The 54,716-nt window shown below is 65.9% G+C and carries 58 protein-coding genes and 3 pseudogenes (2 of these 61 only partly in view); 30 read left to right on the plus strand and 31 right to left on the minus strand.

The window, feature by feature from the left end:
- Positions 1 to 726 carry the 5' portion of a sensor histidine kinase gene (locus ACFOWB_RS09820; RefSeq protein WP_261405105.1) on the minus strand. Its footprint begins 30 nt before the window's first position, so the window shows 726 of its 756 coding nt (coding positions 1-726); its start codon is at positions 724 to 726; its stop codon lies off the left edge, out of view.
- 641 nt (positions 727 to 1,367) lie between these two features.
- Here ACFOWB_RS09820 and ACFOWB_RS09825 point away from each other — a divergent pair.
- Positions 1,368 to 2,999, plus strand: coding sequence for a dihydroxyacetone kinase subunit DhaK (locus ACFOWB_RS09825; protein ID WP_378147026.1), 1,632 nt, complete (start codon positions 1,368 to 1,370; stop codon positions 2,997 to 2,999).
- Between the two features lie 393 nt (positions 3,000 to 3,392).
- The gene (locus tag ACFOWB_RS09830; RefSeq protein WP_261405103.1) at positions 3,393 to 4,265 is read left to right on the plus strand and encodes a DUF3800 domain-containing protein; all 873 of its coding nucleotides are present in this window, start codon (positions 3,393 to 3,395) and stop codon (positions 4,263 to 4,265) included.
- A 32-nt stretch (positions 4,266 to 4,297) separates the two neighbouring features.
- Here ACFOWB_RS09830 and ACFOWB_RS09835 read toward each other — a convergent pair whose 3' ends face one another.
- The 5 genes from ACFOWB_RS09835 to ACFOWB_RS09855 all read right to left on the minus strand — a co-directional run bounded on the left by ACFOWB_RS09835 (position 4,298) and on the right by ACFOWB_RS09855 (position 10,346).
- Positions 4,298 to 5,653: a restriction endonuclease PLD domain-containing protein gene (locus tag ACFOWB_RS09835; protein WP_261405102.1), complete on the minus strand. Its 1,356-nt coding sequence runs from the start codon at positions 5,651 to 5,653 to the stop codon at positions 4,298 to 4,300.
- 664 nt (positions 5,654 to 6,317) lie between these two features.
- A complete protein-coding gene (locus ACFOWB_RS09840) occupies positions 6,318 to 8,096 on the minus strand; it encodes a ThiF family adenylyltransferase (RefSeq protein WP_378147029.1) in 1,779 nt (592 codons plus the stop codon).
- 52 nt (positions 8,097 to 8,148) lie between these two features.
- The gene (locus tag ACFOWB_RS09845) at positions 8,149 to 9,195 is read right to left on the minus strand and encodes a cyclic GMP-AMP synthase DncV-like nucleotidyltransferase (RefSeq protein WP_378147031.1); all 1,047 of its coding nucleotides are present in this window, start codon (positions 9,193 to 9,195) and stop codon (positions 8,149 to 8,151) included.
- Between the two features lie 3 nt (positions 9,196 to 9,198).
- The gene (locus tag ACFOWB_RS09850) at positions 9,199 to 9,411 is read right to left on the minus strand and encodes a hypothetical protein (protein ID WP_378147033.1); all 213 of its coding nucleotides are present in this window, start codon (positions 9,409 to 9,411) and stop codon (positions 9,199 to 9,201) included.
- 74 nt (positions 9,412 to 9,485) lie between these two features.
- Positions 9,486 to 10,346 carry a patatin-like phospholipase family protein gene (locus ACFOWB_RS09855; RefSeq protein WP_378147035.1) on the minus strand — a complete coding sequence of 287 codons (861 nt, stop codon included), beginning with the start codon at positions 10,344 to 10,346 and terminating at the stop codon, positions 9,486 to 9,488.
- A 137-nt stretch (positions 10,347 to 10,483) separates the two neighbouring features.
- Here ACFOWB_RS09855 and ACFOWB_RS09860 point away from each other — a divergent pair, with 137 nt between their 5' ends.
- The 8 genes from ACFOWB_RS09860 to ACFOWB_RS09895 all read left to right on the plus strand — a co-directional run bounded on the left by ACFOWB_RS09860 (position 10,484) and on the right by ACFOWB_RS09895 (position 18,568).
- Positions 10,484 to 11,401, plus strand: a complete 918-nt coding sequence (locus ACFOWB_RS09860) for a WYL domain-containing protein (RefSeq protein ID WP_261405094.1) — start codon at positions 10,484 to 10,486, stop codon at positions 11,399 to 11,401.
- Positions 11,402 to 11,528: 127 nt separating this feature from the next.
- Complete coding sequence (locus ACFOWB_RS09865; protein WP_261405093.1) at positions 11,529 to 12,131, plus strand: hypothetical protein; 603 nt, start codon at positions 11,529 to 11,531, stop codon at positions 12,129 to 12,131.
- 490 nt (positions 12,132 to 12,621) lie between these two features.
- Positions 12,622 to 14,238, plus strand: a complete 1,617-nt coding sequence (locus ACFOWB_RS09870) for a sensor histidine kinase (RefSeq protein ID WP_315855180.1) — start codon at positions 12,622 to 12,624, stop codon at positions 14,236 to 14,238.
- Entirely contained in the window at positions 14,235 to 14,630 is a 396-nt protein-coding gene (locus ACFOWB_RS09875) for a response regulator (RefSeq protein ID WP_261405092.1), read from the plus strand. The genes ACFOWB_RS09870 and ACFOWB_RS09875 overlap by 4 nt, the downstream gene beginning before the upstream one ends.
- Positions 14,631 to 14,703: 73 nt before the next feature.
- The gene (locus ACFOWB_RS09880) at positions 14,704 to 15,558 is read left to right on the plus strand and encodes a transglutaminase-like domain-containing protein (RefSeq protein ID WP_261405091.1); all 855 of its coding nucleotides are present in this window, start codon (positions 14,704 to 14,706) and stop codon (positions 15,556 to 15,558) included.
- A gap of 49 nt (positions 15,559 to 15,607) precedes the next feature.
- Complete coding sequence (locus ACFOWB_RS09885; RefSeq protein WP_378147039.1) at positions 15,608 to 16,477, plus strand: transglutaminase family protein; 870 nt, start codon at positions 15,608 to 15,610, stop codon at positions 16,475 to 16,477.
- An 89-nt stretch (positions 16,478 to 16,566) separates the two neighbouring features.
- Entirely contained in the window at positions 16,567 to 17,355 is a 789-nt protein-coding gene (locus ACFOWB_RS09890) for an alpha/beta fold hydrolase (RefSeq protein WP_378147041.1), read from the plus strand.
- A gap of 16 nt (positions 17,356 to 17,371) precedes the next feature.
- Positions 17,372 to 18,568, plus strand: coding sequence for a PAS domain-containing sensor histidine kinase (locus ACFOWB_RS09895; protein ID WP_261405090.1), 1,197 nt, complete (start codon positions 17,372 to 17,374; stop codon positions 18,566 to 18,568).
- 115 nt (positions 18,569 to 18,683) lie between these two features.
- Here the strand turns inward: ACFOWB_RS09895 and ACFOWB_RS09900 are convergent, their stop codons facing one another.
- Complete coding sequence (locus tag ACFOWB_RS09900) at positions 18,684 to 19,604, minus strand: PhnA-like protein (RefSeq protein ID WP_378147044.1); 921 nt, start codon at positions 19,602 to 19,604, stop codon at positions 18,684 to 18,686.
- Between the two features lie 97 nt (positions 19,605 to 19,701).
- Positions 19,702 to 19,884, minus strand: a complete 183-nt coding sequence (locus ACFOWB_RS09905) for a CsbD family protein (RefSeq protein ID WP_378147046.1) — start codon at positions 19,882 to 19,884, stop codon at positions 19,702 to 19,704.
- A gap of 242 nt (positions 19,885 to 20,126) precedes the next feature.
- On the opposite strand from ACFOWB_RS09905, the gene ACFOWB_RS09910 reads away from it, so the two are divergent.
- On the plus strand, positions 20,127 to 20,351 hold the full coding sequence (locus ACFOWB_RS09910) for a hypothetical protein (protein WP_261405089.1): 225 nt from the start codon (positions 20,127 to 20,129) through the stop codon (positions 20,349 to 20,351).
- 63 nt (positions 20,352 to 20,414) lie between these two features.
- Here the strand turns inward: ACFOWB_RS09910 and ACFOWB_RS09915 are convergent, their stop codons facing one another.
- From ACFOWB_RS09915 to ACFOWB_RS09945, 7 genes and pseudogenes are all read right to left on the minus strand, one after another.
- Positions 20,415 to 20,816, minus strand: a complete 402-nt coding sequence (locus ACFOWB_RS09915; RefSeq protein WP_261405088.1) for a PRC-barrel domain-containing protein — start codon at positions 20,814 to 20,816, stop codon at positions 20,415 to 20,417.
- A gap of 133 nt (positions 20,817 to 20,949) precedes the next feature.
- Positions 20,950 to 22,463, minus strand: a pseudogene (locus ACFOWB_RS09920) (PAS domain S-box protein).
- Between the two features lie 182 nt (positions 22,464 to 22,645).
- Entirely contained in the window at positions 22,646 to 23,290 is a 645-nt protein-coding gene (locus tag ACFOWB_RS09925; protein ID WP_261405087.1) for a uracil-DNA glycosylase family protein, read from the minus strand.
- Complete coding sequence (locus ACFOWB_RS09930) at positions 23,287 to 24,171, minus strand: LysR family transcriptional regulator (RefSeq protein WP_378147049.1); 885 nt, start codon at positions 24,169 to 24,171, stop codon at positions 23,287 to 23,289. The genes ACFOWB_RS09925 and ACFOWB_RS09930 overlap by 4 nt, the downstream gene beginning before the upstream one ends.
- Positions 24,172 to 24,190: 19 nt before the next feature.
- On the minus strand, positions 24,191 to 24,967 hold the full coding sequence (locus ACFOWB_RS09935; protein ID WP_378147320.1) for an anti-sigma factor family protein: 777 nt from the start codon (positions 24,965 to 24,967) through the stop codon (positions 24,191 to 24,193).
- Between the two features lie 2 nt (positions 24,968 to 24,969).
- Positions 24,970 to 25,473, minus strand: a complete 504-nt coding sequence (locus ACFOWB_RS09940; RefSeq protein WP_271204381.1) for an RNA polymerase sigma factor — start codon at positions 25,471 to 25,473, stop codon at positions 24,970 to 24,972.
- Positions 25,474 to 25,491: 18 nt separating this feature from the next.
- On the minus strand, positions 25,492 to 25,905 hold the full coding sequence (locus ACFOWB_RS09945; protein ID WP_378147052.1) for a nuclear transport factor 2 family protein: 414 nt from the start codon (positions 25,903 to 25,905) through the stop codon (positions 25,492 to 25,494).
- A gap of 173 nt (positions 25,906 to 26,078) precedes the next feature.
- On the opposite strand from ACFOWB_RS09945, the gene ACFOWB_RS09950 reads away from it, so the two are divergent.
- From ACFOWB_RS09950 to dps, 5 genes are all read left to right on the plus strand, one after another.
- On the plus strand, positions 26,079 to 26,501 hold the full coding sequence (locus ACFOWB_RS09950; RefSeq protein ID WP_261405083.1) for a DUF305 domain-containing protein: 423 nt from the start codon (positions 26,079 to 26,081) through the stop codon (positions 26,499 to 26,501).
- Positions 26,498 to 27,895, plus strand: a complete 1,398-nt coding sequence (locus ACFOWB_RS09955) for a YVTN family beta-propeller repeat protein (protein WP_378147055.1) — start codon at positions 26,498 to 26,500, stop codon at positions 27,893 to 27,895. Before ACFOWB_RS09950 ends, ACFOWB_RS09955 begins: the two co-directional genes overlap by 4 nt.
- Positions 27,896 to 28,034: 139 nt before the next feature.
- On the plus strand, positions 28,035 to 28,529 hold the full coding sequence (locus ACFOWB_RS09960) for a hypothetical protein (protein WP_378147057.1): 495 nt from the start codon (positions 28,035 to 28,037) through the stop codon (positions 28,527 to 28,529).
- Positions 28,530 to 28,553: 24 nt separating this feature from the next.
- A complete protein-coding gene (locus tag ACFOWB_RS09965; RefSeq protein ID WP_261405077.1) occupies positions 28,554 to 29,705 on the plus strand; it encodes a TDT family transporter in 1,152 nt (383 codons plus the stop codon).
- A 112-nt stretch (positions 29,706 to 29,817) separates the two neighbouring features.
- On the plus strand, positions 29,818 to 30,372 hold the full coding sequence (dps, locus tag ACFOWB_RS09970; protein WP_261405076.1) for a DNA starvation/stationary phase protection protein Dps: 555 nt from the start codon (positions 29,818 to 29,820) through the stop codon (positions 30,370 to 30,372).
- A gap of 24 nt (positions 30,373 to 30,396) precedes the next feature.
- On the opposite strand, the gene ACFOWB_RS09975 is transcribed toward dps, so the two are convergent.
- The 5 genes from ACFOWB_RS09975 to ACFOWB_RS09995 form a co-directional block, all read right to left on the minus strand.
- Positions 30,397 to 30,534, minus strand: a complete 138-nt coding sequence (locus ACFOWB_RS09975) for a hypothetical protein (RefSeq protein WP_261405075.1) — start codon at positions 30,532 to 30,534, stop codon at positions 30,397 to 30,399.
- A 74-nt stretch (positions 30,535 to 30,608) separates the two neighbouring features.
- On the minus strand, positions 30,609 to 30,911 hold the full coding sequence (sorB, locus tag ACFOWB_RS09980; RefSeq protein WP_261405074.1) for a SorB family sulfite dehydrogenase c-type cytochrome subunit: 303 nt from the start codon (positions 30,909 to 30,911) through the stop codon (positions 30,609 to 30,611).
- Positions 30,912 to 30,922: 11 nt separating this feature from the next.
- Positions 30,923 to 32,137 (minus strand): SorA family sulfite dehydrogenase catalytic subunit, encoded by a 1,215-nt coding sequence (gene sorA, locus ACFOWB_RS09985; RefSeq protein ID WP_261405073.1) that lies wholly within the window; start codon positions 32,135 to 32,137, stop codon positions 30,923 to 30,925.
- A 73-nt stretch (positions 32,138 to 32,210) separates the two neighbouring features.
- The gene (locus tag ACFOWB_RS09990; RefSeq protein WP_261405072.1) at positions 32,211 to 32,987 is read right to left on the minus strand and encodes an anti-sigma factor; all 777 of its coding nucleotides are present in this window, start codon (positions 32,985 to 32,987) and stop codon (positions 32,211 to 32,213) included.
- Complete coding sequence (locus ACFOWB_RS09995; protein WP_261405071.1) at positions 32,984 to 33,547, minus strand: RNA polymerase sigma factor; 564 nt, start codon at positions 33,545 to 33,547, stop codon at positions 32,984 to 32,986. Before ACFOWB_RS09995 ends, ACFOWB_RS09990 begins: the two co-directional genes overlap by 4 nt.
- A gap of 85 nt (positions 33,548 to 33,632) precedes the next feature.
- On the opposite strand from ACFOWB_RS09995, the gene ACFOWB_RS10000 reads away from it, so the two are divergent.
- Positions 33,633 to 34,724, plus strand: coding sequence for a molybdopterin-dependent oxidoreductase (locus ACFOWB_RS10000; protein ID WP_261405070.1), 1,092 nt, complete (start codon positions 33,633 to 33,635; stop codon positions 34,722 to 34,724).
- A gap of 3 nt (positions 34,725 to 34,727) precedes the next feature.
- Here the strand turns inward: ACFOWB_RS10000 and ACFOWB_RS10005 are convergent, their stop codons facing one another.
- The 4 genes from ACFOWB_RS10005 to ACFOWB_RS10020 form a co-directional block, all read right to left on the minus strand.
- Positions 34,728 to 35,060, minus strand: a complete 333-nt coding sequence (locus ACFOWB_RS10005) for a DUF202 domain-containing protein (RefSeq protein WP_261405069.1) — start codon at positions 35,058 to 35,060, stop codon at positions 34,728 to 34,730.
- 136 nt (positions 35,061 to 35,196) lie between these two features.
- Positions 35,197 to 35,550, minus strand: coding sequence for a response regulator (locus ACFOWB_RS10010; protein ID WP_378147063.1), 354 nt, complete (start codon positions 35,548 to 35,550; stop codon positions 35,197 to 35,199).
- A gap of 85 nt (positions 35,551 to 35,635) precedes the next feature.
- The gene (locus ACFOWB_RS10015) at positions 35,636 to 36,184 is read right to left on the minus strand and encodes an HWE histidine kinase domain-containing protein (protein ID WP_261405068.1); all 549 of its coding nucleotides are present in this window, start codon (positions 36,182 to 36,184) and stop codon (positions 35,636 to 35,638) included.
- A 194-nt stretch (positions 36,185 to 36,378) separates the two neighbouring features.
- Entirely contained in the window at positions 36,379 to 36,825 is a 447-nt protein-coding gene (locus tag ACFOWB_RS10020) for a hypothetical protein (RefSeq protein WP_261405067.1), read from the minus strand.
- A 236-nt stretch (positions 36,826 to 37,061) separates the two neighbouring features.
- Between ACFOWB_RS10020 and ACFOWB_RS10025 the strand changes: the two genes are divergently transcribed.
- The 4 genes from ACFOWB_RS10025 to ACFOWB_RS10040 all read left to right on the plus strand — a co-directional run bounded on the left by ACFOWB_RS10025 (position 37,062) and on the right by ACFOWB_RS10040 (position 40,449).
- On the plus strand, positions 37,062 to 37,877 hold the full coding sequence (locus ACFOWB_RS10025; protein ID WP_261405066.1) for an alpha/beta fold hydrolase: 816 nt from the start codon (positions 37,062 to 37,064) through the stop codon (positions 37,875 to 37,877).
- 148 nt (positions 37,878 to 38,025) lie between these two features.
- Positions 38,026 to 38,709, plus strand: a complete 684-nt coding sequence (locus ACFOWB_RS10030) for a metal ABC transporter permease (protein WP_261405065.1) — start codon at positions 38,026 to 38,028, stop codon at positions 38,707 to 38,709.
- 145 nt (positions 38,710 to 38,854) lie between these two features.
- Positions 38,855 to 39,673: a cytochrome b/b6 domain-containing protein gene (locus ACFOWB_RS10035; RefSeq protein WP_378147069.1), complete on the plus strand. Its 819-nt coding sequence runs from the start codon at positions 38,855 to 38,857 to the stop codon at positions 39,671 to 39,673.
- Positions 39,670 to 40,449 (plus strand): molybdopterin-binding protein, encoded by a 780-nt coding sequence (locus ACFOWB_RS10040; RefSeq protein ID WP_261405063.1) that lies wholly within the window; start codon positions 39,670 to 39,672, stop codon positions 40,447 to 40,449. The genes ACFOWB_RS10035 and ACFOWB_RS10040 overlap by 4 nt, the downstream gene beginning before the upstream one ends.
- 99 nt (positions 40,450 to 40,548) lie before the next feature.
- Here the strand turns inward: ACFOWB_RS10040 and ACFOWB_RS10045 are convergent, their stop codons facing one another.
- The 5 genes from ACFOWB_RS10045 to ACFOWB_RS10065 all read right to left on the minus strand — a co-directional run bounded on the left by ACFOWB_RS10045 (position 40,549) and on the right by ACFOWB_RS10065 (position 43,535).
- A complete protein-coding gene (locus ACFOWB_RS10045) occupies positions 40,549 to 40,908 on the minus strand; it encodes a hypothetical protein (protein WP_261405062.1) in 360 nt (119 codons plus the stop codon).
- Between the two features lie 497 nt (positions 40,909 to 41,405).
- Entirely contained in the window at positions 41,406 to 42,596 is a 1,191-nt protein-coding gene (locus ACFOWB_RS10050) for a DUF2252 family protein (protein WP_378147072.1), read from the minus strand.
- Between the two features lie 184 nt (positions 42,597 to 42,780).
- Positions 42,781 to 42,984 carry a hypothetical protein gene (locus ACFOWB_RS10055; protein WP_261405061.1) on the minus strand — a complete coding sequence of 68 codons (204 nt, stop codon included), beginning with the start codon at positions 42,982 to 42,984 and terminating at the stop codon, positions 42,781 to 42,783.
- A gap of 74 nt (positions 42,985 to 43,058) precedes the next feature.
- Positions 43,059 to 43,313 (minus strand): hypothetical protein, encoded by a 255-nt coding sequence (locus ACFOWB_RS10060; RefSeq protein ID WP_378147074.1) that lies wholly within the window; start codon positions 43,311 to 43,313, stop codon positions 43,059 to 43,061.
- A gap of 36 nt (positions 43,314 to 43,349) precedes the next feature.
- Complete coding sequence (locus ACFOWB_RS10065; protein WP_261405059.1) at positions 43,350 to 43,535, minus strand: hypothetical protein; 186 nt, start codon at positions 43,533 to 43,535, stop codon at positions 43,350 to 43,352.
- Between the two features lie 191 nt (positions 43,536 to 43,726).
- Between ACFOWB_RS10065 and ACFOWB_RS10070 the strand changes: the two genes are divergently transcribed.
- From ACFOWB_RS10070 to ACFOWB_RS10080, 3 genes and pseudogenes are all read left to right on the plus strand, one after another.
- Complete coding sequence (locus tag ACFOWB_RS10070) at positions 43,727 to 44,311, plus strand: TetR/AcrR family transcriptional regulator (protein ID WP_378147077.1); 585 nt, start codon at positions 43,727 to 43,729, stop codon at positions 44,309 to 44,311.
- A gap of 119 nt (positions 44,312 to 44,430) precedes the next feature.
- A pseudogene (locus ACFOWB_RS10075) lies at positions 44,431 to 44,484 on the plus strand (hypothetical protein); the annotation flags it as partial.
- Between the two features lie 74 nt (positions 44,485 to 44,558).
- Positions 44,559 to 45,692 carry an MATE family efflux transporter gene (locus ACFOWB_RS10080; protein ID WP_378147079.1) on the plus strand — a complete coding sequence of 378 codons (1,134 nt, stop codon included), beginning with the start codon at positions 44,559 to 44,561 and terminating at the stop codon, positions 45,690 to 45,692.
- 15 nt (positions 45,693 to 45,707) lie between these two features.
- Here ACFOWB_RS10080 and fabF read toward each other — a convergent pair whose 3' ends face one another.
- The gene (fabF, locus tag ACFOWB_RS10085; protein WP_378147081.1) at positions 45,708 to 46,982 is read right to left on the minus strand and encodes a beta-ketoacyl-ACP synthase II; all 1,275 of its coding nucleotides are present in this window, start codon (positions 46,980 to 46,982) and stop codon (positions 45,708 to 45,710) included.
- Positions 46,983 to 47,228: 246 nt separating this feature from the next.
- Between fabF and ACFOWB_RS10090 the strand changes: the two genes are divergently transcribed.
- The 6 genes from ACFOWB_RS10090 to ACFOWB_RS10115 all read left to right on the plus strand — a co-directional run bounded on the left by ACFOWB_RS10090 (position 47,229) and on the right by ACFOWB_RS10115 (position 53,859).
- Positions 47,229 to 48,314, plus strand: coding sequence for an efflux RND transporter periplasmic adaptor subunit (locus tag ACFOWB_RS10090; protein ID WP_378147083.1), 1,086 nt, complete (start codon positions 47,229 to 47,231; stop codon positions 48,312 to 48,314).
- On the plus strand, positions 48,311 to 51,424 hold the full coding sequence (locus tag ACFOWB_RS10095) for an efflux RND transporter permease subunit (RefSeq protein ID WP_378147085.1): 3,114 nt from the start codon (positions 48,311 to 48,313) through the stop codon (positions 51,422 to 51,424). Before ACFOWB_RS10090 ends, ACFOWB_RS10095 begins: the two co-directional genes overlap by 4 nt.
- 37 nt (positions 51,425 to 51,461) lie before the next feature.
- Complete coding sequence (locus ACFOWB_RS10100; RefSeq protein WP_261405053.1) at positions 51,462 to 52,301, plus strand: SDR family NAD(P)-dependent oxidoreductase; 840 nt, start codon at positions 51,462 to 51,464, stop codon at positions 52,299 to 52,301.
- A 40-nt stretch (positions 52,302 to 52,341) separates the two neighbouring features.
- A complete protein-coding gene (locus tag ACFOWB_RS10105) occupies positions 52,342 to 53,286 on the plus strand; it encodes an SMP-30/gluconolactonase/LRE family protein (RefSeq protein WP_378147087.1) in 945 nt (314 codons plus the stop codon).
- 115 nt (positions 53,287 to 53,401) lie between these two features.
- The gene (locus ACFOWB_RS10110) at positions 53,402 to 53,611 is read left to right on the plus strand and encodes a hypothetical protein (protein ID WP_378147089.1); all 210 of its coding nucleotides are present in this window, start codon (positions 53,402 to 53,404) and stop codon (positions 53,609 to 53,611) included.
- Complete coding sequence (locus ACFOWB_RS10115) at positions 53,581 to 53,859, plus strand: nuclear transport factor 2 family protein (protein WP_378147092.1); 279 nt, start codon at positions 53,581 to 53,583, stop codon at positions 53,857 to 53,859. Before ACFOWB_RS10110 ends, ACFOWB_RS10115 begins: the two co-directional genes overlap by 31 nt.
- A gap of 15 nt (positions 53,860 to 53,874) precedes the next feature.
- Here the strand turns inward: ACFOWB_RS10115 and ACFOWB_RS10120 are convergent.
- A pseudogene (locus tag ACFOWB_RS10120) lies at positions 53,875 to 54,716 on the minus strand (SDR family oxidoreductase) (it continues 218 nt past the right edge of the window).

Genomic DNA, 54,716 nt, shown 5'->3' on the forward strand with positions numbered 1-54,716 from the left:
TTCGCGAACGGTCACCGACATGGTCGTTCCCGCGCCGAGCGTAGAGCTGACCGAGATGGGGTGCGCGAGCGCCTGAGCAGTCTGCCGAACGATATGCAGGCCAAGGCCCAAGCCCTCGATGGGCCCCCCGTTCTGGCTGCTGCGTTCGAAGGCGTCGAAGACTTTCGTGAGGTCCTCGCTGCGGATGCCGCAGCCGCGGTCACGAACTTCAATCTCCACTTTGCCATCCGAGGGCGACGCAACGATATCCACGGTCGCTCCACGGTTCGAGAACTTGATCGCGTTCCAGATCAGGTTCTTCAAGATGGACTGGAACATCCTCGGATCCGTCATGACGATGCGGTCTGGGAAGCTGAACGTCAGCCGGACATCGCACGCTGCGGCGTAGGCAGCGGTCGCTTCTTTGACCCGACCCAGAAGGTGATCCAGCTCCACGGGCTTTATGTTCGGCTTTAGAGAAGCGCCCGCCTGCGAAAGCATCGCGATGTCTTCGAGGTCGTCGTTCAGGCGAATAAGAGCGCCTTCCGCGATCCTCAGAAAGTCCGACTCGACCTCTGCGCGGGAGGGAGCGATCGCGCGCTGGATGCAGAAGAGCGCTACGCTGAGTGGCTGTTTCAGATCGTGTCCTGCGACAGCTAGGAGCCTGAGCGCCGCTTCTGCGCGAAGCGCGTCTTCAGACGGGCGTTCGAAGCCTTTCCCCATAGGCGAGACCGAAATCGTTTCCATTGCATTATCCCCCTAGCGGCGCCGAGTTCGTGTATCTGTGAAGATCATTACGTATACGACGCGCTCGTAAAACTATACTGAGGTTTGTATGCATCATATTTGGATGGTGAATTGCAGCTTTTATCGATTATAAGCTGTCCGCCGAAAATAAAATTCGGAGACCTTATTTTTCATCGATGTCGCCCGATTAATGTTCTGACGTTTCAGTCTTCCCACTGCCGGCCAACTCTTCCGCATTTGAATGCGAGCATGCGTGAAGGTGAGCGTTGACGGGCCAAGTCGCGAGAAGTCCGCTCAACGGGAACATCGTTTGACGTCTTGCTGTGGAGCGAATTGCGCGGGCGCGCTTGCGAAGGCGCTAGCGCAAGTCATCGCGAGCAGAGCAGCGCTGGTCATAAAGAGCGCGCGGTACTCAATCCAGAAGGACTGCAAACTCATCCTAGCCTCCACCTCATTGTTCATACGAGAGCGTGACGGAACATCGTCGCCACAGCAATCGTGCGGATGTCCGCTGAACCGAGACTTCCAGGCAGCCGGACACCTCCCGGCGTATAGGCGGCGGCGCGATCGGTTACCCGGGCGTTGGCTTGCCTGCGCCCTATCTGGCGGACATCGCGAAGCCAGCCGAGGAGTCGCTTCCTGTGAAGAGTTTCATGAACGCCCGCTCGGCGGTGGTGACCGACGCGGTCGAGGGCCTTCTCGCGGCGTCGGGCGGGACACTGGCTCGGCTAGACGCCTATCCGGACATCAAGGTGGTGCTGCGCGCCGACTGGGACCGGTCCCGCGTCGCGCTCGTCTCCGGCGGCGGCTCAGGCCATGAGCCGGCCCATGCGGGGTTCGTCGGCGAGGGGCTGCTGACGGCCGCGGTCTGCGGCGAGATCTTCGCCTCGCCGACGGTCGACGCCGTGCTCTCCGCCATCGTTGCGGTCACGGGCGAGCCGGGCTGCCTGCTGATCGTGAAGAACTACACCGGCGACCGGCTGAACTTCGGCCTGGCGGCCGAGAAGGCGCGCGCCCGCGGCCTGAAGGTCGAGATGGTGATCGTCGGCGACGACGTCGCGATCGAACATGCGCCCCAGCCGCGCGGGATCGCCGGGACGCTGCTGGTCCACAAGCTCGCCGGGGCCGCGGCCGCCGCGGGGCTGTCGCTCGAGGAGGTGAAGGCGCGAGGCGAGGACGCCGCGGCGCATGTGCGCTCGCTCGGTCTGTCGCTCACCACCTGCGCGATGCCGGGAGCCGAGCGCGAGGAGCGCATCGCGCCGGACAAGGTCGAGCTCGGCCTCGGGATCCACGGCGAGCCGGGCAGTCGCATCATCGATTTCGCCGCCGCCGACCGCCTCGTCGAGCAGGTCGCGGCTCCGCTTCTGGAGGCGCTGGCGCCGGACGAGCGCGTCGCCCTGATGGTCAATTCGCTCGGCGGCACGCCGCCGCTCGAGATGTCGATCGTCATGGCGGCGGTGGCGAGGACCAGGCTTGCGGAGCACGTCGATCTCGTGATCGGCCCGGCGCCGCTGATGACATCGCTCGACATGCGCGGCTTCTCGCTCACCACGCTCGCGCTGGACGAGGGGCGCCGCACAGGGCTGCTGGCGCCGGCGACGAGCGTCGCGTGGACGGGGCCGAAGGCGTTCGCGCCAGCGCGGGTCGTTCCCGCGCTGCCATTGGACGACGGTCCGGCTGTCCCGCCGTCGAACGATCCCGCCGTTCGCCGCCTAATCGAGACGACGACCGCGCTTCTGAAGCGCTGCGGGCCGGAGCTCGACGCGCTCGACGCAAAGGTCGGCGACGGCGACGCGGGCTCGACCTTCGCCAACATCGCGACCGCGGTCGAGAACCGGCTCGACGCGCTGCCGCTCGCCGATCATCCGGCGCTGCTCGCCGAGATCGGCCATATCCTCTCGCGCGTCGGCGGCGGAAGCAGCGGCGTGCTGCTCGCGACCTTCTTCACCGCGGCCGCGGCCGCGCTCGGCGAGGACCCGGTGCCGGCGAAGGCGTTGAAGGCGGGCCTCAAGCGCATGCAGGACTACGGCGGCGCGAAGCGCGGCGACCGCACCATGATCGACGCCATGGAGCCGGCGATCGACATGCTCGTCGCGGGCGCCGGCCTCGCTGAGGCTGCCGAAGCTGCCCGCCGCGGGGCAGACGAGACCCGCTCGATGGCGACCGCGCGCGCTGGCCGATCGTCCTATGTTCCGTCAGGGGCGCTGAGCGGAGTTCCCGACCCCGGCGCAGAGGCTATTGCACGGATACTCGAAGCACTCGCTTCTGCATGACGAGAGCTTTTGACCCATTGCTGCCACTCGGAGCGTCCGGTTTCGGACGTGATCTGAGGCTGAAGCCAACGTAGAGATGGGCTGACGGTGAGTCCCTATGCCGTGCTGAAGTAGCGCGCCAGGCGACCGTCATCGTGGCGATGACGCGAACAGCTGGAAAATCGGGGCCACCCACCCACAGACTATGGTATGTCGACAGGGCTTGAACGGCTGCCGCAACCAACGGCTTCGCGGAAGGATCCCTCTTGATTTTTCGTGCCGCTAGCTGTAGATAAGCTCCATAAGCTGAGAGCGCTGATACGTCGGTGCGTTGAACGATTGCTTCACTCGGCTTACCAGTTTTTATTTTTTTATACGGGCCCGTTTGGGCCCTTTTTTTGTTTTGAGGGGCCTGTGTACCTGCTTTACCTAGATGAGTCTGGTCACGCTTATGATCCAAGCACGGATTTTTTCGTGCTGGCTGGCTTCAGCATTTTCGAGCGGCAAACTCACTGGCTTGAAGGCCAGATAGATCCAGTAGCCGAGCGCTTCAGCGCCACTAATCCGCGTGAAATTGAGTTCCACGGCAGTCCGATGCGTTCCGGAAAGGACGAATGGAAGGGCGTTCCTCCAGCGGATCGCGTTCAAGCTGTCGTTGATATTTTGTCTCTCCTATCCGATCGCCAGCTAAAACTCAAAGTTTACGCTTGCGTGATCGAAAAGAAGCTGCTCAAGCCTGAAGATATTTTGGCGACGACCTTCGAGGAAGTGGCTTGCTGCTTCGACGACTACCTCAAGTCGCTTTACTACAAGAAGGATCCCCAGCGCGGCTTGGTTATCCTCGACAAGAGCAACTACGAACAAACCATCCAAACACTATCTCACGTTTTCAAACACGTAGGCCACGCTTCAGGCAAGTTGCGGAATTTTGCCGAGGTCCCGCTCTTTCTTGACTCAAAAGCCTCTCGCCTGATCCAGATGGCGGACCTGATAGCCTATTGGATATTCCGGCATTTCGAGTCGGGCGACTCACGTGGGTTCAATATGATCAGCCCTTACTTCGCGCGCTTCGGCACCCGCACAGCACCAATGTATGGCTTGAAGCAGCACGTCACGGCAGAGACCACCGAACGCCTGGCTGCGCTCGCTCCGCATGCGCACCCGTTCCCTGGTCCGACCCCAAAGCCCGCTCTCGCAGCCGTTGGTTCCGCCACACCTCTAGTTGCGGCAGCGACTAAGCCGGAAGACGCGCTTGATCCTGCCGCAGGGCGACGGGCGCCGAGATGAATTCGCTCCGCGCATGTTCGACGCGCGATTTCCTACGGCAGCCAGCTGTTTTCGCCCCATCCCGCCTCGTCCAGGCTTTCCTCCAACTCTAAACGGACGTCGCCTGGCGCATGGGCTCCGAGGAAGCCCAACCGTTCGACGAACGACCTTATGATCCGGCTGGCACCGCCGGTTGTGACGCTCGCCCGGTAGGTCAGGTCTTCGAAGAACGAGGTCTCGAACTCCCTGACCGCGTGTGCGTCCTCCCATATATCGGGCATGTCGGCCAACGTAAGGGTGCGGGCGAGGCGCCTGCAGGCATCCTCGTCCGACAATGTCGTCGTCCTCGACCGTAGAAAACGCTCGAACAAGGCTTGGCGGTTCGGGACCGGCTGAACCTCGATTTGGTGCCTGTCGAGCAGGCCCTGCAAGGATGTCACGTGCGCAACGAAGGCGACACGAACCTTTTCCTGCCCCGGGCCGGTGTTCAACTCGTCGGCTATTCCCGTCAACTTCCTGAAACGATCCGCCTCATCGTTAGCAATGCGCAGCCTGAGCTCCCTGGCATACCTCCTCGGCATCCATAGCCCGAGCACGGTGTCGATACTCGACCGGCGGTACTGGGTACGCTTGGCGACAGCCTCCTCACCGTCCAAGGCTGCCAGGTCGTCGAAGCCTAGGGCGCTGCGAAGGCTGAAGCCGAACCCTTCCGTGCGAGGGCGGGCATGCTCGACCCCAGCCTCACCGGCGAGGACCGCTCCGATCTGCTCACGGTTTTCCGGCGTGAAGCGGAAGGCATCGAAGGTGAAGAGGCGGGGCGTGGGCGGCTTGTGGCAGAGCTTCCCGGCCAGGAAGAAATCCCGCAGCGTACGGATATCAACCGCGGGCTGAGGCTCCGCGACCGACCGCGCCTCCTCGAACACAGCATCCATGTACGCCATCAGCGCATCGTGCCGCCCCGTCAGTCGCAGCATCAACTCGTGGCGCTTGCTGCCCGGATTGGCTGACCCGACGTACCAGACCGGATGCGTGGTCCTCAGGATGCGAAACAGCTTCGTGTGAAAGTGGACCGGCGAGTTCATGACGACCTTGACTGTGACGTCCCTGAACCCGGAGCTCCGAAGCTTCCTTTCCACCTCACGCATGTCGGTCCACGTCCGCGGGATTAGGGCCGTGGCCTCCAGCCCGACGGCGATCCTAATCGTGCAGTCGCGCCTGGCATCGCGAGGCACCTTCCGGCAGACGTTCACCAGGGCGTCGACGGCGTAGTAGCCTCCAAGGATGGCGATCTCCGTGGCGCCCCTGGCATCGCCGTGGATGGCTTCAATCAGTTCCTCGAAATGGATCTCCCTGTCGGCCAGGCCGATCAGGTCCTCACGATGCACATAAATGGCGTCGTCGACGTTCATCGCCCCAGCGCCCCGCCCCGGTACACAGGCGCGCCCCACCGACCCAGACGAATGCTTTAGCTACGCCAAAGGGCCCGGCACGGTCCGCGCTAAAGCACGACAGCTACGCGGATTAATGTAGCGCACCCCCCCTGAGGTTGCGACTGCTCTGGGGAGGTCCGCTTCTTCGTAGACGCGGGCCCGCCTGGCGGCGGCCTTTTCGAAGCGCTGCTCGTAATCGACCGCCAGTCCGAGGACTGAAGGCCGAGCCGGCTTCGGAGTTGACGACTCCGCCCGTTAGGCTCGGCTCACCGCAAGTATAAGCAGGATCATTGAGTTCGACGTCACGTTCTGATGGCGATCAAGCGGGAGGGCTCGATACCAAGTAGCGGTGTCAGCCATTCGCTCGCGTCGACATGTTTGGTTCTAGCGCGTCTCTGCCGGCAGATCTCGTCCCGGGATGGCCCACAGCGGACTTTCGGTATGTCTGCTGGTTGCCCGCAAATGGACCCTGCCGCATCGTTCGCAGGCGGGACGCGTATGGGTCGAAGCGCAAGGTCGCCGCTGCGCGAAGTCGCTCAGGCGGGCACGGAGGTCGACGGCACGGATCTAATCCCCTTCGTCGACACCTAGGCGGCTGCTCGCTATCTAGCGCTTAGTCCGCACTCCCGAATTGAAGTGCCGATCAAGCAGCTTCATCGGAACGCTTGGCTCCGCAAGCTGCGCAAGCAGTAGACGTCCAGGCTCGATCGACCGTCCGAACCCCCTGGGCAACTGTGCCAAAAGCGGAGCGCCAGCCTTCAGTCAGGCGTCCGCCAAGCGCAGCCACACGGCGCGGCGAAGCCACAAATACGCGATTAAAAGATTGCGCAGGTGGATCGAGGAGGCAATCCATTGCCGCATCTGCGATCATCGCCGTCACATAGGCTAGCTCCACCGGCCCGTAGGGCTGATAGTGCGCGCCACACGCCGGTTCCTCCAAGCTTGCATCGCCTCCTTCCGGCCAATCGATCACGGTTAGATCCGGCACACCGGTTCGTCCAATATGGCATTGCAGACAACCGCCGTCCGCGCCGACCGCGACGGCATGGCCGGCGCAGGCATGGGCCTCGGTCCAGCCATAGAGAATTGGCCTCGGCCGTCCTTGCGCGACGTGCCACCGATTGAGAGCGCTTTCGGCAACCCAGTTGCCCGTCGCGGCGACGATGAGATCGGTCGCGGCGAGTAGATCCTCGTCTTGCGCGATAAGCTGGTGGAGGTCGCACGGGCGATGTTCCACCGTGAGATGCGGATAGTCGATCTGAAGCCGCTGCGCCAAAGCCTCTGCCTTATTACGGCCGACATCAGCCGCACCGAGCGGATGACGACTAACGTTCGGCCAGCCCAGCGTTTCTGGATCGACCATAACGATCCGCCCGACCCCCGCCTGGGCCAGCGCGCAAGCGACGGGCGCACCGACCGAACCACATCCGATGATGACGACGGTCGCGCCCAGCAGACAGCGCGTGCGAGGATCCTGGCCTCGCCCGTGCACCCAATCGGCGTCCGCGCGATGCACGTGAGTCCGCATGACCGGGAGCGCGCCAAAGAAGCGCCTAAGAAGGAGCGGCTGTGGCGTATGGTGCGGTCGGAATCCGACCGATAGAGGTTCGTCGGGCGCGCGCGGCCGGCCGTTGCGTCGCTTCGGGTTGGGTGCCTTCACGCCAATCAGCGCCGCGCCGCCGCGCCCGATCGCGCCCAATAGCGTCAACACCTCGTCGGGCTCGTGGCCTGCCACCTCTTCGAGGACGGCCTTGGCGTCTTTGCCAATCCGCTCGGCTAGCAGATGGAGATCGGCCGCGGTCTCCGGATAGTCGCAGGGCAAGGGCGGCGTCTCAAGCCAGAGGAAGGCCGCCGCCTCGGTCTTGACCGGAGTCTTGTCGCCGAAGCGATGGCGGATCCAGGCGACGAGCGACTCCTGATCCTCCCCAACTAACTCGAGGCCCTTGCCGCGCCAGACCTGCACTTGCCGCGATGGAGGCGCGGGCGCGACCAAGCTGAACAGGGCCTCACCCTTAGAATGCACCTTGTAGCCCCAATAAGTCACGAACTCCTCGCGGAAGTCGCGCTCAATGATGCTTCCCTCCAGCAGTTCCTCGATCAAGCTGATCGAGCGATGAAGGAGCCCCAGGGCGACCGCCGACGGATCGTCGGGATCCCACTCGGCCATGTTGGGTAGCAGGCAAAGGATACCGTCGCCCTCGACATGCGGCCAGGTCATCGCCACGGGGTGATCTACCAGCGCCGTTCGCACCGGCGTCGTCGGAAAGTGCGCGCCGGCCAGCAGATCGACGCGCCGGGTCACCCCGTCGGAGAACGCGACGCTGATCCGCCAGCCGGCCGCGATCCAGTCGCGGGTCGGATAGTCGGAGCCGATCGTTGTCGCATCAAGACGTTCGGGCGCCTGCCCCGCACGCTCGCGCAAGCCCGCTTCGAGACGAAGCGCTGCCTGTCGCCAACCGAGCGGGAGGGCCTCTTTAGGCATGGCGGCCGCCGCCGGCACTGCTGACCGCGCTCGCCGCCGCCGCAGTCGCGCCCAACAAGGCGGCCGAGCCGATGATCGCCGGGGCGGCCACGTGCGCGCGCTGCTCCTCCTCCAGGCGCTCGCTGAAGAAGGTGGTCGCGAACACCTTGTCCCAGCACTTGAGCGCCTTCTCGCGCGTGCAGTCGGCGGCAAACAGCGGCGCCAGCGTGTCGATCGCCTCGGTCAGCTTCTCGCGGAAGCGGCGCGCCTTGGCATCGTCGGAGCCGCTTGTGATGGTGTCCCCCGGCGTCACGGGGTGGGTGACGACGAGGTCCCAGTTCAACCGGTCCCGGATCGCGACCATGGTGTCGTACAGCGCCCGGTCCTCGCGGTCATTGACCCGAAACCTCTCGGTGGTCAGCACCGAGATTCCGAAGCCGCTGAGGATCGCGCCGCGCCAGCTATACCGACTGCGCGCGTACTTCTTAAGATCGCGGTTGATGCGGCGCAGCTGGATGCCGTCGGCACAGGCGGCGCGCTCGTCCTCGTACCACTCCGACACATCGCGGGCGTCCGAGCGCTTCCAGCCGCTGCTCGCCGCGAGTTCATAATGCACCTCCTCACCGAAGACGGTGTCGGTGACGACGCGCCGATAGACGGGCAGATCGACGTGATAGCCCTTCTCATAGAAGACACGGACGCAGCTAGAGCGCACCTCCGGCGCGCGCTTGAACTTCCCGTCGTCAACCGCGTCGCGCACCATCTGACGCGCCTGCAGCGACGTCATCTCGGCACCGCGATCGCTGACCAGATCATCCTTCTCGAAATAGACGCCGTCGTCGATGTCGTAGTCGTTGTCGACGTCGCGGCACATCGTCTTCATGGCGTAGCTGCCCTGCTTGACGAACTCAATCGGCTTAGGCTTGCCGGCCTTCTCCAGCCCCTTGCGCAGGCGCGTCCGGTTGGAGTCGCGCCGGTCGCGCATGGCGTCCTGTTCGCTCTTGGGCAGGGTCACGTCCTGATCGTGATATGCACGCACATCTTTGGAGCAGTCGAACATCACCTATCCTTTCTGGTTGTCGGTGGGGGCGGGCCGCCAGACCGCCCCGGTCGCCGGCATCGGCGGCAAATCGTTCATGAGGCGGCGGATCATGCGGCCGTCGTCACTGTTGAGGTCGTCGCAGGCGCTCTTGGTCAGGTCGGCGTCGGTGTGGGCCTGACCGACCAGCCGATCCATCGCCTCGGGCCGCGTGTCGTCGAGGGCGAGATACGGCATCATGCTCGCCGGCACGGGCTTGTTGGGGAAGCGCACACGCCGGATCGATCTACCGCAACTGCTGATAGCGTTCGTCAGGAGCCGCGCCATATGGTCGAAGGCGAACTCCTGTGCCGAAATGCTGAGCGGCGCGACGTCTGCGCCCAACGACCAGTCGAGCATCGAGCGGTGCGCACTCTCGGCGTCGAGGTGATCGCCCTCGGGACGCGGGCAAGTGCCGAGGGAGTAGATCTCGATCGGCTGCTCGGCGGAGCCACCGTAAGCGCGTCTACCAGGCCGACCATTATCGGATTGTTGGCCCATAGGCCGCCGTCGGCGAACACCTGCTTGGGACCGTCGGGCGCGTTGGGATCATCGATGGCGGCGAGCGAGCGGTAGATCGGCGCGGCGCTCGTCGCCATGCACACGTCGACCAGCGGGTAACGATCGTCGCGCACCCCACTTTTGGGTGTCTTCTTGAACACCCAGGCCCGGTGCTCGCTCATCAGCACGGTAGGGATCGCGAGCGAGATGCCGCGACCCTCGAAGACCTCAAGCATCGTCACGTCGTCGAGCACGCCCCTTAGCGCCGCGCGCAACGCCGCGTCGCCCTCGCGCACGAACCGGCTGCCCTGACTTGCGCGGTAGATCGCGCTGCGCTTGCCCGCGATCCGGTGCGGAAAGATTTTGGGACCGTGTTCGCGATAGAGGCCGACCACCTCGGTCATCGGCCGGCCGATCGCCAGCGCGCACCCGACGATCGCGCCGGTGCTGGTCCCGGTGATTAGGTCGAAGCCGCGGCCGAGGTCGAGCGCCGGTTCGCCCCGGATGCGGGCGAATTGATCGGTGAGCCGAGCCAAAAAGGCCGCGGTGTAGATGCCGCGCATCCCCCCGCCGTCGAGACTGAGCACACGATAAGGCAGCCCATCAGGTTGGTTCTGCTCGTTCTCCGCCATCTGCCCGCCTCCCTCTATCAGACGACCGATTGCCTCATTGGCCGGTCATGTCCATAAGATGTGGGGACGCTGCAATTTCACGTCAAGTAACTAGACGCGATCGAGTCGATAGAATCGTGTTTGTAGAGGAGATTGGCATGGATGACGGCGGCGAACACTTACGCTGGGGAGTCCGTCGGCGTCTCGAGTTCATCGACTTTCGGCTGTTCTGGGATGGCCGGTTCAATCGCAGCGACCTCTCCGCCACCTTCGCCATTTCGGCCCAGCAAGCCTCCGCCGACATCGCGCAGTACGAGAGGATTGCGTCGGCCAACCTTCGCTACGATCGCGCCGAGAAGGCCTACGTCCGCACGGAAGCCTTCGCGCCCACGCTTATCGGCGAGACGATCGAGCGCTATCTGTTGCAGTTGGTCGCCATCGAGAACCGCTGGATGCGGCCGGAAGATACCTGGTTCGACGCCATCCCCCCCGTCGAGGTGATCACCCTCGGCCGTCGTCCCACCAATCCGGCCGTGCTGCTGGGGGTGTTGGACGCCATTAGCAAGCGGCAGGAAATCGACATCGGCTACGCCTCGCTGACGGGTTCGGTGCAGCCGTCGCGTACGATCGCCCCCCACGCCCTCGCGCATAGCGCCGGCCGCTGGTACGTCCGATCCTGGTCGAAGGACCATGATGACTTCCGGGACTACAACCTCAATCGGATCGCGGCCGTCAGCGATCATCGCCCTGCCACGATTGACCCGGCCCTCGACTTCGAGTGGGGCCACAAAATCAATCTCGACATCCGGCCAAACCCTGAACTTTCAGCCGAACGGCAAGCCGCTGTGGCGGCCGAGCACGGCATGACAGAGGGGCGGCTGTTGCGGCCCTGTCGCCTGAGCCTCAGCTTCTATCTGATGAGCGAGTACAACCTCGACGTTGAGCCGGGAGTGCTGAAGCCGGAGAAACAGCAGATCGTGCTGCAGAACCGGGATGAGGTGACGCAGGCGCGGGCCTTGTCGCGTCAGATGTCGATCGAGGCGCTGGCGCGGGCAGCGAGCGCGGCCCCATCATGATCCTTCGCCATCGCGCGCCAGCTTCCCGACCCCACCCCCGTCGCCACCCATGGCGATAGCAGCTACCCTCATATTCGGAAGCCTAGCGCGAGCCGACCATACGGCAGGATCCGACACCGACCTGTTGATGATCAATCTCGACGAGGAGTCCCGCCATGTATCGGTTGGGCACCTCTCGCTGTTCATCTATCCTTGGCGCAAGCTCGAAGAGGATGCGCGGTCGGGAGACTTGTTCACCTGTCATCTGGTCGAAGAAGCCAAGCCGCTCGTTGACCCGGACGATTATCTGCCCCGCCTTCAGAACGCGTTTCAGTTTCGCCCGAGTTACCAGGACGACATCAAGCGGGCCTCCGACCTCGGCTGGTATCTAGTCCGTTTCGGCGACGAGCTGAATTCGGCCCTGCTCGCCAAGCGCGCACTATGGTGCATCCGAACGATTTTGATCGCTCGCAGCGCCGAACGCCGGGCACCGGTCTTCGCTCCACGACAGCTCGCCCGGCAAACGTCTTCGAATCCAGCACGGGAGCTTCTATATGCCCGACATCACCAGCGCGACGGCGACAGTGTTCGCAAAGCATTGCGCGCGTTCCTGGAAACTGAAACGGAGTCGGCAACGTCGCTCGCCGAAGCGGATGAAAGTTTTTTTCTAAGCCGTTTCGCCGCGACGTCGAACAAAGTCGCAATGCAGACCTTGAAGCAGGAGAATGATAGCCGCGCTATTTACATCTAGTATGCCTAGATTGCAGAGAGGCGATGATCTATCCTAGGCGTTGACTGCTGGAATCTACGGGCGACTTCGTCGGACCGGCCAAATCTCCTCTTCGCTCCAATCACCGGCTTCGCCATTGATCTGTGCAGTTCCTCGTGGACCTGGGGAAACTCGGTGCTGTGGCGAAACCCCTGGCTTTCGCGACACCACAACCTGTTCCTGCAGCGACCGATGTCCGCTCGTTAGCATGCGTCCAATGTCTGCTCCTGGCGCCAGGCGGCCGTGCTTCATTGGCCGCGGATGACCCCAAGCAGACGCGCGGCACGCCCGCTTTCTGCGATAGCGGCAGACCAGGCGTCGGTGCTGTCTCCGCAGATGGCCTTCGACCCGCGTCACCCGCATCGACACGGAGGCGTTCTCATCTCTCCGATCGCCGCGGAACCAAATTGCGTTTCCATGGTGGCGGTCCCATGGTGCCGGCATCTTACAGTCGAGAGCCTGAGTTTCGTTCGTGATCCCGCCGACATCTGTGACCGACGAAGGTCGCCTCGCCGAACTTGAAGCCTACGACATTCTAGACACCCCGCCGGAGCCGGGGTTCGACGAGGTGGTGCACATCGCCCGCGTGCTGTGCGACGCGCCGGTCGCGTTGGTCAGCTTCGTCGCCGGGAACCGACAGTGGTTCAAGGCGCGCGAGGGTTTTGAGCCCTGCGAGACCGACCTCGACAGCTCGGTTTGCGCCCACGCGCTGGTCGAGCCGGACTTGCTGATTATCCCCGACCTCACGAAAGACCCGCGCACCCAAGCAAACCCGCTTGTGACGGGAGACCCGCACATCCGGTTCTACGCGGGCGCGCCGCTTCGGACCCGTAATGGGCAGACGCTCGGGAGCCTGTGCGTCATCGATGGGGCGCCGCGTCCAGAAGGCCTTTCGGACAAGCAGGCGAGCGCGCTGCGCAACTTGGCGGCCCAGGTGATGGCGCAGATGGACCTGCGCCGAGCGCTGGCCGAGCGGGATGCGCTGATCGCCGGAAGAGCCGACGCCGATAGGCGACGCCATGCGCTGCTCCAACTCGGTGACCGCCTTCGCGATCACTCCACTCCCGACGCGATGATCCACGCGGCCTCCGAGATCGTTGGCGTGGCGCTCAACGCGTCGCGCGTCGGGTTCGGCCACCTCGACGCCGATTCCCGACACATCGACATTGCCTCGGACTGGACCAAGGAGGGCGTCGCGAGCGTCGCCGGCCGCCACCGCTTCGAGGACTACGGCGACTTGCTGCCAGATATCCTGCAGGGCGAGGCGCTGATCATCCACGACGTCCGAAGCGACCCCCGCACGGCCGCTGATCCCAAACCGATGGAGCGGCTCAGCATCCGGTCGCTGGTCAACGTGCCCGTGCGTGAGCGAGGGCGGACCGTCGCAATGTTCATCGTCCATGATGACGAGCCGCGGAAATGGGAGCCAGAGGTGCTGGCGTTTCTCCGCAACGTCGCGGACCGCCTCGAGGTTGGCGTCGGGCGCCTTCGCGCGGAGTCTGACCAGCGGGTGCTGAACCAAGAGCTCAGCCACCGTATGAAGAACATGATGTCGATGGTGCAGGCCATCGTCACGCAGACCATCAAGTCGGAGACCAGCCGGGAGACGATGGACGCGGTGCTCAGCCGCCTGATGGCGCTCGCGACGGCTCATGACGTCCTCCTACAGGAGGAGTGGTCCGCAGCGTCGATCGGAACGGTGGTGAAGTCGACGCTCAAGACCTTGTGCCCGGTCAGCCGCTTTGACGTCGCCGGCGAGGATCTGGCGCTTGGCCCGCGGGCCACGCTGTCGCTCGGGTTGCTGCTGCACGAGCTGACCACCAACGCGATGAAGCACGGCGCGCTCTCCGTCGAGGGGGGCCGGGTGTCGCTGTCGTGGAAGCTCGAGCCCGGTGACGATCAGCCCGAGTTGACGATGCTTTGGAGCGAGAGCGGCGGTCCGGAAGCACGCCAGCCGACGACCCGAGGGTTCGGCTCCCGCCTCATCAGGATGGGCCTCGTCGGAACGGGCGGCGTCGAGCTCCGTTATCTCCCATCGGGTCTCAAGGCGGAGTTCAGGGCGCCGCTCAACCAGGTTCAGCAGTCATGACCGATCAAGGCCCTCGGGATCGAGGGCCAATTTCATCCCGTCAGGTGGTGCTCGTCGTCGAAGACGAGCCCCTGCTGAGGATGATGGCTGTGGACCTTGTCGAGGACGCGGGGTTTGAGGCTGTCGAGGCGGCGGACGCCACCGAGGCGGTCCGCATCCTCGAGGCGCGGACCGACATCCGGATCATGTTCACCGACATCGACATGCCGCGCGGCATCGACGGCCTGATGCTGGCGGCTCTCGTTCGCAGACGCTGGCCGCCGATTGAGATCATCGTGACGTCCGGGTTCAGGACCTTCAACGACATCGACCTTCCGGTGCGCAGCGAGTTCTTCTCGAAACCCTACGACCGCGCCAAGGTCACGGCCGCGATGAAGCGCATGGCCCACTAAACCTCGCCTCGGCGCGTCGCGTCGCGTCGCGCCATTCCGCCCGGCAAGCGCCGAGCCTGCCAGGAGACGGATCTTGAAGTTCAAGCTTGGCTGCGCACTGCAATACAAAATCGTCGACGAGACGCTGTTCATCTTCAACGTCGAGGTCGCCCAGCTCGGGCGACACATCGACCTCGTCGACAACCTCGTGTGCAAGCCGGACGTCGAGCTGCTCCGCTACGTCGCGCCTGGCAACCACAACCGTTACGTCCGTGCGCTCGCAGAGCCCGGCGAGTTCACGCTGTCCTACACGGCCGAGGTCGATCTCGAGGTCCACCGCGCAGATCCCGCGACCGTGCAGGAGATGAACGTCCGCGACCTGCCGCTCGACATCCTTCCCTATCTGCTCCCGAGCCGCTTCGTGCCGTCCGACCGCCTCGCGGACTACGCCTATCGCGAGTTCGGGCGACTGCCGCGGGGCCACGCGCGGGTGAGCGCGATCTGCTCGTGGATCTACCAGAACATCGACTACAAGCGCGGCTCGAGCGACAGCGAGACAACCGCAACCGAGATCCTGATCCAGCGCGCTGGCGTATGCCGGGACTTCGCCCATCTCGGGATAGCGTTCTGCCGGGCGCTCGGCATCCCAGCGCGGCTAGTAAGCTGCTACGCGTTCGGGCTCGACCCCAACGACTTCCACGCGGTGTTCGAGGCGTACCTCGACGGGCGCTGGTGGCTGTTCGACGGCACAAGGCAGGCCTCGCTTGACGGCCTTGTTCGCATCGGCGTGGGCCGTGACGCGGCCGAGATCGCTTTCTCGACCCCGTTCGGGAACATGGAGCCGGGACCGATCAGGATCTGGATCGACCGCTCCGACGGCCAGCCCGAGCCGCAGCCGCGGACGACGGACGCGATCAGCACCGACACTCCCGTGCTGGTCGCGGCCTGAAGCTGTCCATCGGCCAGACGGTTCGCGCCCACCAGTTCGAGGAGCTTGCTTGGCCCCGGTCACCATCCGCCACCGAACCTCCTATCGCTACAGGGCGCCGGTGCGCCTTCAGGCTCATAGGCTCGTCCTGCGCCCTCGCGAGAGCCGGGAGCTGAAACTCGAGCGGATCGACCTGACGATCACGCCGAACGCGGCCGTCGCATGGTCCCAGGACGTGTTCGGCAACGGCGTGGCGACCGTCACGTTCCAGGCGATGACCGCGGAGCTCGTGATCGAGAGCGTCGCCGAGATCGACCTCGACGCCCCTGCGTGGCCGATCTTCCCTATTGCGGCCTCCGCGATCGAGTACCCGTTCCCCTATTCCGACGACGAGCGGACCGACCTCGGGTCGCTGACGCTGAACCAGCACCTCGATCGGGGCGGACGGCTTCGGGTCTGGGCCGGTGGCTTCGTCTACTCCCGGCCCACCGACACGCTCTCGCTGCTCAAGGACCTCAACACCGGAGTGGCGAACCAGATCGCCTACGAGGTCCGCGAGGATGAGGGCACGCAGTCGCCGCTCGAAACCCTCGATCGCGCCCGCGGCTCCTGCCGCGATCTCGCGACTCTGTTCGCCGAGGCCGCCCGCAGCTTAGGATTCGGCGCCCGGCTCGTGTCCGGCTACTTGCACGATCCGGCACGGGATCTCATCGGTTCGAGCGGCCTCGGGTCCACCCACGCCAGGGCGGAGGTCTATCTGCCGGGCGCGGGCTGGGTGACGTTCGATCCGACGAACCGCAGTGTCGGCGGGGCCAACCTGATCCCGGTCGCGGTGGCGCGCGACATACGGCAGATCATGCCGGTGTCGGGGAGCTATGTCGGCGCCGCAGACGCGTTCGACGATATGGCGGTCGAGGTCAGCGTGGTTGGGACCGTCTGAAGCGACCGGCGCCGCGTGCGACCCTTTCGAACCACGTCATGGACCGGGCCTTCGAGCCCGCCTAATCTCCGGAAAACTTGAGGCTCGATTTGTCTTCGGCAACGCGCAACAACGTAAGGATCAGCGGCGTTGGAACGACGACGATGATGTTCGCCCACGGGTTCGGGTGCGATCAGAACATGTGGCGTTTCGTGGCCCCCGCTTTCGAGGACCGCTACGCCACAGTGCTGTTCGACCATGTCGGAGCGGGTCGCTCCGACCTGTCGGCTTACGACCCGGCGAAATACGCCGACCTGTCGGGCTATGCCGACGACGTTGTGGAGATCGCGCGTGACCTCGGGCTCCGGGGGGCGATCTTCGTCGGCCATTCGGTGAGCGCGATGATCGGGGCGATCGCCGCGATCCGTGCGCCCGAAATCTTCGAAGCGCTCGTCATGGTCAGCCCATCTCCACGCTACATCGACGACGACGGCTATGTCGGCGGGTTTTCAGCGGACCAGATCGACGAACTGCTCGACCTCCTCGAGGAAAATCCTTTGGGGTGGTCCGCCGCCATGGCGCCGGTGATCATGGCCAATCCCGATCGGCCAGAACTTGGCGAGGAGCTGAACAACAGCTTTTGCCGAACCGACCCTGAGATCGCCAAGGCCTTCGCTCGCGTGACCTTCACGTCGGACAACCGCGCCGACCTCCCGAGGGTCTCTACACGCACCCTCGTGCTCCAGTGCAGCGAGGACGTCATCGCGCCGGCGCAGGTGGGCGCTTACGTCCACGACCATCTGCCGAACAGCGAGCTGGTCATCCTGAACGCAACCGGCCACTGTCCGAACCTGAGCGCGCCCGACGAGGTCATCGATGCGATCCGCGCCTTTGTCTGAGTTGGCGCAAGACGTAATGGACGGACCCTCCGAAGATCTCGCGGACCTCTACGAGAACGCCCCCTGCGGATATCTGTCGCTCTCGCCGGCTGGCCGTATCGTCAAGGCCAACGCAACGCTCGCCGTGTGGCTTGGCCGTCGAGCGGAAGATCTGCTCGGGAGCCGGCTGCACGACCTCATGAGCGTGCCCTCCAAGATCTTCTTTGAGACACATGTGAGCCCGCTTCTTCGGATGCAGGGATATCTCCACGAGGTCGCACTGGACCTCATCGCCGAAGGCGATCGCCTGCCGATTTTGGCGAACGCTTCCGAGCGCCGCGACAAAGACGGAAAGCTGCTCTTCACCCGGATCACCATTTTCCAGGCGACCGAGCGCCGTCGCCATGAGCGCGAACTTCTTGCGCAACGTGGGGCGGCCGAAGACGCCAAGGCCGCCCTTCAGAAACTCAACCTTGAGCTAGAAGCGAGAATCGACGAAGCGGTCTCCGCGCGACTGAGCAGCGAGAAGGGGCTGCTCGCCGAGCGTGAACTCGGAGACCTTCGAGAGCAGTTCATCGCAGTGCTCGGCCACGATCTTCGCAATCCGCTCTCCTCGATCGACAGCGGCGCGTTGCTGCTGCTGCGCGAAGAGCAGTCCGACAAGGCGAAACACGTCCTCGGGCTTATGCAGGGAAGCGTCGTCCGGATGGCGGGTCTGATCGACAACTTGATGGACTTCGCCCGTGGCCGCCTTGGCGGCGGCATCACGCTGAACAGGAACGCCGCGGCGCCCCTCGAACCAGTTCTGCTGCAAGTCGTCGAAGAACTGCGCGTCGGCAAACCCGACAGGCTCATCGAAACAAGGATCGATCTGACAGCGCCAGTGGATTGCGACCGCTCGCGCATCGGGCAGATGGCTTCGAACCTGCTGGGCAACGCGTTGACCCACGGTTCTGCGGAGGTCCCCGTCCGGCTCGTTGCGCGCACAGTCGACGACGGTTTCGAATTGTCGGTGGCGAACGGCGGCGCACCGATCCCGGAGGATGCGATGGCGAAGCTGTTCGAGCCGTTCTTCCGCGGGGAAGTCCGAGGAAGCCTGCAGGGGCTGGGACTTGGCCTCCACATCGCGTCCGAAATCGCCAAAGCTCATGGCGGGACGCTGGACGTGGCGTCAGGACCTCTGGAAACCCGCTTCACGTTCAGAATGCCGCTCGCGACGCCCAAAGCCGCTTGAGCCGCGACATTCCATCAACGCCCGCATAACGGGTTGGGTCGTGATAAGGGCGGGACCCCCGATCTCACGGAGATCCCGCCCACCGCAGAGGCCGGGGGAAACGCCCTGCGGCCGCTCAGGCGCGGGGACGCGCCGTGGCGGATGAGGAGACCAACGCGGCGGTCGCACGGCTCGTGCCGGCGGCTCCGCCGAACCATGCGGCGACGGCGCCGAGCAGCAGGGCGACGAAGCCCAGCAGCGCTCCGCGCGACACTACCTTGGTGGCCGTCACCGCGGCCTCGGTCGCCTTCTGCTTGGCCTGCGCCACCGTCTGGCGGTACTTGGCCTCGTAGTCGTCAACCTGAATGCGAGCCTGTTCGACCGGGATGTTGCGCGCCTTGGCGAGCGCGACGGCGGCGCGATCCTTGGCCTCGGCCATCTTCGACGGGTCGCCGCTCACGACGGCCTGCATCGCCGCGACGGCTCCGGCCTGAAGCGCCGCCGGGTCGCTGCCGCTTGTCTCGCGAACTTGGCGGTCGAGGTCGGCCATCGGGTTCATGTTGGCGAGCGAGGGAGCCGCCGCCTGAGCCGCGGTCGAAGCCGCTCTGCCGACGCCGCCGATCGCGCCCGACAGACCGCTGAACGCGCCGCCCACAAGCGCGCCGACCGAGGTCGTGAGCAGATAGAGGACCACCAGCGCGGTGACCGCCCAGGTCACGAGGCCGTGGAACGAGCCGGTAGACGTGGAGGGTCGGCCTGACAGGCGGCTCGAGACATAGCCGCCGGCGAAAGCGCCGATTAGTCCGGCCACGACATACCAGAGGCCGCCGAAGATCGAGGCTGCGCCGGCGCCGGGATTGTCGGACGCGCCCGGATCGATTGCCGCCGCGCCGATTCCGACGCCGAGCAGGTTCAGCAGGAACTGGACGGTCAGCGCCAGCACGACGCCCGCGAACACCGCCCCCCAAGATATCTGGTTGAAAGCCGCGGTTCGTTCGACGCTCGCGCTATGGGCGATCGGTCCGGTCGCCGTCCCGGCCATGGGAATGTCAGTCATCGTTTCGCTCCTCGCAGTCCGAACGGCCGCGCACGCGGGCGCGCCGTCCTGCGGGACGCCGCCATCGACGTCTCGCCCAGCGCGTTGGCTCAGATGGTCATTTCTTGACGGCGTCGCGGACTGTGTCCTTTGCCTTGCCGACAGCGCCCTGCGCCTTGCCTTCGACCTTGTCGGCCTTGCCTTCGGCTTCGGTCGCTTCGTTGCCCGTGAGCTTGCCGATCGCTTCCTTCACGGAGCCCTTGGCTTCCTTGGCGGCGCCTTCGATGCGGTTCTTGTCCATGGTCGTCTCCCACGTTTCTGACGAAACCGCCGGGATGGCGGGATCGTCCGTCGCTGAGGGGAGTTAAGGACTTGAGCGGCGTCGTTACAGAAACGGCAGGACCAGTCCTATTGGTCCTGAAGGACCTTTCTCGGAAGATCCGACGCGGCCGGCTCAGGAGCCGATAATGATCGCTCGGCCGGCGGCGCGCGGACAGCGATCAGCCGCGATAATCGCGTCTGGCGAGATTGGGAGAGCGCTGAATGTCCGCGGAAAACATCGGCTTGTACGCAAGTGAAAACGGAGACCGCTGGTCGCTGGTCAAAGACGACGCGACGGGCCAGCCCTTCGTCCGCCATCAGGCGAACATACCGTCGGGCGGCGCCTCGACCGAGGTGACCTTGCCGCTGTTTCTTCTCGCAGGGAACGGGCCGGAACAGCAGGCGCTGTGGGCGTTGATCAATGGCCTGCTGACGAAGCCGGCCTGAACCCACGACAGATCGCCCGCACCCATAGGATGCGGACGATTTCAGGTGTCGGCGGGCGTTCGATCAGTCGTCGAACTTGCCCTCGTATTTGAACTCGGGCGCAGCCGTGAGCTGCTCCTTGGTGGCGTCGACCTTTGCGGTCCACTCCTTCTTGGCGTCGTCGTGCGAGACGACGACAGAGCTCGGATCCACGATCACGTACTTCGCGCCGAGGCCGAGGAAGCCGCCGACCGACATGACGAGGCCAGTGACCTTCATGTCGGCGCCCATCACCACGTCCTTGATCTCGCCGACGTCCTCGTTGGCGTTGTTGTAGACGTCGAGGCCGACGAGGTTTGAGGCGAACGCCTGCTTGTCGGTCTTCTCCACCGATTTGAACGCGACCGCCTTCATCGCGACGTCTTGAGCATAAGCGGTCGAGGACAGCGCTGCGGCCAGAACCGCTCCGGCGATGATCGTCTTCATGGTCGTCTCCCAATCTCATACGGCGAACCGTCAGCCGCCGGATGGCGGCCGCCGATCGCCTCTGTCCGGATTTGGAGATCTCCTCCCGTTCGCGTAATGGACGGCAGGACCAGTCCGACTAGTCCTGTAGGATCTATCTGCGCGAACGCGGGCGTTTCACGGACGCGGAAGCGAGGCCGGAAATGCCACGCTCTCGCGCCCATACGACCGCGGCCGCGCGGCGATTCACGCCGATCTTCCGGAACAGCGACGCCACATGGTTGCGGATCGTATTGGTCGACAGCCTCAGGCGTTCGCCCATCTCGGCGTTGTCCAACCCCTCCGAGATCATGCCGAGGATCTCGCGCTCGCGGTCGGTGAGGTCAGCGAGTTCGGCGGTCGAGGCGATGAACTTCGACGGACGCGACGTTTGCCTGAGGCCTGCGAGCTTCTCGACGATCCTGCGGCTGAACCAGGAGGTGTCCGCCATGACGCTTTCGATCGCGACGATCAGCTCGTCCTCGGTCTTTTTGCGTTCGGTCACGTCCTGGATGACCCAGAGCACGCAGTCCTCGTCGTTAATCGCCACGGTCTCGGCCGAGACCACGCAGTCGAGCAACGAGCCGTCTTTCGCCCTGAGGCGCATGGGGTGCTGATCCACCCCGCCCGCGTCCTTGATGGCGGCCTCCAGGGCGCGGCGTTCGCCGACGTCCTCCCAGAGATGAAAGTCCGCCGCGCTGCGGCCCACGATCTCTTCGACCGGCCGCCCGACCAGCCGCACGAACGCGTCGTTGACCTCGGTGAAGACGCAGCCCTTGAGTTTCGACATCGCTTCCGCGACCGGAGAGAGGCGGAACGAAGACGCGAACCTCCGCTCGCTTTCCTTCAGCGCGCTCTCGGCCTTCCGGCGTCCCTCGAGGTCGGCGAAGGTGAACAGCATGCAGGCCACGCCTTCGACGTCGATCGGCTGGCCCGCGACGATGACCGCACGCCCTCCGCCGCCGGGAAGCGGCGCCTCGGCTTCCATCTGTGAGATCACGCGTCCCTCGCCCAGCCGTTCATATGCGATGTCGCGGTCCGGGGCGGTCGAGAAGATGTCGAGTTCTTTCACCGTGCGGCCAACGACGTTTCCGCGGTCGTAGCCCGTCATATCGATGAAGCCCTGGTTCACGCGGACGAAGACCTGGTCCTCAAGACGGCAGATGAGGGCGGGCGCGGGATTGGCGTTGAACGAGCTCTCGAACCGGTCCTCGGCCTCGTAGTGCTCGCTCTCGTCCTTGATGATCAGCACAAGGAGATCCGGGTCTCCCGCCTCGTTCACCACGACGAGGCTGCGGATCGTGTGAACCCATGTCCGCTCGGGGTCTGCGGCCGGTGACACTTCCACGGTCACGTCCGAGAAGGTCTCGCCGGCGACCACGCGGTCGATCGGGTAACGGCCGGCGGGCAGCGGATGATTGTTTCTGAAGCGAAGCCGGAAGCGCTGGCGGTAGCCGTCAACGTCTGAGCCAAGCCCTGCGATGTCTTGGGTGCCATGCATCGCAAGCGCGGCGTCGTTTGCCCAGGCGATGCGCCGTCTGGTTCGATCAGTACGATGCCGTCGGTCAATCCGGCGATCACCTGCTGAAGAGCTGCTCGGTCCGTACGGATCCCCGTAATGGGCGTCATCTCGAAAACTCCCGCGGTCGCGACCGCGGGTCAACGCCTCGCAGAAACCAATGACGAACGCCACCTTTTGAGCATCGACACCTCGATGTCCGCTTTCGGCGCCGTGTGAAATGGCAGGTGCTGGCGCCGAGCGGTTTCCCGCAGCTCGACAGATTGACCTTAACGGACGTCCTCAAGGTCAGCTACGTGGCGTCTCTGCGGAGAACGTATTCAGGTGTCTGGTCGTCTCGGATCAACGCCTTGGCCGCCTGACCGAAGCGACGCTCAAGCTCGTCACCAAATGATCGGTTCGCCGCGAGGTTCGCTGGGCTCGGGTGTGGGGCGACGATGACGACGGGATGCGCGCTCTCAACGAATGAAGACAACGCAACTTCAGAGGCTACCCTGCCCAGAAGGAGAATTGCCTCGAGCTGAGGAAGGAGCTCCAGCAGCGCCCGAAGTGACAGGCGCGCGTACCCGATATCGCGTTTTCGGGGCACGCCAAGTTGGGCTCCCCTCCGAGGCAGGATCCAGGGCACGGCGTTCCAGAGCACGGTCTCGCGACGATCTATCTCCGAGGCGTCGAACAGCCGTCGAAGCGTTCGCGCAGTGCCGGTGGGATTGTCCCGGGACGTGAAACGGATCAACGCCGTGCTCGGCCCGGGCGTCGCCAGCAGGACGAGCAGGCGGGCGCCGACCCCGCCGTCGAACGGATCGAAATGCGGAACGTTGCCGTGGCGCTGGCGCAGAAGTTCCGCGTAGGCCTCGAGCGGAGCGACGTGAGGCAAGCCCAACGCGTCGGCGCGCTCCGCGATCGCCACGGCGTTGTCGAGAAGTCCCGAGGTCACGTCTTCCCGTCTTGGAGCATGTCGAGAAAAGCCTGCGTGGCCTTCGTGACGTGGCGCTCGCGATGCCGCAGCGACAGGAAGCGGCGCGTCGGGAGCTGGAACGGCACGACGACCAACGCGCCGGTCGCGATCGAGAATTTGGCGACCAGGCGCGACAGCACCGTCGCCCCTGCGCCGGCTTCGACGGCAGAGCGCACCGCTTCGTTAGAGGCGAGCACCATGACGTCGAACTTTTCCATTGAGACTCCAGCCGTCTCGATGGCCGCCTCGAAGATCGCGCGCGTGCCCGAGCCCGGCTCACGCAAAGTCCACTCCGAGGCGATGAGATCCTCGCCCGAACTCGGGGCTGATCCGATCCATGGATGTCCCGGCGCGACGACCAGGACCATGTCGTCCTCGGCGACCGTCTCGGAAGCGAGAAGCGGATCGTCGATTTCGCCCTCCACGATGCCGACATCGGCCTCGCCGTTGCGGATGAGCGCCGCCGCATCGTCGGTGTTGGCGATCTGGAGGCTGACCTCGACGCCTGGATAGGCGCGCCGAAAGTCGTGGATCAGCGGAGAGAGCCAGTATCCCGCGACCGTCTGGCTTGCCGCGAGCGCCAAGCGTCCGCGCTTGAGGCCAGAGAGATCTGTCAGCGCCTGCTCTGCGGTCGAGGCGCGGGCGAGCACGCTGCGCGCCTCGCCGAGAAACATTCTTCCTGCTTCCGTCAGCACGATGCTGCGCCCGACGCGGTCGAAAAGTTTTGTGGCGTAGCGCGCCTCGAGCGTCGACACCGCAGCGCTGACGGCCGATTGCGTCAGGTTCAGGTCCTGCGCGGCTTTGGTCACATGCTCGCGTTCGGCGACAGCGACAAAGATGCGGAGCTGCTCGAGCGTCATTTTCTCGGGACCCGGCGCGTCACGCGCCCAGGTCCTTGTAAACGGCTTCGGCGATCGGCAGCAGTCGGTCGCGGTCGGCCTTGGCCGAGACCGCGAAACCGAAGCCGCGGTCGAGCCAGGTGAACGTGGCGACCTCGCCCTCGCGCAGAAACGTGAACGCGGTCTCGGCGCCCTTGTCGGCGCGGACATAGACGGTGAGACGCGTGCCGGCGTCATCGTCATACATCAGCATCGCAGCGGCGCCCGCGCCTGCGGGAAGGACGCGCCCGCCCATCAGGCGGAAGCCGAAGCCGGTAAGGTCGGGCGCCTTCAGCGGCTTGCCGATGCGCTTCGAAAGCCAGGTGATCAGATGCGCCTCGTCGCCGGCGCGGACCTCGACGGGATGCGCGACCTCGACCACGAAGGTTCGATAAGCGCCAACGGCGTCGGACACGAAGGCGACGGGCGAAGAGCTTGCGCCCTGGCCCGTCCCCGCGACGTCCTTGGCGACCCAGCCGCCTGCGCCGCCGAGCGCGACCAGCGCCACCGCGGCTGCGACGGCGCGAAGCTGACCAAGGCTGCGCGCGCGGCGAGCGGCGCGGATGTTCGCGATCCTCAGCCTCGACGGGATCGGCTCCTCGACCTTGAACGCGAGGCGCGCGCGCAGGTCATCACGCTGGCTGCGGTCCGCCTCGACACGGGCGGCGGCGTCGGGGTGTTCCGCGAGCCAGGCCTCAACCGCGGCGCGGCGTTCGGGCGTAAGGCGTCCGTCCACGAGGGCGGCGAGATCGTCGTCGCCAACAGGGGCGCCCGGCATCGTCACTTCACTCTCCTCAGGTAGCCGGAGCGGCCGGTCTCGATCAGCGCCCTGAGGCGTGTCCTTGCGCGCGACAACCGCGACATGACGGTCCCGACCGGCAGGTCCAGCACGCGCGCGGTCTCTTCGTAGGTCAGGTCTTCGACGCCAACCAGCAGAAGCACAGTGCGATGGTCTTCCGGCAGATGATCGAGCGCCTCGAGCGCGTCCCGGGCCGCGAGCCCGGCCTCCTGCGTCGCCGGGCCGCCCGGCTCGTCGGCGGCGTCGAGCGCGCTTTCCGGTCGGCGGCGTCGAGTGCGGATCGAACTCACATGGAGATTGCGCTCGATCGCGAACAACCAGGCGCGCAGATCGCCATCGCGCCGGCGCAGCGCCCAGCGCGACAGCGCGCGCTCGAGCGTGTCCTGGACGAGGTCGTCGGCGCTCTCGTGGTCCCGCGTCATCGCATAGGCGTAGCGCCTCAACTGCGGGATCAGTGGTTCGAGAAGGGCGGCGGCCTCGTCCAAGGCGATGCGCTCCGGCGGTCAGTAGGCGGCGTTCGGGTTCACCTGCCAGATTTCGTCCGCGAGCTTGCCCTCGCGCCAGACCATGACATAGCGCACCTTGACGGCGTTCTTGCCCGAGAAGGTGACGTCGGCTGTGACCGTCGAACCCTTCGGGTTCATGGCCTCGGAGACGGATGCGACCTTGGCGGTCTGCTCGCCCTGCGCAGTCGAAAACTTGGTCCAGACGGTCTTGAGCTTGTCCGCGCCTGTGTAAACGCCGTCGAGCGGACCGCCGACCCAGTGCAGGGTCGCGCCGTCGGCATAGGCCGACTGGACGGTCATGACGTCGCCCTTGGCGATCGCGTCGATGCGGGACTTGGACATCTCTTCCGCGGGACCCGCGAAGGCAGGGGTCGCGAGCAAGAGAGCGGTAGCGGCGAGTGCGATGCGCATGAGGGGCTCCGTCGGTTGAAGTGACTGACGAGCCGAGAGACGCCGCCTCGACGCCCGCTATTCCCAGCGCCTGAAAAGATTTCTGCGACCGCATCGTTCACGCGTCCGTGATGGAATGGTCGCGGACCCGCTGGCGTCCCTCCTCGCAACATCGATCTTGAAGAGGAGACCTCATGCGGATCGCGATCCCGCTCGCATTGTCCTTATTCGCGCTGGCGTCGCCCGCTGGCGCAGAAGGCCTGCACGACCACAGCGCCATGACGCATGCGACGCCGACGGGCGCTCAGGATCCGAAGGCAGCCGCCTACGCCGATGCGACCGCGAAGGCTATGGACCGCATGCATGCGGGGATGATGCAGGCGCCGACCAACGGCGACCCGCGCCACGACTTCCTCTCCCAGATGATCCCGCACCATCAGGGCGCGGTTGACATGGCGAAAGCCGCGTTGCTCGCGACCGACGACCCCGAGATCCGCAACCTCACCCAGTCGATCATCGTCGAGCAGCAGTACGAGATCGACCTGATGACGCGGCTCCTCGCCGCCAAGCCGCAGGCCGCAAAGGCCGAAATCCCCCAGCCCAAGGATTCGAAATGACCCGAACGCGCCTCGTCGCCGCGGCGTTTCTCGCCGCGACCGCTCTCACCTCGACGGAAGCCTTCGCGCTGCCGCAGGAGGGCGACCGCGTCTACACGGCCGACCAGAACTCCAACACCGTGACGGTGATCGATCCGGTCAAGAACGAGACGCTCGGCCAGATCAAGCTGGGCGACCCGCGGCCGAACGTGCTGAGCCCGCTCTACAAGGGCCAGGTCAACGTCCATGGCCTCGGCTTCTCGCCCGACCACAAGACGCTGGTCGCGGTCTCGACCGTGACCAACTCGGTCACCTTCATCGACGCGGCGACCAATAAGGTGAAGGGCACGGCCTATATCGGCCGCAACCCGCACGAGGCCTTCTTCACGCCGGACGGCAAGGAGGTGTGGGCGACGGTTCGCGGCGAGGACCATCTCGCGGTGATCGACCCGAACACCTTTGAGGAGACGGGCAAGATCAAGACGACGAGCGGCCCGGGCATGACCATCTTCGCGCCCGACGGCAAGCTCGCCTTCGTGGCCAACAGCTTCAACAGCCAGCTCGATGTAATCGACGTCGCGACCAAAAAGATTGTCAAAGAGATCAAGGTGGTCTCGCCGTTCTCGCCCTTCGTCCAGATGACGCCGGATGGGTCGGAAGCCTGGATGACGCACAAGGACGTCGGCAAGGTCACGCGGATCGACGCCAAGGCGCTCGAAGTGAAGGGCGTCATCGACTCCGGACCGATCTCCAACCATCTCGCCTTCGGCAAATCCGGAGACAAGACGCTCGCCTATGTCACGATCGGCGGGGAGAACGTCGTAAAGGTCTATACGACCGACGACGAGGCGAAGCTCATCGCCACCATCCCGGTCGGCGCGCTGCCGCACGGGATCTGGGCGAGCGGAGACCGCAGTCGTCTTTATGTCGGGCTCGAGAACGGCGACGGCGTCGACGTGATCGACGCCGCCAGCAACAAGGCGGTGGCGCATATGCCGATCGGCCAGGCCCCGCAGGCGCTGATCTACGTGCCGGGCGCGGCGCCGGGCGGCGGTGCGGAGAATCTGACGCCGCTGAAGAAAGCGCCCGAGAACCTGACGCTGAACCTGAAGGCCCCCGAAGGCTCGATGGGCGCCGGGCAGGTCGTCTCGCGCAATCTCGGCCTGATCGACATTCTCGAGATCAGCGCCTCGAAGCTCAAGCCCGACACGCCTTACGCCCTGTTCGTCGAGGGAACGGATGAGCCGCTGGTCGCCTTCAAGACCAATGAGAAGGGCGCGGCGATGGCCTCCGCGGTGGGCCCGGTCCGCGCAGTCGGCAAGGCCGCGGCTGGCGAGGCGAAGTCGGTCAAGTTCAGGGTCGTCGAAGGTGAGAAAGCCAAGGCGGACGGTGTCCCAGCGCTCAGCGGCGGCTGATCCAACACAGCACGTTCATTCGTTTTAAGCGAATGAAACGTGCCAAACTATTCGTTGGAACGATTGGATGGCGGTTTCTACCTTTCATGCATGAGCCGGGACGCACTGAGTGCCCCGCCAGCAAACAAGGAGAGCCGCCATGACAGCCGTCGCTTTTCAGGCTCCCCCACGCGAACCCACCGCGCGGGCGATCGATCGCCGCAAGATCGTGCGGACGTCGTCCGACGTCGCCCGCCCGCTCGCGGACGCGCCGCGCCTTCCCGACACCCGCATCCATCCGCTCGCGATCTGGACGCCTCTTGCCGCCTATTCGCGGCTTATCCTCGCCGCTTGCGCGACATTCGCGGGAGGCGCGACCTCGCTCGTTCTCGCCTTCGTCGTGCTGATCAGCGTGATGTTCCTCAGCGGCATGGCGCTTCCGGCCTTCATGGGCCGCAACATGGAGCCGGAGCGCGAACAGGACCGCAGCTTCCGTGCGTTCTGGAACGGCGAGGCCGACATCGCGACGGGGCGGATCAGCGGACGCGCAGCCTTTTGGCAGGTCGGATCGCTAGCCATCGCGCTCGCGATCGGCGGAACCGCAATCCTCGTCGTCGCCCATATGGCCGCGGTCGCCGCCGACCCCACCATCTGATCAGAGACCAACGAGGAGCGTCCGATGACCTTCGAACAGGCCCGCCTCGTCGCGACCGGCATCCATCCGCTGTCGCGCCTCGACAACCCCCGCGAGGTCGTGCGCCAGTTCACGCCGAACTGGTTCGCGGCCACGATGGGAACCGGCATCCTCTCGATCGCGCTGTCGCAGTTCGGCAAGGACGTTCCGGCGCTGATGGCGATCGCCGAAGGGCTCTGGCTCTTCAACATCGGCCTGTTCGCGCTGTTTACGGGCCTCTACGCTGCGCGCTGGATCTTCTTCTTCGACGGCGCGCGGCGGATCTTCGGGCATTCGGTCGTGTCGATGTTCTTCGGCTGCATCCCGATGGGCCTCGCAACCATCATCAACGGTTTCCTCATCTTCGGCGTCGCGCGCTGGGGAGACGCCGCGGTCGGGATCGCCCACGCGCTGTGGTGGATCGACGTCGCCCTGTCGATCGTCTGCGGGATCGCGATCCCCTACATGATGTTCACCCGCCAGGAGCACTCGATTGAGCAGATGACGGCGGTCTGGCTGCTGCCGGTGGTCGCCTGCGAGGTCGCAGCGGTCTCGGGCGGCCTGCTGATCCCGCATCTCACTGAGGCCTCGCTTCGGCTCGACGTGCTGGTCGTCTCCTACGTCCTGTGGTCGCTCTCCGTGCCGCTCGCCATGAGCATGCTGGTGGTGTTGCTGCTGAGAATGGTCCTGCACAACCTGCCGCATGTCTCGATGGCGACGACGAGCTGGCTCGCGCTCGGCCCGATCGGGACCGGGGCGCTCGGCATGCTCGTCCTCGGCCACGCCGCGCCGGAAATACTCGCGACGAACGGGCTCGGCCAGTTCGGCCAGATCGCGGAGGGCGTCGGGCTCGTGGCGGGACTGCTGCTGTGGGGTTACGGCCTGTGGTGGCTCGCGATGGCGCTGCTGATCACGTTCCGCTACCTGCGCGAGGGTCTGCCGTTCAACCTCGGCTGGTGGGGCTACACCTTTCCGCTCGGCGTTTACGCGGTCGCGACACTCAGGCTCGGAAGCGTCCTGCCGATCCCGGCCATCCACGGCTTCGGCGTCGTCCTGTTCGCGGCGCTCGCGTGCCTCTGGCTGATCGTCGGCGCCCGCACCGTCCGCGGCGCCTGGCGAGGCGACCTGTTCGTGGCGCCTTGCCTGAAGAGCGCCTGACGGACAGGGGAACAAGCCGTTCCTGCGCTCGTTGTGGTCGCGACATCACGAGCCTGTCATCCCATCGACCGACCGAGATCCAAGTTCAAACATTCGAAGAAGGCTGAGACACATGTCCACCAAGACCAAGACTGGCAAGGCGATCCACGACCACAAGACCCGCAATGCGACCCCCTCGAACGCGCGGAAGGTCTCGATCGAACTGCTGAACGCGCGTCTCGCAGACGGGATCGATCTAGCGCTGGCGGTGAAGCAGGCGCACTGGAACCTCAGGGGACCGGACTTTATCGGCGTCCATCTGATGCTGGACGGGTTCCGCGACGAACTCGACGACCTGAACGACAAGGTCGCCGAACGCGCCGTTCAGCTCGGCGCGACAGCGATCGGCACCGCGACCGAGGTCGCCGAGCGCTCGGCGCTCGCGCCCTATCCGACCGACGCCTACGCGATCGCCGACCACATCGCAGCGCTCATTGACCGCTATGCGGCCTACGCCAACGCCATCCGGGAGAACGTCGATCAGACCGATGAGGCGGGCGACGCGGGCACATCGGATCTCTTCACCGAGGTGTCGCGCGCCGTCGACAAACAGCTCTGGTTCCTCGAGGCCCACGTCCAGGAACCGACCGGCGAGATGCGCGACGGCGACGGCAAGGGCAAGCGCTGAGGCGTCGATTTGCGTGAAGTGCCTTCAGACGATCCAGAGCCAAATGGCGGCGACGGCCACGATCGCCAGTACGATCGAGACCAGCAACACCCAGCGCATGTGACCGCTGGTCTCGCCCTGTCGCGCTTCGTTCGTGGTCTCGGTGATCTGGGGATCGGTCATGAGGTTCCTTGCATAAGGCGCGACGTCACGCCGGCCGGAGACCAACTCCGCGCCGGCGCTTTCGTTCGGTACGTTCAGTAGGTCTTCTCGAGGTAGTCGACGATCGCCTTGGCGTCGGTCTCTTCGATCGGCGCCTTGTAGGTGTGGATCATCTTCGTGACTTCAGCCTCCCAAAACGCGCGGCCCTTCTTTGGCGGCTGGGCGTTGATGTAGTCGGCCGAATGGCAGGACATGCAGTTGTCCTGCGCCGCCTCGACGCCGGGTCCTTGCTTGAACTCTGCCGTCTCGTCCGGGAGCTGGTAGGTTTTCGGTTCGGCCGACGCCGCGCCTGCGGCGAGCACTCCGACGAGGCCGAGGGCGATTGTGAAATGTCTCATCCGATCCTCCCTCACGCCGCCGTCACGCGGGTGGCCTCGACCGCGTTGCGCATGTAGCCGGGCGGGTTCCAGCGCGCGGACGTCGGCTGCGTCTCGCCGCCGTTCGAGGTGGCGCGGACCATGATGGTCGCTTCGCCGGAGGGCAGCGTCGCCTTCGAGGTCCACTGGCGGAATGAGTATTTGCCGAGGTCCTCGCCGAGCTTCGCCGGAGCCCACGTCTTGCCGCCGTCCACGGAGGTCTCGACCGACTTGATCCCGTTCCCGCCGTCGAACGCGATCCCGCGGAGCTCGGCGTCGCCTGCCTTCACCTTCGCGCCGTCGAGCACGTTGGTGACGAAGGAGCGCACGTTAAAGCGCCCGATCGGCTTGGTCTTGTCGGGCTTGGCGCCCGCCTCGACGCAGGCGCAGTCGTTGTCGGGAATGCGGTAGGCGGATTTCATCCAGAAGCCGTCGAATGGCTGGTCCAGCACCGTGATGGTGGCGAGATGCTTGACCCAGTAGGTGCCGAAACGCCCGGGCACGACGAGGCGCACCGGAAAACCGTTCAGCCAGGGCAGGTCCTCGCCGTTCATCTGGTAGGCGAGCATCACTTCGCCGTCGCGTGCGTGGTCGATCTCGAGCGCCTTCACGAAGTCGGGCGTCGCCGGGATGACCGGCTTGTCGAGCCCGTCGAACGAGACCTGCACGGCGCCGGCCTGGACGCCCGCCTTGTCGAGCAAGGCTTTGAGCGGCACGCCCTTCCACTTGGCGTTACCCATCGCGCCGTTGGCGAGCTGACCGCCGGCGACCCGTGGGTCGACGAAGCCGCGGCTGTTGCCGGAGCACTGGTGGACCGCGACGATCTCGACCGCGTCCATCTTTTTCAGATCGTCGAGCGAGAGCGACAGCGGCGTGTCGACCTTGCCCTTCACCTCGATTTTGTAGGCCGCCGGATCGATCGACAGCGGTACGCCGGCGAGGTGATAGCGCACGAAGAACGCGTCGTTCGGCGTCAGGACGCCCTCGTCGAACACAGAGAACGGCGTCTCGAGCTGCGGCGGGCGAGCGGTAAGCTGGATCAGCGGGCGCTTGCCCGGATACTGCACGAGCTTCCGCTCGCCATTGGCGAAGGGCAGCGTGACGGTCTCTGCCGCGAAGGCCTTCAGCGGCGATCCAGCGATCGCAAGCCCTGAAAACCCAAGCGCCATGCCGCCGGCGGATTTCAGCATCCGTCGTCTGTCGAACATGGTCGTCTCCTCGCGGGGACATATTCCCCGTGAAAGAGAAGACGCAGTCGGGCTTCGAATTATTCCAGGCTGATCAGCCGGTACAGGCGCCGCCGGACGTCGAGGCCTCCTTCAGCGCGATGCGGAGCCCATCGTCCAGCGTGCGGCCGGGACTTGCGAGATCGGCAATCACGGCTGCGAAACGATCGAGCCGGAGCGGGTCCATCCCTCGGCTCATCAGCGCATAGGACGCTCCGTCCGCCGACCAGCGGCGCACGCGCACGTCGCCCACGTCTACCGCCTCGGGCGCCGAACGAGCTGCGCCCCGACCAATCCAGAGGCCCAGCCGGCAGCCATGGGGACCGACATAGCCCGCGAACAGCCCGCGGCGGCCGTCAGAGACAGGATCCGCCGCGAGATAGGCGAGCCTGAGTTCGGCCGCCGACAGGTCCGGCAGGCTGCTGCTGGCGCCGGTCTCGACGGCGACGCGCACGCCTGCGCCCGACGCCTCCGGTGTGGCGCCCGCCAGCCAGCCGCGCTCCGCCGCGACGGTCGCAGCGAGAGGATCGGCGCCCGGAGCCCGGGAGAGCCACGCGCCCGCCCCGGCGGCGAGCAGCAGCGCGATGGAGGCCGCGAGCGCGAGCGGCCGCCATGACGCAACGGGGCGCCGCCCTGCCGGGCGGGCCGGAAACGGCGGGGCTTCAGTCGGTGCGGGAAGGCCGACGGCTTCAGCCTTCAGTTTCGACAGCGTCGCCACGCGGGCGGCGAGCGACGGGTCGCGCGCGATCGCCGCCGCCACGGCGGCGGATGCGGACGCGTCGAGCTCGCGGTCCACATAGGCGTTGATCTCGTCCCAGCCTATCGTTGTCATCGCGTTCCGCGGCTCCGTTCCAGAGGCATCACCTTTCCGCCCTCAATGGCCTCGAGCAGCGCGAGCCGGGCCCGCGAGAGACGGCTCATCACCGTGCCCACCGGCACCTCCAGAATCTCGGCGGCCTCGGCGTAACGGAACCCTGCAAGATCGACCAGCTCGATGATCTCGCGCTGATAGGGCTCAAGCCGGTCGAGCCCCTGCCGCACCGTAATGGCGGCGATCCGGGCGTCTTCATAGGCCCACGGCCCCTCGGTCGGTTCGACCGGCTCGCGGTCCGCCGCCCGCACGGTCGCCCTGCGCCCCCTGTCGATCCAGTCGTTCCGCATCACCCGGAACAACCAGGCTCGCGCGGCCGCGGGTTCTCTGGGAGGAGCGTTCGTGTCGAGCGCCTTGACCGCGCTCGACTGGATGAGGTCGCGCGCCGCCTCCCGGTCGCCGCACAGGCTCACCGCATAGCCGTAGAGTCGGCTCCAGCTCTCTCTCAGGCACTGTTCGACGACGTCGCCCAGGCTGCGCTCCTCCCAAGGCGGATCTGACGTCCGCTTCCATGCCAGCATCTGGCGTCAGGGCATTACGGAGCAAGCCATGCGCCCCGGATCGTTTTGGGCTCGCCGGCCGTTGCACCTCGAATGTGAGGCGCCCATGCTCGACAAATCTCATCGAAAGCCCGGTCAGATCGTTCACAGCGAGGCGCCGTTCAATGCCGAGCCAAGGCTGGACAGGCTTCGCCGATCTTTCCTGACGCCGGAGGAGAATTTCTACGTCCGCAGCCATGGCGACATCCCCGATCTCGAGGCCGACGGTTATCGGCTGACTGTCGGAGGGATGGTCGCGACGGAACTCAGCTTCACGCTGGCCGAGCTCATGGAGCGGTTCCCCAACCGATCGGTCATCGCGACGATGCAATGCGCCGGAAACCGGCGCGCCGACCTTCATCGCCATCGCCCGGTGTCCGGCGATCCCTGGGAGCCAGGCGCGATCGGCAACGCCCGCTGGACCGGCATCGCGCTTTGCGACGTGCTGAGAGCCGCGGGCGTCGACGAGCGGCAAGAACTGCATGTCGCCTTCGAGAGCCACGACGTGGTGGAGCAGGACGGCGAACGATTTCGCTTCGGCGTCTCGATCGCGATGGAGAAGGCGCTCGATCCCGACACGCTGCTGGCGACGCACATGAACGATGCGCCTCTGCCGGCCGAGCATGGAAGGCCGCTGCGTCTGGTCGTGCCGGGATTCGCGGGCGTCCGGAGTCCGAAGTGGCTCGCCTCGATCACGATCCAGGACGCCCCCTCCTCCAATCCAATGCAGGCGGAGGACTACAAGCTATTTCCGTCTCATCTGAGCAAAGAGACGGCCGACCCGAGCGACGCTCCGGCGATCGAAGCGCTGCCGATCAACGCCGCCATCTGCGAGCCGGCGGCTGGCGCCAAGCTTCCGGCCGGCGAGACGACGGTCCGCGGCTATGCAGTCGCATGCGACCGGCTCATCCGGCGGGTCGACGTCTCGGCCGACGGCGGCGAAAGCTGGACGCAAGCCGAACTCAGCGGTGACCCCGATGCGCCCTTTGCGTGGATGTTCTGGACGACGAGGCTCGATCTGGCGCCAGGCGCGCATGAACTGGTCGTCCGCGCGTGGGACGCCGCCGGACAGACACAGCCCTCGCGCCCCGAGCATGTCTGGAACTTCAAGGGCTACCTTGGGTCATGCTGGCACCGCGTGACCGTCACGGTCACCTGACGATCAGTGCGTCGCAAGGAACGCCGCTGATACGGCCGACGAGATGATGAGGAACAGCGGGAGCCCCGCTGCGATCACGCGCGGCAAAAGGCGGACCTCGGTCCGCGCTCCCAACCGCTTTCGGACCTCCGCGTCGCGCCAGGCCGCGGAGCCGAAGCAGACGATTGCGCAAAGGATCATCGCCAGCGAGATGATCAGGAGCGGCGAGCCCGGCAGCACCTCGCGAAGGAAGCGTTGCGCCGCGAGCCCGACGACCAGGAAGGAAAGTCCCGTCCTGAGCCAGGAGGCGTAGGTCCGCTCCGCGGCCAGGATCGTCCGGTCCTCCGCCAGGCGCACCTGAGGATTCTCGGCATGGTGAGGGGGACTGACGGGGGGCTCAGGAGTCATCATCGACACGCGGACTCTGTTCAGTCCCAATCGCGGGGTTCACATCAGCGCCCCGACGACGAAGATGGCGGCCTGCCCGAACTGTTCAGTGGAGGCGTGGCGCGACCCGCTCCAGCGCTCGCCGGATCGTCGACGATGCATAGGGCTTCGGAAAGAACACCCCGTCGTCGGGCATGTCGCCCTTCTCAATCCTGATGTGTCCGGAAGCGATGATGATCGTCATGTGAGGCCATCGCTGCCTGACGGCATGGGCCAGGGCGAGCCCGTCCATCGTTCCCGGCATGTCGATGTCTGTGAACAGCACTGAAATTTCGGGATGAGCTTCGAGCATCCGCAACGCCTGATCAGCGTTCCGCGCTTCGTAGGCGACGAAGTCGGCGTCTTCGACGATGTCGACGGCGCTCATCCGCACCAGCGGATCATCCTCGACGACCAGCACGACGCGGGTCGCGGAGGGGGGTGTGCCTGTCATGGTTACGCAACGACCCCCGGTGGCATTAAGTTGCGCTGATCATGGCTGACCATCAGTTAAGGGACTCGTCGAGTTCGCCGGTGAGTTCAAACAGAACGCCGTCGGGCTCATAGGCGAGACGAGCGTCTCCCGCGAAATAGCCCGCCACGATCCGCTCGGTCAGCCGCGATCCGAACCCCCGACGCGTCGGCGGGGAAACGGCCGGGCCGCCGTGTTCCTTCCAACGGAAAGTGAACGAGCGATCCGGACGACTGTCCCAGACGATCTCCACGGAGCCCTCGCCGTTCGAGAGCGCGCCGTACTTTGCGGCGTTGGTCGCGAGTTCGTGGAGGGCAAGCGAAAGTCCGAGCGACTGCTGGGCGGAGAGCTCGCACTTCGGCCCCTGGAAGCGAATTCTCGATCCGTCCGCGTGGGGCGAGATCGCTCGGCCGACCACAAGCTCCACCGCCGCGCTCGTCCAGCTCGTTTCGGTCAGAATGTCCTGGGCGCGGGACAAGGCCGAAAGCCGTTCGGCGATGATGTCGCCGGCGATCTTCGGGTCGTCGGAGTTCCTCAGCGTCTGGCTGACGATGGCCTGCACCATCGCGAGCGTGTTCTTCATGCGGTGGACGAGTTCGCGTTGCAGAAGGCGCTGGCGGCGCTCGGCGCGTGACTGCTCTTCGATGTGCGCCTGGGCGACGTCGAGGCCATGAGCGAGATCTACATTAGCCTTCTCGAGCGCGACGCTCGTGCCGTAGGAACTCGTTGTCTCTGTGACAATGTTCAGGACGCCGCGGACTTGATCGTTCTCGTCCGTCAGAGGGCTGTAGGTGAAGCTCCAGTGGGTAGTTCCTCGATCCCGTTGCGGGTAGTCTTGAGCGGAAGGTTTTCCACCCGCCGCGAGCGCCCCGACAAGGCGTCGTCGATCAACGTCTGTACATCGGACCAGACCTCCTTCCAGACGACTGGACCTGGACGGCCGAGCGTGCGGTCGGCCTTGCCGCCGAGCATTGGCACGTAGGCGTCGTTGTGAAAGCTCAAGAGATCCTCGCCCCACCAGAAGCACATCGGCTGCTCTGACCGCAGGACGAGGCGCAGGATCATCTTGAGAGAAGCGGGCCAGGTCGAGATGGGGCCGAGCGACGTTCGGGCCCAATCGAACGCGTTGATCTCGCGCGACATTCGGCTGCCGTCCGACAGGAAGCCAGGCACGACAAACGGCTCAGACTGGGTCGACCCATCCAGGTCATGGGCGAGGGTCACATCCGCACCGGTCGTAGCAATGAATGAAGATCGAGGCCGAAACCTCAAACCTCATCTATCATTGCGCACGAGGCAATTGAAGGCGCTGCGCGCATGGCGGCGATGACCGGCCAGCTAGGTCGACGTGACGAGCGCACCGACCTGCGCGAGCAAACCCCGAAGAACGTTCGCCATCCCCTGACGTTGTGATCCGAAGCCGGGATCTGCCTGGCGCAGGACTGCACCAGGGAGAACGCATGCACATCGAAACGCGAGACGGCGCGCATCTGCACGTCAAGGAAGCCGGAGCGGGCAAGCCCGTGGTCCTGATCCACGGCTGGCCGCTGACGGGCGACATGTTCGAGTACCAGACGCTGGCGCTGCTCGAGGCAGGCTACCGGGTCATCACCTACGACCGCCGCGGCTTCGGCCAGTCGGCGCATCCCGCGACAGGATACGACTACGACACCTTCGCCGACGACCTGGCGGCCGTGCTCGACAAGCTCGACGTCCGCGAGGCAAATCTCGTCGGGTTCTCGATGGGCGGTGGCGAGATCGCCCGCTACCTTACTCGACACGGCTCTGACAGGGTCGCCAAGACCGTGCTGGTGTCCTCGGTCGTCCCTTACTTGCTGAAGGACGACAGCAACCCCGACGGCGTTGACGCGAGCGTGTTCGAGGACATGAAGAGCGAGATCCGCAAGGATCGCTTCGCCTTCCTCCAGACGTTCGCCAAGCAGTTTTATGGCGTCGGCGTGATCTCGCGCCCGGTGAGCTCGGCGCTGCTCGACTGGACCTTCACGCTCGCGCTCATGGCGAGCCCCAAGGCGACGCTCGACTGCGTGGACGCCTTCGGTCGAACGGACTTCCGCCCGGACCTGAAGTCCTTCACCAAGCCGACGCTTGTCATCCACGGCACATCGGACGCGACCGTCCCGATCGCCCCGAGCGGCAAGGCGGCGGCCGCGGGCATTCCAGGCTCGACATACATCGAGTACGACGGCGAGCCCCATGGGCTGTTCGCGACCGACCCCGAGCGACTGAACCGCGATTTGATCCAGTTCATCGGCTGAACTCAGCTGAGATGCGTCAGGGTCCGGCCGCTACGCGACAGCGCCGGACCCTGATGGCCGAGCGCTCTTCCAATAAATATTGCGCGCGATTTAATCGCATTCTTTTTTCGGAGCGCCATCTACTGCGGCAACCATAGGGAGACTGATCATGATCCGACTGCCAATGATCGCCGCGGCGGCGCTGCTGACCCTTTCGGCCTCAGCCTATTCGGCGCCCGAGCTCGTCCGTGTTCGTGGGACCATCGAAAGCGCGACCGACACCTCTCTGACGGTCAAGACCCGCGACGGAACCATGCAGGAGATCGCTCTGAAGCCTGAAACCGCGTTCGTGAACGTGGTGAAATCAAGCCTCGACAATGTCGACGAAGGCAAGTTCATCGGCACGGCGACCAAGGGCGACAATCCACCGACGGCGCTTGAGGTGGTCATCTTCCCGGAGGAGATGCGGGGAACGGGCGAAGGCCACTACGCCTGGGACGAGATCGCGGACACAACGGCCGGCGGCGCGACGTCGATGACCAAGAGTTCGATGACGAACGGCTCGGTGAAAACGCCGAAGTCCGGAGCGACCGTCAAAAGCTCGATGACCAACGGCTCGGTAAAGTCCGGCTCGGCCAGCGGCGGCGGCAAGACCTTCGAAGTCACATATGACGGCGGCCAGTCGAAGACGGTGCTGGTGCCGCAGGGCGCGCCGATCGTGGCGTTTGAAAAGGCCGACAAGGCGATCGCGATGAAGGGCGCGCCGGTTTTCGTCGTCACGACGCGAGACGGCGCGACGCTCGGCGGCAAGATGGTCGCGGTCGGTAAGGACGGCGTCGTCCCGCCCATGTGAGGCGCAACTGGCGCGATGCGTAACACATGGCTGCGTCTGGTCGAACAGACTGGATGCAGCCTTCGTCCATCGAGGAGCGAACGTGGCTTCAAGCGAGACCCAAGATGGACTGGTTCAGGCGCGTGCTGCGGAAGGGCGGCGCTGGGTGTTCCGTCACCCCGCGGTCATCCGGGCAGCCCACTGGATCAACGTCGTGTGTCTGACGGTGCTTCTGGCGAGCGGTCTCCAGATCTTCAACGCGCATCCGGCGCTCTACTGGGGCGAGGTCTCGACATTCGACACACCGCTCGTGTCGATGACCGCCACCGAAACGGATCCGCCGCGCGGCGTCACCACGCTCCTCGGCCGGACCTTCGATACGACCGGCGTCCTCGGGCTGTCGAAAGACAGCGCCGGCGAGCCGGCCGAACGAGGTTTTCCCGGCTGGTCCACTCTTCCGACCGAGCAAAATCTCGCGGGCGGCCGTCGCTGGCACTTTCTGTTCGCCTGGATCTTCCTGCTGAACGGTCTCGTCTATCTGGCGTATGGCGTCGCGACCGGGCAACTCGGCCGCCGATTGATTCCAAGCCGCGACCAGCTTCGGCATTTCGGCACGACGCTGCGGGAGCATCTGGCGTTCCGCTTTCCGAAGGGTGAGGAGGCGACCCGCTACAACGCGTTGCAGAAGCTGACCTACCTCATCGTGGTGCTCGGCCTGCTGCCCGCCCAGATCCTCGCGGGACTTGCGCTCTCGCCCGGCTTCAACGCGGCGGCCCCTTGGATCCTCGACCTGTTCGGCGGACGCCGGTCGGCCCGGACGATCCATTTCGTCATCGCCAACCTGCTCGTGCTGTTCGTCTTCGTTCACGTCGCGATGGTTCTGGTCTCAGGCGTCTGGAACAATCTGCGAGGCATGGTGACGGGCTGGTTTTCGATCGAAACCGGCGCAGAATCTCCCCGCGCCCAGACCGGAGGCGAGGCATGACCGGCGGTCTCAATCGACGCGCGCTGCTGCTCGGTGCGACCGCGGCGGTCGGCGCGGCGAGCCTAGGAGGGTGCGACCAGCTCGCGGATACGCCGTGGTTCAGCCGGGCGCTCAAGGCCGGCGACGACGCCAATCTGTTCGTCCAGCGCCTGATGTTGAGCAAGACGACGCTGGCGCGTGAATATGCGGAAGCCGACATATCGCCGTGGTTCAAGCCGAACGGCACGATCGACCCGGTCGACGCGCCATACAAGGCGCTCGCCGCGAACGGGTTCGCGGACTTCAGGCTCGAAGTTACGGGACTAGTGGAAACGCCCCTGCGCCTGTCGCTCGACGACCTTAGAGGTCTGCCGGCTCGGACTCAGATCACGCGGCATGACTGCGTGGAAGGCTGGAGCTGCATCGGCAAATGGACGGGCGCGCCGCTCTCCGCGCTGCTCGATCGCGCGGGCCTCAAGCCCGAGGCGCGCTATGTCGTATTCCGATGCGCCGACACAATGGAGGAAGCCAATGACGGCTCGCCGGTGCGCTATTACGAGAGCGTCGATCTCGTCGACGCCGTCCACCCTCAGACGATCCTCGCCTATGAGATGAACGGGGCGCCGCTGAGCGTGCAGCACGGCGCGCCGCTGCGCCTGAGGGTCGAGCGGCAACTGGGCTACAAGATGGCCAAGTACGTCATGGTGGTGGAGGTCGTCGCGAGCCTGGATGGCGTCGGCGGCGGAAACGGCGGCTACTGGGAAGACAACGGCTACGCGTGGTACGCGGGCATTTGACGGCCTGGCCGCGACCGAGCATGACGGCCTTTCAACCCACGACCGCAAATCGCGCCCCCGCGCCGGACGTATCCGGCCGCGGGGGCATGACTGACGAGATTACTTCTGCATTGACGAGTTCGGCGTCGACTTCATCTGGTCGTCCTTCATCTGGCCGGTCGGCTTCATGTCTGACGAGGACTTGTCCTTCATCTCCATGGAGCCCGACGAAGAACCCTTCATCTCGGAATTTTTCATGTCTGAGCCGGAGCCTTTCATGTCGGACCCCTTCATGGATCCAGAGGTCGCGTTGTTTTCGGTGCCGGTGGCCTGAGCGGACGCGACGCCAGTGGCGGCGACGAGCCCAAGCGCCGCGGTGATCGCGATAATCGGAAGCTGACGAAACATAGTGTCCTCACCTATAATGCTGCGTACCGCCTGATTTTTATTCTGCGTGACGGGACTGAGCTTTGAGCGCAATTCGAATGCATCGATATAGACATTACGAAGAAGCCAAGGGTTTTGTTTCCGTAATCTGATTTTTATTTAATCGCTTGGTCTGCAACGACGATGGAACGAAGTCGTAAAAGGCAAAACTTCTGCCTTGGTCGACCTGCTCCCCTACGCTTCAACGTGCGGATGGTGGCCATGCTGCGGTCTGTAGACGAAGTGCAGAGCGACCATCGGACCGAGCACAGCGGCCGTACGAGCGCGCCAGCTAGAACGGACGCCGGCCACTTGCAGGGAGATCGCCGTTTAAGCTGGCTTTTTGGGATAGCGACCAATCGCTGGGATTTGCTCGCGCGAACGTCCGGTTCGGGGCAAAGGAGCAACTTCCGCTGTTGGCGCATCTGAGCCGGATGGCCTTGTCCCGGGCTGCCCCTAAGCGGACGCTGGTAGCGTCTGCTCTTGAGCCCGATGCTGGCGACTCGCTTCTTGAGGCACTATTTCTACGTAGAGGTCGTAGAGGCTCGAGGTCATGCGTCCGCCAGAGCGTACGCGCGGCAGTGCTCTAGATAGCCCGCCTCATGCGCGCCCGAGAGTTCGACGACGCTCCGCCAGAGCCATGACGGCGCCTCTAGATCGACGCCGTGCCGGTCGAGGAGGGTTCGACGCCAGGCGTGGCGGGATCTTGCGTCCATCTGCCGGGCGTGGGCATGTCCGACAACCCAGGCAAGATAGCGTGCTGCCGCGAGGGCCTCGCTGCGGGAGAACTGCTCCACTTCGAGCTTTAAGTCCTGCGGAAGTAGCTCACGGACAAAGACAGGGCGGCCGAGCACCTTCGTGGCGATCATGCGCTCGCCCAAGTGGGGCGAGAGAGTCCGCGCGCCGGCCACCACGCGCTCGGCGGGGTCCTCGGGCATGACGGCGTAAGGCACGGACGAAGGTGCCGGCGCGACCGCCTCCTTCACGTCCACGAGCGCGAACCGTTCCCGCTTGCCGCCGCTCCGCATGCCGATCACCGCCGCATAGCGAAGCTGTCCGAGCGAGCTGCATCCTTTCATCCAGAAGGCGGCGTCGACCATGCGGGTTTTGACGTCGTGGTCTTCCAGCGACAGCACCGTTTCGGCGATTCTTGGATCAGCGAGCGCGTCCGTCAGGCTTGCGCGTTCGTCCGTGGCGAGCTCCCAGAACTTGCGGCCGAGCGGAATTCTCGGATCGGCATCCTTGAAGCGCTCCCGGGCGAGATGGCGCCACTGTCGGCCGAGAGCGCGGCGCCTGACCGTCCGGACGGCGTCGGGCTCGGGCCCGGCGTCCTTGATCGAGGCGTCGGGATCGGCCAGCGCCGCCTCGTAGCCCCCGATGATCTCCTCGATCATGCGTGCGGTGACGACGCCCGGCAGATCCGAACCGCGGGTCGCGCTTGCGAGCGACACGGCTAAGCGGATGATGTCGAGCGCCGGATTGCCAATCACAGTCTGGTCGAGATCGCGGATCTGGACCTCGATGCCGCCGTCGCCGTCGCCCAAGGGCCCGAGGTTGCCGAGATGGCAGTCGCCGCAGATCCAGACCGGCGGGCCTGTGGGAACCTCTGCCGCACTAGGCGAGGACGCAAGCCACTCATAGAACTTGATTGTGTTGCCGCGAACGTAGGCATGCGCCGAACGGGCCATCTTGAGGGCGCGCGCGGCGTCGAGAAGACGAGCTCTTTCATTAGGGCTTGGCAAATCTGCTCATCTTGCTCACGACATCGTGAGTAATGATCGTTCCGCGAACGCTATCGTTCCGGACGACGTGCGGTCGCCGGTCCGGCGAGCCCTTGCCCGATCGCTTCAGTCTGCGCGCCATCGGCTCGGTCTGTTGGAAGCTTGGGTCAACTCGACGCCGCCGTGACACTACGGTTGCGCCGGGTCATCCCGCGGCGACGACGCCTTCCGACCCTGGCGCCGAGTTCTGCTGTTCCGGCGAGCCGTCCGCAAAGCCCTCGATCTGATCCAGCCGTCCTTCGAGATCGCGCAGCCTCTTCTCGATGCGAGAGAACCTCTCGCCATGCGGATCGTCCAGTCCGGCGAGCGCTTCTTCCAGCGTCCGCAATCCGTTCCAAAACCTATTCATCGTCAGCTCCTCAATTCGATAACTCGCTGGACTTCCGAGCCGGAACTCAAGTCACCTGCCCGCGCCGCCTGGGATCAGTTCGGCGCGGTCTTTGGCCGGGCCTGGACAAGCAGCCTTGCGGTCATCTCTTGGACTGCCTCTCCCCGCTGGTTCAGGGTGCGGCTTTTCATGGTGACGACGCCGGAGCTCCGCCCTGTGCGCTCGATGGCTGCGACGTGGCCGTCCACATGGAGCACGTCCCCGGGGCGGGTCTGAGCTGGCCACGACACCTCGACGCCCAGCCCCACGACGCCGCACGCAAATGGCAGCGTGTCGACGAGCAGGCTCATCGAGAGCGAGGCGGTGTGCCATCCACTGGCGGCGAGTCATTTGAAGATCGTGGACCGCGCGCGTTCGTCGTCGAGATGGAAAGGCTGCGGGTCGTACCGTTCAGCGAACTCAACAAGCTCGTCTCGATCGACTCTGGTCTCGACGCTGGTGAAGCGCTGCCCGACCTGCAGATCGTCGATGAACAGCACCCTTGGGGTAGAGGCGCCTGCGTTGTCGGTCATGCTTCGGGCTCCGTTGTCTGAACGAAGGAGGATCAGATCGCCTTGGGGAGACCGAGGTCCCTCTGGTCACAGCGGCTCATTCTGCCGTAGGCTTTAAGATGACATCCGTAACATGATATTATATACGACATACAAAGAGTGAAACGTCGATCCCCTCGAGCGGACGGCGGAGCAGACGAGGAGACACGCACATGCCGCTTAGCAAGGAGCACAAGGCCGCCACCCGCGAGCGCATCCTGTCGCAGGCCGCCGCGCTGTTCCGGCGCGACGGCGTCGACAGCGTCAGCGTGCCGGCGCTCATGAAGGAGGCCGGGCTGACCCATGGCGGCTTCTACGCCCATTTCAGCTCGAAGGACGCGCTGGTCGCGGAGGCCGTGACCCGTTCCCTGCAGGGAACGACCGACCATTTGGTGCGAGCCGCAGAGCGATCGAAAGGGCCGCGGAAGGATCGCGCGGCGGCGGCGATCGACGAGTATGTGAGCCGTGGTCATCGCGATCATCCAGAAGCCGGCTGCGCAATCGCGGCGCTGGGGGCGGAGACCTCCCGCGGCGACACGGTGGTGCAACGTGCGGCGGCGGACGGCGCGCGGGAGGCTGCGACGCGCATCAGCAAGACGCTCGGCCTCGGCGACGACGCAAGCGACGACGTGCTCGCGCTCTACGCCGGGATGATCGGCGCGATCGTGCTGGCGCGCGCGTGCCGGGACGATAAGGCCCTGTCCGACCGCGTGCTCGATGTCTGCCGCGAGCGCCTGAAGACGAACTTCCCGGCGTGACCGCCGCGGCGGTTGCGTTTCCGCTGGATACGTCGGCCCTCGACCCCCGCACGCGCGCAATGCTCGAGGCGCCGGTCGCGCCGCTGATCCTCAAGATGGCGTGGCCGAACCTCGTCGTGATGCTGCTGCAGGCGGCGACTGGCCTGATCGAGACCTACTGGGTCGGCAGGCTGGGGTCGGACGCGCTCGCGGGCATGGCGCTGGTGTTTCCGCCCTTTATGCTGATGCAGATGCTTTCGGTAGGGCCATGGGCGGCGGGGTTTCGTCCGCGGTGGCGCGGGCGCTCGGCGCCGGCCGCCGCGACGACGCAGACCGCGTCGCGTTCCACGGCGTCGTGCTGCTCGGCGCGATCGGCGCGGCGTTCGCGGTTCTCGCGCTCGCCTACGGACGCCCGTTCTACGCCATGCTCGGCGCGGAGGGCGGCGCGCTCGAGGCGGCGGTCGCCTACTCGAACGTGGTGTTCGCGGGCAACGTGCTGCTCTGGGTCATGAACGCGCTCGCGAGCGCGCTCCGGGGCACGGGCGACATGCTGGTTCCGGCCGGCGTCGTGTGTTTCGGCGTAATCCTGATCATTCCCCTCTCGCCGCTTCTAATCTACGGCTACAGGCCGCTGCCGGGGCTCGGCGTGCCCGGCGGCGGCCTGGCGATCATGATCTTCAACGCGCTCGGCTGCTTCTATCTCGCCTGGCACGTCCTGTCGGGCCGAAGCCTCATCCGGCTGAAGCCCCAGCGCCTCGAATGGCGGTTCTTCGCCGACATCCTCAAGGTCGGCGCGCTCGCCTCGCTGACGTCCGTCCAGACCAACCTGATCTTCATCGTGGTCACCGCGGTCGTCGGGCACATGGCGGGGTCCGGCGCGCTGGCGGGCTACGGGACGGGCGCCCGGCTCGAATACCTGCTGATCCCGCTGTCGTTCGGCTTCGGCGCGCCGCTGGTGCCGCTCGTCGGCACGAATATCGGAGCGGGCGACGTCGTGCGCGCAAAGCGGATCGCGTTTACGGGCGCGGCCTTCGCGTTCGTCGCCGCCGAAGCCATCGGGCTCGCGGCCGCCGCGGCGCCGGCCGCCTGGCTCGGGCTCTTCGGCTCCGATCCGCAGATGATCGCCGCGGGGTCGAGCTACCTCAGGATCGCGGGACCCGCTTACGGCTTCTTCGCCTTCGGCATGTCGCTCTACTTCGCGGCCCAGGGCGCGGGCCGGCTCGGCAAGCCGCTCGCCGTCACGCTCGGCCGCACCGTGATCGCGATCGGCGGAGCGGCGCTCGCGGCGACGCTGGGCGTGTCGCTCTGGATCGTGTTCGCCGCGGTCGCCGTCGGCCTGGTGTTCTACGGCGTCGCCATGGGCGCGCTGACGGCGACGGCCGATTGGAGCCGCCGCGCTTGACGGAGGTCGACAGCGTCAGGACAGGCGCCGGAAAATCGCGCTCGCATTCACGCCGCCGAAGCCGAAGCCGTTGGTCATGGCTACCTCGATCGGCGCCCGGCCACTCGTCAGCGCCACGAGGTCGAGTCCGGCGGCCGCCGGATCGGGGTCGGTGAGGTTGAGGGTCGGCGGCACGATCCCGTCCCGCATCGCGAGGATCGCGAAGACGGCCTCAACGCCCCCCGCCGCCCCGAGCAGGTGCCCGGTCGCCGATTTCGTCGAAGTGATTGCCGGACCTGCCCGGGTCCCGAACACCGAACGGATCGCGGCGAGTTCGCCGAGGTCGCCCACCGGGGTCGAGGTCGCGTGCGCGTTGATGTGGTCCACCTCAGAAGGGGCGAGCCTTGCCTGCTTCAACGCCAGCAGCATCGCGCGCCGGGCGCCGTCACCGTCTTCGGGGCCGGCCGTCAGATGGTGGGCGTCTGCGCTCGTGCCGTAGCCGACGAGCTCGGCGATCGGCCTCGCGCCGCGCGCCAGCGCATGCTCGAGCGCCTCAATCACGAGGATTCCAGCGCCTTCGCCCATGACGAAGCCGTCGCGCGCGGCGTCGAACGGACGGGAGGCGAGCGCCGGATCGTCGTTGTGGGCGCTCGAGAGCGCGCGCGCCGCCCCGAAGCCGCCGAGGCTGACGCGGTCGATGCAGGCCTCCGCGCCGCCGCAGACCGCAACGTCGATCTCGTCGGCCCGGATCATGCGCGCGGCGTCGCCGATCGCCTGGACGCCGGCGGCGCAAGCGGTGACGGGCGCCCCGAGCGGGCCCTTCAGGCCATGCCGGATCGACACCCATCCGGCTGCGAGATTGGCGAGGAACGAAGGCACGGTGAACGGCGACAGCCGCCTCACCCCCTTGTCGTGCGTCGTGCGGACCGCCTCAACGATCTGCGGAAAGCCGCCGATGCCTGACCCGATGATCGTCGCGGTCCGCTCTCGCTCCTCGGCCGTCGACGGGCGCAAGCCCGCCTGCGCAATCGCCTCGTCGGCAGCCGCGATCGCGAAAGTCATGAAGCGGTCCATTTTCCGTTGGTCCTTGGGCGAGACCACGGAGTCGACGTCGAATCCCGCCTCCGGATCCTCGGTGATCGACGGAACGACCCCGCCGACCTTCGCGGCGACGTCCAGAACCATCGCGTCCGGCAGGCGGCGGATCCCCGACCGCCCGGAGACGAGACGCCGCCAGACCGGCGCCACGCCGACGCCGAGCGGCGTCACGAGACCCATTCCGGTGACCACGACGCGTCGCGGATGGCTCATGGCGAATGCTCCTGCCGTTCTCTGTTCCGCCCGCGCCGGGATCGACGCGGTTTTCGGGTCGCTGCGGCCGACCACGACCAAATCCGGTGGGTCGCAAGACGGGCCAGGCCGAAAGCCGGCCGCAGCGGCGAAGCAGCGAGCGTCCCCCGACCCTCCGAGGGAAGCGGCCGAAGAATCCGCTTGCAAGCGACGCCAGATCTTTTTATATGATGGCTGTAATATGTAAAGACCTGTTGGGAGAGATCGATGACCGGCGTCCGCACTGCCTGCCTCATGGGCGTCGCGACCGCGGCGCTTGCACTTGGCGCCTGCAAGCCGGAGGCGCAGGCCGACCCGCGCCAGGCGGCGCGCATCGTCCAGACCGCGAAGGTCGAGCCGGCCGCGGCCCAGCGCAGATCCTTCACGGGCGTCGTCGCGGCGAGGGTCCAGAGCAATCTCGGCTTCCGCGTGCCGGGCAAGATCGTCGAGCGCTTCGTGGACACGGGCGCGAGCGTGAAGGCCGGCCAATCCCTGATGCGCATCGACCGGACCGACCTGGATCTGACGATCACGTCCCGCGAGCGGGCGGTGGCCTCCGCCGACGCGGTCCAGAAGCAGGCCGCCGCCGACGAAATCCGCTACCGCGAGCTCCGCAAGGCGGGCTGGTCGACGCAGCAGCGCTACGAGCAGGCCAAGGCCGCGCTCGACACCGCGAACGCCCAGCTCGAGGCCGCGAAGGCGCAGGCCCAGATGTCGCGCAACGAGAGCGCCTATTCGCTGCTGAAGGCCGACGAGGACGGCGTCGTGGTCGAGACCCTGGGCGAGCCCGGGCAGGTGGTTTCAGCGGGCCAGGTCGTCCTGCGCATCGCCCGCAGCGGATCGCGCGAGGCGTCCATCAGCCTGCCCGAAAGCGTGCGCCCGCAACTCGGCGCGGAAGCGCAGGCGTCGCTTTACGGCGGCGAGTTGAAGGGCACGGCGACGCTTCGCCAGCTGTCCGACGCCGCGGACCCGCGCACCCGGACCTACGAGGCGCGTTACGTGCTGGGCGGCGACGCCGCCAGCGCGCCGCTCGGCGCGACGGTGACGGTGAGCGTTCCAATCGGCGGCGCGGCGACCGGCACGCGGGTGCCGCTCGCCGCGCTGAACGACGACGGGTCCGGCGCTTTCGTCTGGACCGTGGCCGACGGGCCCAAGCTCGAGCGGCGCCCGGTCAGGGTCGCGCGCCTCGGCGCGGACTTCGCCACGCTCGATGAGGGCCTCGCGACCGGCGAGACGGTGGTCGCGACCGGCGGACGCTTCCTGCGCGAGGGCGAGGAGATCCGCGTCGCCGAGAACAAGGCGGCGATGCAGTGAGCGGCTGGAACCTCTCGGCGCTCGCCGTCCGCGAACGCGGGATCACGCTGTTCCTCATCATCGCGATCATCGTCGCGGGCGCGGTCGCCTACCTCAAGCTCGGCCGCGGCGAGGATCCACTGTTCACCGTCAAGGTCATGACCGTGACGGCGGTCTGGCCCGGCGCCACCGCGCAGGAGATGCAGGACCTCGTCGCCGACCCGATCGAGAAGAAGCTCCAGGAGCTTCAGTATTACGACAGGGTCGAGACCTTGGCGCGGCCGGGCCTTGCGCTGCTCACCCTCAACCTCAGCGACTCGACGCCGCCCCAGGTAGTGGCCGGGCAGTTCTACGAGGCGCGCAAGAAGCTTGAGCTCGGCGACCTCAAGACCCGGCTCCCGCAGGGCGCGCTCGGGCCCTTCGTCAATGACGAGTATTCCGACGTCGCCTTCGCGGTCTACGCGCTCAAAGGCCATGGCCTGCCCGAGCGGCAGCTCGTGCGCCACGCCGAGACCCTCCGCCAGCGCCTTCTGCAGGTGCCGGGCGTGAAGAAGGTCGACATCATGGGCGAGCGCCCGGAGCGGATCTTCGTCAACTTCTCCTATGCGCGGCTCTCGACGCTCGGGGTCAGCCCCAACGACGTCTTCGGCGCGCTGCAGCGCCAGAACGCCGTCACCCCCGCCGGTTCGGTCGAGACATCGGGGCCGGAAGTGTTCGTGCGCCTCGACGGCGCGCTCGACAGCCTCGACCGCATCCGCGACACGCCGATCGTCGCCAACGGCCGCACGCTCAAGCTCTCCGACATCGCGAGCGTCGAGCGCGGCTACGAGGACCCGCCGACGCTGCTCGTGCGCAACGGCGGCGAGGACGCGCTGCTCCTCAACGTCGTCATGAAGGAACGGTGGAACGGTCTCGATCTCGGCAAGGCTCTCGAAAGGGCCGAGGCCACGCTCGGCGCGGATCTGCCCGTCGGCGTGACGATCTCGAAGGTGTCCGACCAGGCGGTGAACATCGACGAGGCGGTCGGCGAGTTCATGCTGAAATTCTACGCCGCGCTCGCGGTCGTCATGGTCGTGTGCCTCATCAGCCTCGGCTGGCGCGTCGGCGTCGTGGTGGCGGCGGCCGTGCCGCTGACGCTCGCGATCGTGCTGGTGGTCATGATGATCACGGGCCGGATGTTCGACCGCATCACGCTCGGCGCGCTCATTCTTTCGCTCGGCCTGCTGGTCGACGACGCCATCATCGCCATCGAGATCATGGTGGTGAAGCTTGAGGAGGGCCTGAGCCGGGTCGAGGCCGCGACCTACGCCTGGTCGCACACCGCCGCGCCCATGCTGGCCGGCACCGTGGTCACGGTGTTCGGCTTCCTGCCCGTGGGCTTTGCGGCGTCGAGCGCGGGCGAGTACGCGGGCAACATCTTCTGGGTGACGGGCTTCGCGCTGCTCGCCTCGTGGGTCGTCGCGGTGGCCTTCACCCCCTATCTCGGCGTGAAGCTGCTGCCCGACATCAAGAAGCTCCCGGGCGACGCGCACGGACAGATCTACTCGACGCCGATGTTCGAACGCTTCCGGCGCCTCGTACGCTGGTCGATCCGGCGGAAGTTTGTGGTCGCGGGCGCCGTGGCCCTGATGTTCGGCGCGTCCGTCGTCGGCATGGGCGCGGTCAAGCAGCAGTTCTTTCCGACCTCCGACCGTCCGGAAGTGCTGCTCGAGGTCCAGATGCCGGAAGGCACCGGGATTAACGTCACCAGCCGCACCACCAGACGCGTCGAGGACTGGCTGCTCAAGCAGCCGGAAGCCAAGATCGTCACGGCCTATGTCGGGGCCGGCGCGCCGCGCTTCTTCTTCTCCTACAACCCCGAACTGCCCGACCCGTCCTTCGCCAAAATCGTCGTGCTGACGGGAAGCGAGGAACAGCGCGAGGCGCTGAAGCTGAAGGCGCGGCAAGAGATCGCGAACGGCCTCACGCCCGAAGCGCAGGTGCGCGTCTCCCAGCTCGTGTTCGGCCCCTACTCGCGTTATCCCGTCGCGTTCCGCGTCATGGGACCGGACCCGCAGGTCCTGCGCGGGATCGCCGACACGGTCCAGGCCGTGATGACGGCGAACCCCAACACGCGCACGGTCAATCAGGACTGGGGCGAGCGGGCCCCGACGGCGCGCTTCGTGCTCGACCAGGACCGCCTGCAGGCCATCGGGCTCACCACTGCGGACGTCTCCGACCAGCTCCAGGTCCTGCTTCGCGGCGTGACCGTCGCCCAGGTCCGCGAGGACATCCGCGCCGTCGCCCTCGTCGTGCGGAGCGACCTCGGCGCGGCGCCCGACCTCGGCCGGCTCGGCGACCTCACCATCGTCAATCGCGAGGGCGCTCCCGTGCCGCTCAGCCAGATCGGCCATGTCGAGTCTCGTCCGGAAGACCCGGCCCTGCGCCGACGCAACCGCATCCCGACCATCACGGTGCAGAGCGACATCGACGAAAGCCTGCAGCCGCCGCAGGTCACGGCGGAAGTGTTCAAGGCGCTTGAGCCGACGATCGCGGCGCTCCCTCCCGGCTACCGCATCGAGATCGGCGGCAACGCCGAGGATTCCGCCAAGGCCAACGCCGCGCTGGTCCCGATCTTCCCCGTGATGGTCGGCTTCATCCTGCTGACGCTCATCCTGCAGGTCCGTAGTTTCTCGGCGATGTTCATGGTGTTCCTGACGGCGCCGCTCGGCCTCGTCGGGGTCATGCCCACGCTGTTCCTGTTCAACGTGCCGTTCGGCTTCAACGGCATCCTCGGGATGATCGGCCTGTCCGGCATCCTGATGCGCAACACGCTGATCCTCATCGGGCAGATCCACACCAACGAGGAGGAGGGCATGAGCCCCTACGAGGCGGTGGTGGAAGCAACCGTCCAGCGCGCGCGTCCCGTGGTGCTGACCGCGCTTGCCGCCGTCTTCGCCTTCATGCCGCTGACGCTGTCCGTGTTCTGGGGCTCGCTCGCCTACACGCTGATCGGCGGCACAGCGGCCGGCACGGTCCTCATCCTGCTCTTCCTGCCGGCGCTCTACGCGATCTGGTTCCGCATCCGTCCGGAGACGGGCGCGAAGCCGGCGCCGATCGCGGCGGCTCCGAACGCGCCCGTCCACGCCTAAGCCATCCCATCAACGACCGAAACACAGGAAAACCGACATGAGCCTGCAAGCATCCGACCGGGCCGGGAACCCAAGCCCGAACCTGCGCCGCTACGGTCCCTGGGCGCTCGTGACGGGCGCCTCCGATGGGATCGGGCGCGCCATCGCCGAGCAGCTCGCTCAGGACGGCTTTAACCTCGTGCTGGTCGCCCGGCGGCAGGAGGCGCTCGAAGCGCTCGCGGCCGATCTCGGCAGGAACGGCGTCGAGACGCGCGTCGTGGCGAGCGATCTCGGGCCCCGCGGCGGGGCGGCGCAGCTCGACAAGGCGACGGCTGAACTCGACATCGGCCTTGTCGTTGCGGCCGCCGGGTTCGGCACTTCAGGCGCGTTGCTCGACGCCTCGCTCGAAACAGAGCTCGACATGGTCGACCTCAATTGCCGCTCGGTCGTCGAAATCTCCACCGTGTTCGGCCGCCGTCTGGCCGCCCGCGGCCGCGGTGGGCTCGTCTTGTTCAGCTCCGTCCTCGCCTTCCAGGGAGCGGCCGGCGCAGCCAACTACGCCGCAACGAAGGCGTTCGTGCAGAGCCTTGCCGATGGGCTCTCGCGCGAGCTGAAGCCACGCGGCGTCGATGTGCTGGCCACCGCTCCGGGGCCGACGCACAGCGGCTTCGCGAGCCGCGCGAACATGAATATGGGCTTCGCCGCGACCACGAAAGACGTGGCGCGCGCCACGATCGCGGCGCTCGGCCGATCCGGAACTGTGCGACCCGGCTTCGTCGCCAAGTTCCTGGGTTGGTCGCTCGCACCCCTCCCGCGCGGGGCCCGGACCACGATCATGGGACATGCAATGGCCAGCATGCGCCCGAAGAAGACCGTTGCCAAGGCTGAGGTCGCTTGAGCGCGGCGCCGAACAAGACCCCGATCAGGAGGACCGAACGATGAAAAGAACACGGAGCTGGAAAGCGCTCGCCACCGCAGGCCTCGTCTTCGGCGCCGCGTCCGCCGCGACGGCTGATCCGGCGACGATCGCAGTTCCGGCCGGCTCGCCGTTCCCCGAAAGCGTGACGGCAACGGCGGACGGCACGCTCTACGCCGGAAGCCTCACCCATGGCGGCATAGTGCGCGCCAAGCCAGGGTCGGCCGAAGCTGAGGTCTGGATCAAGCCAGGGGCCTTCGGAACGCGCTCGACCTTCGGCGTGCTGGCCGACGAGGCCAACGGGCTGCTCTGGGTCTGCTCCAACGACGCCTCCCAACTCGGAGCCAAGGGCCCGACCGAGATCGAGGGCTCGTTCGTGAAGGGCTTCGACCTCACGACCGGCGAAGGCCGGATCAGCGTCGAGCTGCCGTCGAGGCCCGCGATCTGCAACGACATGGCGATTGGCCCCGACAAGGCGCTCTACGTCTCGAACACGGCCCAGCCGCAGATCCTGCGCCTCGCCTTCGGCGAAACGAAGATGCAGGTGTGGGCGCAGGACGACCGGCTCAAGGGCGGCCTCGACGGCCTCGCGTTTGGGGCCGACGGCTTCCTCTACGCCAACACCTTCATCAGCGGCGAGCTGTTCCGCATGGAGGTTGATTCCGGCGCGGTCGGCAAGATTGAGAAGATAGAGACGGCGCGGCCGCTGAAGTTCCCGGACGGCCTTAAGGCGGACGGCGCCGGTTTCCTGATGGTCGAGGGCGGCGGGCCGCTGTCGCAGGTCACGATCGCCGACGGCAAGGCGACGCTGACGATGATCAAGGAGTTCGCGGGACCGACGGGCCTAACCCGCGTCGGGGACGTCATCTGGGTCGCCGAAGGCCAGATCGTCAATCTCGTCGATCCGTCGCTCAAGGGGCAGATGCCGAAGAGCTTCCAGTTCCGCTCGATCAAGGCCGATCGGTAGCGGCCCGGTCCGCCAAGGACGCTGCCTCTCCACCGAAGACTGTCCGCCAAGGTCTCATGGCGCCGTCGGCCCGCCCGGCCGGCGGCAGGCGGCGCAACAGCGAAGGAAACGCTCCATGGTCTACGCCTACATCGTCGAGAAGAAGATCCGCCTGAGCTTCGACGACGTGAACGTCCGCCGATGGGACGCTGTGGTCAAGGACATGGCCCAGACGTCCATCACCGCGTGTCCGGAACGCACGCGCTCGGAGGCGAGCGACGCGGTAAGTAGGCCGTCCGCAAGTGGGTCGAGCGCATGGGGCGCGTCTTCCCCACGCTCCGCATAACGCTGGACGAAGTTTGGATGACTGGCGGACCTTGGAACACGACCGTGTTCGCGCGATGGAGGGCGACCGAGGCCCTTCGCGACGGTCGCAGTCGGTACGAGAACCGCGGCCTGCACGTCTTCACCCTGAAGTGGGGCAAGGTCCGCACCCTCGGGGAGTACTTCGACTCGCAGGCCGCAGATCGCGCGCTCGCGGTCCAGGCCGGGACCGGTCTCGACGAAGCCGCGGCCGAACCGATCGGGAGCTAACAGAATCGCGGAATCCTACGGGATCAGCCGCTCCTGCCGAAGCCGCTCGAACAGCGAGAAGAACGCGTCGTCGGTCGCGACATAGCCCGTGAAGCCGAGCTTCCGGCATCGGCTCATGTCGGTCACGACCTCGATCGGCCTGCCGAGGTCGGCGTCGGTGTGCCAAGGGGAAGCGAGACGGCCGAGCTCTCGCTCCGCGAGACCATGTGTCACGGCGATCTTGCGCCAGGTCTCGTCGTCTTTGGCCATCTGCTCTTCGAGCGGCCGGACAACCCCGTCGAACTCGACGTATGGGAGCTCGAACTACTCGGCGATCCGGCCCCACATCCACGACCATCGGTAGACGTCGCCGTTGACGATGTTGAACGCGGTGTCGGCGGCCTCCGGCGTCGTGGCGGCCCACAGCATCTGCGCCGCGAGCTGATGGGCGTCCGTCATGTCAGTCAGGCTCTCCCACTGCGCCAGGGAGCCCGGGAACAGGAAAGGTCGTCCCGTCTCCTTGCAGATCGTCGCGTGGACCGCGAGCGTCGTCCCCATGTTCATCGCGTTCCCAACGGCCTTGCCGATCACCGTGTGGGCGCGGTGGACCGACCGGGTGAAGCCGTCCCGCTTCGCCGCAGCGAACAGCTCGTCCTCCTGCGCGTAGTAAAAATTAGCGACGTCGAGCCGACCCTGGTTCTCGCGGAACGGCGTCTTGGGCAGGTCGCCTTTCCCATAGGCCTCGAAGGGTCCGAGGTAGTGCTTCAGGCCCGTGACCAACGCAACGTGCCGGACCGACCCCCGCCGGCCCGACGGCCGTGAGGATGTTGCGGACCATCGCGCCGTTGACACGGATGCTCTCGGCCTCTGTGTCCTGT

This window comes from Chenggangzhangella methanolivorans (assembly GCF_042648545.1).
Taxonomy (GTDB): Bacteria; Pseudomonadota; Alphaproteobacteria; order Rhizobiales; family Methylopilaceae; genus Methylopila; species Methylopila methanolivorans.

Bases quoted from the DNA above. Each gene is read 5' to 3' on its own strand.
- ACFOWB_RS09835 (WP_261405102.1), bottom strand. From the start codon at position 5,653: ATGAACGTCGACGACGCCATTTATGTGCATCGTGAGGACCTGATCGGC.
- ACFOWB_RS09845 (WP_378147031.1), bottom strand. From the start codon at position 9,195: ATGTTCGACTGCTCCAAAGATGTGCGTGCATATCACGATCAGGACGTG.
- ACFOWB_RS09850 (WP_378147033.1), bottom strand. From the start codon at position 9,411: ATGCCGTATCTCGCCCTCGACGACACGCGGCCCGAGGCGATGGATCGG.
- ACFOWB_RS09855 (WP_378147035.1), bottom strand. From the start codon at position 10,346: ATGGCGGAGAACGAGCAGAACCAACCTGATGGGCTGCCTTATCGTGTG.
- ACFOWB_RS09860 (WP_261405094.1), top strand. From the start codon at position 10,484: ATGGATGACGGCGGCGAACACTTACGCTGGGGAGTCCGTCGGCGTCTC.
- ACFOWB_RS09865 (WP_261405093.1), top strand. From the start codon at position 11,529: ATGATCAATCTCGACGAGGAGTCCCGCCATGTATCGGTTGGGCACCTC.
- ACFOWB_RS09875 (WP_261405092.1), top strand. From the start codon at position 14,235: ATGACCGATCAAGGCCCTCGGGATCGAGGGCCAATTTCATCCCGTCAG.
- ACFOWB_RS09895 (WP_261405090.1), top strand. From the start codon at position 17,372: ATGGACGGACCCTCCGAAGATCTCGCGGACCTCTACGAGAACGCCCCC.
- ACFOWB_RS09900 (WP_378147044.1), bottom strand. From the start codon at position 19,604: ATGACTGACATTCCCATGGCCGGGACGGCGACCGGACCGATCGCCCAT.
- ACFOWB_RS09905 (WP_378147046.1), bottom strand. From the start codon at position 19,884: ATGGACAAGAACCGCATCGAAGGCGCCGCCAAGGAAGCCAAGGGCTCC.
- ACFOWB_RS09910 (WP_261405089.1), top strand. From the start codon at position 20,127: ATGTCCGCGGAAAACATCGGCTTGTACGCAAGTGAAAACGGAGACCGC.
- ACFOWB_RS09915 (WP_261405088.1), bottom strand. From the start codon at position 20,816: ATGAAGACGATCATCGCCGGAGCGGTTCTGGCCGCAGCGCTGTCCTCG.
- ACFOWB_RS09930 (WP_378147049.1), bottom strand. From the start codon at position 24,171: ATGACGCTCGAGCAGCTCCGCATCTTTGTCGCTGTCGCCGAACGCGAG.
- ACFOWB_RS09935 (WP_378147320.1), bottom strand. From the start codon at position 24,967: ATGCCGGGCGCCCCTGTTGGCGACGACGATCTCGCCGCCCTCGTGGAC.
- ACFOWB_RS09945 (WP_378147052.1), bottom strand. From the start codon at position 25,905: ATGCGCATCGCACTCGCCGCTACCGCTCTCTTGCTCGCGACCCCTGCC.
- ACFOWB_RS09950 (WP_261405083.1), top strand. From the start codon at position 26,079: ATGCGGATCGCGATCCCGCTCGCATTGTCCTTATTCGCGCTGGCGTCG.
- ACFOWB_RS09955 (WP_378147055.1), top strand. From the start codon at position 26,498: ATGACCCGAACGCGCCTCGTCGCCGCGGCGTTTCTCGCCGCGACCGCT.
- ACFOWB_RS09960 (WP_378147057.1), top strand. From the start codon at position 28,035: ATGACAGCCGTCGCTTTTCAGGCTCCCCCACGCGAACCCACCGCGCGG.
- ACFOWB_RS09965 (WP_261405077.1), top strand. From the start codon at position 28,554: ATGACCTTCGAACAGGCCCGCCTCGTCGCGACCGGCATCCATCCGCTG.
- dps (WP_261405076.1), top strand. From the start codon at position 29,818: ATGTCCACCAAGACCAAGACTGGCAAGGCGATCCACGACCACAAGACC.
- ACFOWB_RS09975 (WP_261405075.1), bottom strand. From the start codon at position 30,534: ATGACCGATCCCCAGATCACCGAGACCACGAACGAAGCGCGACAGGGC.
- sorB (WP_261405074.1), bottom strand. From the start codon at position 30,911: ATGAGACATTTCACAATCGCCCTCGGCCTCGTCGGAGTGCTCGCCGCA.
- sorA (WP_261405073.1), bottom strand. From the start codon at position 32,137: ATGTTCGACAGACGACGGATGCTGAAATCCGCCGGCGGCATGGCGCTT.
- ACFOWB_RS09990 (WP_261405072.1), bottom strand. From the start codon at position 32,987: ATGACAACGATAGGCTGGGACGAGATCAACGCCTATGTGGACCGCGAG.
- ACFOWB_RS09995 (WP_261405071.1), bottom strand. From the start codon at position 33,547: ATGCTGGCATGGAAGCGGACGTCAGATCCGCCTTGGGAGGAGCGCAGC.
- ACFOWB_RS10000 (WP_261405070.1), top strand. From the start codon at position 33,633: ATGCTCGACAAATCTCATCGAAAGCCCGGTCAGATCGTTCACAGCGAG.
- ACFOWB_RS10015 (WP_261405068.1), bottom strand. From the start codon at position 36,184: ATGAAGAACACGCTCGCGATGGTGCAGGCCATCGTCAGCCAGACGCTG.
- ACFOWB_RS10025 (WP_261405066.1), top strand. From the start codon at position 37,062: ATGCACATCGAAACGCGAGACGGCGCGCATCTGCACGTCAAGGAAGCC.
- ACFOWB_RS10030 (WP_261405065.1), top strand. From the start codon at position 38,026: ATGATCCGACTGCCAATGATCGCCGCGGCGGCGCTGCTGACCCTTTCG.
- ACFOWB_RS10040 (WP_261405063.1), top strand. From the start codon at position 39,670: ATGACCGGCGGTCTCAATCGACGCGCGCTGCTGCTCGGTGCGACCGCG.
- ACFOWB_RS10055 (WP_261405061.1), bottom strand. From the start codon at position 42,984: ATGAATAGGTTTTGGAACGGATTGCGGACGCTGGAAGAAGCGCTCGCC.
- ACFOWB_RS10060 (WP_378147074.1), bottom strand. From the start codon at position 43,313: ATGAGCCTGCTCGTCGACACGCTGCCATTTGCGTGCGGCGTCGTGGGG.
- ACFOWB_RS10065 (WP_261405059.1), bottom strand. From the start codon at position 43,535: ATGACCGACAACGCAGGCGCCTCTACCCCAAGGGTGCTGTTCATCGAC.
- ACFOWB_RS10070 (WP_378147077.1), top strand. From the start codon at position 43,727: ATGCCGCTTAGCAAGGAGCACAAGGCCGCCACCCGCGAGCGCATCCTG.
- ACFOWB_RS10080 (WP_378147079.1), top strand. From the start codon at position 44,559: ATGGGCGGCGGGGTTTCGTCCGCGGTGGCGCGGGCGCTCGGCGCCGGC.
- fabF (WP_378147081.1), bottom strand. From the start codon at position 46,982: ATGAGCCATCCGCGACGCGTCGTGGTCACCGGAATGGGTCTCGTGACG.
- ACFOWB_RS10090 (WP_378147083.1), top strand. From the start codon at position 47,229: ATGACCGGCGTCCGCACTGCCTGCCTCATGGGCGTCGCGACCGCGGCG.
- ACFOWB_RS10100 (WP_261405053.1), top strand. From the start codon at position 51,462: ATGAGCCTGCAAGCATCCGACCGGGCCGGGAACCCAAGCCCGAACCTG.
- ACFOWB_RS10105 (WP_378147087.1), top strand. From the start codon at position 52,342: ATGAAAAGAACACGGAGCTGGAAAGCGCTCGCCACCGCAGGCCTCGTC.
- ACFOWB_RS10110 (WP_378147089.1), top strand. From the start codon at position 53,402: ATGGTCTACGCCTACATCGTCGAGAAGAAGATCCGCCTGAGCTTCGAC.
- ACFOWB_RS10115 (WP_378147092.1), top strand. From the start codon at position 53,581: ATGGGGCGCGTCTTCCCCACGCTCCGCATAACGCTGGACGAAGTTTGG.